The sequence below is a fragment of the Pseudooceanicola spongiae genome (assembly GCF_014899185.1).
Lineage (GTDB): Bacteria > Pseudomonadota > Alphaproteobacteria > Rhodobacterales > Rhodobacteraceae > Pseudooceanicola > Pseudooceanicola spongiae.
Map to the genome: position 1 here is coordinate 1,764,781 of NZ_CP045201.1, position 57,671 is coordinate 1,822,451.

Sequence of the window (57,671 nt, forward strand, 5' to 3'; positions counted from 1 at the left end):
GACAGTGTTCTGCCTGACTTCATCGCCTCCGAGCATAATGCCAATCACGGCAACAGCCCGCTGCATGGTCAGGGCGGCACGCTACACGTCGAAAGCCCCGGCTACCGCCACGCCCATGAGGAGGCCTGGGTGCAGGCGGGCGTGGCTGCAGGCTATCCGGAAAACCCCGATTTCAACGGCGACAGTCAGGAAGGCTTCGGCTTTTTCCAGTTCACCATCAAGGACGGCATCCGATCCGGCACCAACCGAGCCTATCTGACGCCGGTGCTGGAGCGCGAGAACCTGACCGTCACCAAGAACGTGCTGATCACCCGTGTCCTGATTGAAAACGGCCGCGCTGTGGGGGTGGAGTATCTGCAGAACGGCCGCCCCGTGCAGGCGCGCGCGTCTGGCGAAGTCGTTATGGCCGCAGGCGCCATCGGCACGCCGCAAATCCTGATGCTCTCCGGTCTGGGGGCCGCCGATGAACTGAGGGCCGTTCAGGTCGATCCGTTGGTCGACATCCCCGAGGTGGGCAAGAACCTGCAGGACCATATCAACGTTGCCTTTTCCTACTACACTCGCGAACACACGGGCATCGGCGCATGGGACGACGCCTACCTTGCAGCCACGCAAAAGGAATGGGACGACAGCGGCACCGGCCCGCGCTCGGTGCCCTGGGTGGCGGCGGGCGCTCATGTCCGCTCGCGTCCGGATATCGAGCCTGATCTGCAGCTCTATGGTGCGGCCTCGCCGCACCGCGACTACGCACGCTTTCTGGCCAGCAAGGCGGGCATGACCATGCATTCCACCCTGCAGCGCCCCGAAAGCCGGGGCGAGATCACCCTGCGCTCAGCCGACCCGATTCAGCATCCGGCCATCGACCCGAAGTACTTCACCTCGGATCCCAGCGGCAATGACATCAGGACACTGGTCGAGGCGATCCGGATCCAGCGCCGGATTGCCTCCGCCGGTCCTCTGGCGGCGATCCTTGGCGATGAGATGCAGCCCTCAGCCGAATGCCAGAGCGATGAAGAGCTCGAACAGTTTGTCCGCGGCCACTGCATGACGCTGTATCATCCCGCCTCGACCTGCCGCATGGGCAAGGATGCGGGGGCCGTGGTCGACAGCGACACCTTTGCCGTGAACGGGGTCGAAGGATTGTACATTGCCGATGCTTCGGTGTTTCCCCGCATGATCTCCGGCAATCTGAACGCGACAGTGATCCTCGTTGCCGAACGCGCAGCGAAAGCGATTGCGGCAAAAACCGCATGATGCGCTATTGCGGGCCAATCCGGTGGCTGGCGCGCAGCAGGCATAAAGTGCAGGTCTCAGCCAAGGATTGCGGTGCCCGTCACGGATGCGTTTCAGCGGACACATGCCGCGCACCCATGGCAAGGCCCTGATCGAAGAGACAACTCATGGGGGCTGATCGGCAAGCTTGGCCAGGTGGGCGGTCGACAAGGCGTCATGCGACGCTGTCAGCGCCCCCGACGTACTCAGCCTCGTTGAACTCAGCCGTCAGCACCTCCCAGTCGCCATCCGGCGCACATGTTTGCTCCAGACGCGTCAGCGCCTCGCCCCGAGCCAAAACCGCGCGCGGGGTGTCGAGCGAGCTTTCGCGCCGGGCAACCAGCATACGCAGCCGCAGATCCGTCTCGCCATCCTTGATCGCTTCGCCAGTGTGCATATGGCCGCGAATTGCGCAGCCGCTGATCTGACTGGCGCGCAGCTTGATCAGATGCAGCGGACCCGGCGCGAGCACGCTTGCCGATCGCGGCTTCCAGCGCGAAGAGAGCCCTGAAATCAGGCTCTGCATGTTTGACAGGGTCGGTCATACAGGGTGTCATCGGAGTCTGCTTCTTGATGTGACACCGGGTTGACGCGGCAGCCCAGAAAGATGTGACATCACGTAGAGCTTTGTCGCGGAGCCCCTTCATGGCAGGCCCCTTGGTCATCGCTGCCGGCGAAGGATCGCGATTAAAGCGGTGCAGACAGCTTTGCCCTGAACGCCCCGCCTCCGATGCCATCGCACCAAATCTGCAGCGTGACACGAACAGTTTACTCGCCCGGACACGAGGCACAAAACAGCCCGGCCAAGCGCGGCGACCCCGCCTTTCCGGCCGAGTGACCCGTGCCACGCGGCCGAACTCCACATTTACTGCAGAAAACCGCTCATCTGTGCGCGCGCCAAGCCTGATACAGCGTCCACAAAACCGGCAGCCAACCTCTTTCCCCGTCCCCACAGGACTGCCAATGTGCCCCAGGTCGTTCCCGGACGCGCAGACGACCTTGAGACAGCCCCGGATCCGGGTAACTTGGCGCATAGAAGGGCCTCCGACAGGCCCCAGCCCAGCAGATGGCACAAAAGACGGACCGAGCATGCGAAACACAACCTACGGATTTGCGCTGACCCTGATGATTGGCTGGCTTTTATGGATCGGCAAGCCGGTGCTGCTGCCCGTGCTGGCCGCCGTGATCTCGGTCTACGTTCTTCTGACCGCTGCGGCGAGCATGCAGAAACTGCCGGTTCTGGGGCGCCTGCCGACCTGGGCCAGACACGCGCTGATCCTGATGCTGTTCACGCTGGTGGTGATCTTGCTGTTCATTCTGGTGATCAACAACCTGTCACAGGTGGCCGCCGCCCTTCCCCGCTATGAAACCAACCTTGAGATGCTGATTTCGCGCAACGCCAGCCTTCTCGGGATCGAGGACGAACCGACATGGGAGAACGTGCGCAGCGTCACCCTCGATCAGGTCGACTTCCGCTCCTGGGTGGCGCCGGCCCTGCTGTCGCTGCGCAGCTTCGGCACGACGCTGTTCCTCGTCGTCCTCTATGCCAGCTTCTTTGTCGCCGAGCGCGGCGCGATGGCGCGTAAAGTCGTCATGGCCATGGGCGGCGAAGAAGCGGGCAGCCGGGCGATTTCGCTGCTGTCGCGGATCAACGAACGGATCGGCCAGTACCTATTCGTCAAGACCATGCTCAACGTCATCCTCGGGTCGATCTCTTTCGCGATCCTGCTGCTTCTGGGGATCGAGTTTGCCCTGTTCTGGGCTGTTCTGATCGCCTTCCTGAACTACATCCCCTATATCGGCTCGCTGATCGGGGTGATCTTTCCGGTGCTGCTCAGCCTTGCGCAGTTCGGCACACTTGGCATGGCCGGGGCTGTGATGGTCACGCTGACAATCGCGCAGGTCTTTGTCGGCGCCTACCTTGAGCCGCGCCTGATGGGGCGCACCTTTAACCTCAGCCCCTTCGTCGTGCTTCTCGCCCTGGCATTCTGGAGCGCCCTCTGGGGCCTGCCCGGCGCGCTCCTCGCCGTTCCTCTGACAGCCAGCCTCGTCCTCGTGCTGGCCGAGATCAAACCGGCGCGCCCCATCGCCGTCCTGTTCTCCGCCAATGGAAAGGTATGACCCCCAGCCGGACGCGGCACGCAGCGATGATGGCCAGCGGCAAGAGACGCGCAACAAGAGCGCTCATTGGCGCATACCTTAGCTGGCGATCAGGATCTGATCGCAAACCAGTGCGACAGGGACGCTGATCAGCGTGCACCCCAGCCCCTCTCCCGCAACGCCCATGCCGGTGGCCGAGTCGAACATCGCTCCATGTGCGCTGCACATCAGCTTCGTTCCGTCTTTCGACAGCAATTGCCCGCCGCGATAGTCCAAAGGCAGATACTGGTGCGGGCACATGTTGACGTAGCCCTTGACCGCCGCCCCCACGCGCACCAGCAGCAGAGGGAAATCCCCTGCTGCTGTCGTAATCGTCACGGCGACAGCTCCCTGAATGTCACCCGCATGCGCGGCAAGGGTTCCGGCAGCGGGGGCCGTCGACAGGTCGCTCCACTTCATTCGGCAGGGTCAGCCTGCAGCACGCCACGGCGGACCTGATCCTCTTCGATCGACTCGAACAAGGCGCGGAAGTTGCCCTCACCAAAGCCGTCGTCCCCCTTGCGCTGAATGAACTCGAAAAAGATCGGACCGATCACGGTTTTCGAGAAGATCTGTAGCAGCACGCGGGTCTCGCCGCCGCCGACAACGCCTTCGCCATCAATCAGGATGCCCCGCTTCTGCATCCGGTCGAGGGGTTCTGTATGTCCGCTGACCCGCGCGCGGCTCATCTCGTAGTAGGTGGTGGGCGGACCAGGCATGAACGCCATGCCGGCATCGGCAATCTTATCGGTGCCGCCGTAGATATCGTTCGACGCAACGGCGATGTGCTGGATGCCCTCGCCTTTGTATTCGCGCAGATATTCCTCGATCTGGCTGTTGTCGTCCGCGCTTTCGTTGATCGGGATACGGATCTTGCCATCAGGCGAGGTCAGGGCACGACTGGTCAGACCCGTTTGCTTGCCTTTGATGTCAAAAAAGCGGATTTCCTTGAAGTTGAAGGTATCGGCATAGAACCTGTACCAGGTGTCCATGTTGCCGCGAATGACGTTGTGGGTCAGGTGGTCGAGGTAATAGAACCCGAAGCCTTCGGGATGCGGATCAGCCTCGCCCAACCAGTCGTAGTCGGCGTCGAAGGCGCTGCCGTCTTCGCCATAGGTGTCGATGAAGTACAAAAGCGAGCCGCCGATGCCATAGACGGCGGGCGCCTCGATCGCCTTGCCATCACCGGTATATTCCTCGGCGCCCAGATCAACCGCTCGCTTCAGCGCATGCTGCGCATCCACGACCCGCCAGCCCATTGCCGGGGCGCAGGGGCCGTGATCGGCGACGAACTGCGCGGCATGGCCGGTTTTGTCGGCGTTCAGCAGATAGGTGATATCGCCCTGACGGTACAGCGTGATGTCCTTGGACTTGTGTTTGGCGACGGGGCTAAAGCCCATCTGGCGAAACAGTTTGTCCAGTACCTCGGGGTCGCGGTGGGCAAATTCAACGAACGAGAACCCGTCGGTGCCAGCGGGGTTCAAATCGGAAATGGTGGCTTTCGGTGCGTCGTGTGGGAACGGTCCCATGGCGTAAACTCCCATTGAGCAGTCATTGAAAGAAGTATGCCGGAGGTCGCACGCAATGTGCGTGCAATGTCGCGTACACGCCCACCCCTTTTACATGATTTTTGCATATGAGCGGCATATTACGCTTCAAGGATGCACTTATCCGCAATATCCTGCGTGAGAGAAACAGCAATCGGGGCCATGATGACGCTGGACAGCTTTGACATCGCAATTCTGCGGGCACTGCAAAAGGACGGGGCCATGACCAATGCCGCCCTCTCCGAGCAAATCAATTTGTCCGCCTCGCAATGTTCGCGCCGCCGTGCGGCTCTTGAGGCGGCTCAGTTGATCGCAGGCTACAGCGCCCAGCTCAATGGCGAGAAACTCGGCTTTGGCCTGCGGGCCATCGTGCGCGTGAACCTGCGCAGACACGGCGGCAATAACGAGAGTGGCTTTGCGAGTTTCATCGCCCGCCGATCCGAGGTGCGCGCGGCGTTTTCCGTGTCGGGCGACGCGGATTATATTCTGGATTTACGCACGCCAGATCTGGAAAGCTTTGCCCGTTTTATCCACGAACACCTGCTGGCACACGAGCTGGTTGCGCAGGTTCGATCTGAGATTGTGCTCAAGACCCTGAAGGACGAACCGGGGTTTGATCTTTCACAGCTTGCGGTGCCGTCACGCTGAAACCGGAAGGCGCAGGCTGCCACGCACGAAACTGCAGCATAAAAATTCGGATAATCGCGGCGATACAGCATATTAAAACGCACCAACGAAACAGCGTTTTCGACAACAGAGTCCGAGGAGTGCGCATTTCCATACCGTCTCTGAGCAGACCCGATCCTCTCCCTGAGCTTCGCAGTTCAGAGGAATCAAAGATCCCCAAGAATGATGTCCGCACCTTTTTCCCCGATCATGATCGAGGGCGCGTTGGTATTTCCCGAAGGGATCACTGGCATGATTGAGAAATGCACGACGCGCAACCCGCCGACGCCGCGCACGCGCAGTTCTGGGTCGACAACCGACCTCGCGTCGCTGCCCATCCGGCAACAGTGGTGGGACGATAGAGCGGCATCGGCACAAGGTCAGCCGGAGTTCGGGAAATCTGAGGAGCAGCGGGAGTATGAAACATATCGCAGTCCGGTCAATATTGAACACCTATTCTCTATTGGTCATGCAAGCATAGAAGGTTTCCTCATTCAACAATTTTAAGGAGTTTCGAACGCGCCATGTCAGCATCTTGCGAAAATTGGCAATACAAGCATCGCTTGCATCAATCCCCCTTAAACCTGCTAACTTATGGTGCCCGCTGGGAGACTCGAACTCGCACGGATCAAGCCTGAGGATTGTAAGCTGCTTAGAAATCCGGCACGGTCAGTCGCTTGCGTGACTTACGCTCACGCAGACAAATAAAGTACAAAAAGAGGTTTGTGAGTTCCGGAAATTGGTCTCATTGAACACATTGCATTGCGTCTGCGTACCCAAGGACGAAACAAAGCGACGCTTCAAACTGAGATGCCGCTGTTCGGCGCAGAGGCATAATTCAAGCACAGCCGACCGGCAGCAAAGCGGGACCAAACCGACCCTGACATCAGCGCGACGAGGGTCAGCTTTCCGATGGGGGAAGGATCTGTCTCTTTGACGGGTGGCGCTATTAGCCCCATCCTTTCACATCGTGACCACCATAAACCATCCGTCGGATCATTGGGGACGTCAGGTTGGCCGAGAACCCGCCAGCAAGCGCGCTGATTTGATCAAGTCGATTCGCCTGATCGCCTGTGAGTTTGACTTCGGTTGCGGCGACGTTGCCAGTCAGTTGCGACAGGCTACGAGCTCCGATGAGGGTCGAGACCACGCCCCGCTGCGCCATGACCCAGGCCAGCGCTATTTGCGCGGGCAGGAGCCCCTGTTCAGCCGCAACCTCTTTCAGGACATCCAGAATTTCCCAGTTCCGGTCGCTGAACTTGCTGTCACCGAAGGGGTTGGCCCCACTCAGCCGACCGGTCCCGGAGGTATCTTCCCGCTTGTATTTCCCTGTCAGGAAACCGCCCCCCAATGGGCTCCAAGGCATGATACCCATGCCGCCTTCACGCGCGGCGGGGACATGCTCGGCTTCGACATCGCGGGCAACGAGCGAATATTCCACCTGCATCGCGATCGGCCCCGGCACCCGCCGCTCGGTTGCGATCGTCGCAGCCTTCATCGCCAGCCAGGCGGGCATATCGGAAAAGGCGTAGTGGCGGATCTTGCCGGCGCGCACCAGGTCGCCAAGCGTCTGAACGATCTCTTCGACCGGCGTGACGCCGTCCCAGATGTGCATCCAGTAGAGGTCGATGTAATCCGTTCCCACCCGCCTGAGCGAGGCCTCCAGCGCGCGGTGGATGTTCTTTGCCCCCGCGCCACCAGCATGCGCGTTGCCAGTCTGCGGCTGATTGCCGGCCAGAGGATTGCGCGATCCGTTGAAGCCAAACTTGGTGGCCAGCACAATCTCGTCTCGCGACCCGGTGTCTTTGATGAACTTGCCGACAAATTCCTCGCTGAGCCCACCCGCGTAGATGTCTGCGGTGTCCACGAAGTTGCCGCCCGCGTCGCGGTAGGCATCGAAGATCGCGCGGGACCCTGCCTCATCAGCACCCCAGTCGCCAGCGCCAAAGGTCATGGTGCCGAGGCAGAGCGGGCTGACGACCAGACCGGAGCGGCCGAGGGCACGGTAGTTGGTAAGCGACACGGCGTTTCCAGTATTTCATAGTGATTGATACGAAATGTATCCGCCCCTTGTGGTGCCATGTCAACAAGATTAATATCGGTCACTATGAAACTGGCAGACACCCCTCCTCGCAAGACCGGCCGCCCCTTGTCGTTCGACCGGGAGGATGTGCTGGAAAAGGCCATGCTCGCGTTCTGGAAAAGCGGGTATGAGACGACGTCGATCTCAGATCTGACGGCGACGATGGGGGTCACAGCCCCGAGCCTCTACGCGGCCTTCGGCAACAAGCAGCAGCTCTTTCTGGAAGCGATGCGTCGCTATGCCGGTGATCGCACGGCAATGGAGACCGCGATGATGGACGCGCCGACCGCGCGTGAAGCTGTCACGAAAATGTTGCGAGGCGCGGCGGTTCTCTACACCGGCGAGGCGACGCCGCCCGGCTGCCTTCTGGCCAGTGCGGCTGCAACAGGATCGCCCGAGGCGGCCGCCGTGCGCGAAGCGATAGCGGCTGAGCGACGAGAGGTCCGCGAGATCATTATCCGCCGGATCGAGACGGATATTGAAAAGGGCCTCATGTCATCCGACACCTGCCCCAGGACGCTGGCAGACCTGACCCTCGCCGTCACGCAAGGCATGTCCGTTCTTGCCCGTGATGGCGCCGATCGGGACAGTTTGTTAGCAATTGCAGACGCGGCTACATTGGGCTGGAGCATCTACGAAATTTGAGCGGAGCGGCCAGCCGCTGCTCTGCAGAAGCCAGTTTGCTTAGGCTCCATGCGGACTTGCGGCAGCGCGGCAAGAGAGATCCGCCCCGTGCCGCCTCAGAGTTCACCGCAACCGGCAGCAGCCAGCCTATTCCGTTCTCTAATGAGGCACTGCCGACCGCGATTTCAACATCGCCACTCTCGCACCCAGCTTACCCCAAAAAGTGCCGATATCGAGCATGCAGAGAACGAAGGCACCCGGAAGGCAAAAGACAACCGCTCAGGACAGAGCCATCAGACATTGACTCTTTAAAGAACAAAACAAGGCTAATCTTGACGTTCAATCCACCAGCACTCTGCGTTGCGGCAATATGCATGAAGGGCGGAAACCAGACTATCGCGGCAGGCGCCAACCAGAATTGGTATTGCCTTGAGAGCTGACATTCAGAATGCCCTGAATCGAAATCTAACCCTGTACCAACTCATCCGTGAAGCGCCCGTTTCGGACATGTCCAAATCTCCGGTTTTGCAGGCACTGCACCCTTGGCGGCAAAACTTAAACACAAGAATTTGCCGGGCGCTGCAGGTCGAACAGCCCGTGGCAGCTTGTGGATTTCATGCAGGCTTGTCCTTCAAGACAAGAACACGGCATCGACACTCTGATAGAGAAGGTCCTGAACCAAGGGGTTCGGGAACCGGCGCCGCAGTGTCACGGCGAAGAAGGTTTCCTTGATCCGAGGGTGCTCTTCGGCTTCCTTGAGCTGACCTGAGTTCAACTCGTCTTTCACGACGATCGGGGCGACCAGCGCAAGCCCGATACCCTCACGTGCCAAAAGACGCATCATCGCCATGTCGTCAACCTCGGCCGCGATTTGCGGGCGCACGGACAAACGGCTGGCCATAGCGTCAAAAGCGGTGCGCACACTGCTGTCGGTCGTGGGCAGGATAAAAGGCTGGGTCAGCAGCAGGTCCTTGATCGAACTCCCCGGATCAAGCCGTTCTGGCGGACCGACGATGCTGACGTCCTGCTCGCCAATCTGATGCGTTTCGTAAGGCGTCAGACTGTCGTTCGGCGGCGGGCAGTTCATCAGCACCAGGTCGAGATTGAGCGTTCCCAAGCCTTCAAGCAATTCGGTCGGGCTGCCCGAGCGCAGGATGATCTCGACATCGGAGCGAAACAGCACCGGCCTGAGAAAGCCGATCTGAAAATTGCGTGACAAGGTCGCGAGCGCGCCCACGCGGAGCGCCTTTCGGTTTTGAACCGTACTGGCGAGAGTTGCGACAAGCTCCTGCCCCGTGGAAAAAATGGCGTCCGCGTGATCCAGTGCGATCCGCCCGGCTTCCGTCAGCAGCAGTTGCCGCCCGCGCCGTTCGAAAAGCGCATGGCCAAGGCGTTCTTCCAATTGCTTGATCTGAACCGATAAAGCGGACTGCGACAGGTTCAACCGTTGTGCCGTGCGCGTGAGGTTTCCGTCGTGCGCAACGGCCCAGAAATATCGCAGATGATGGTAATTCAGCGGCATATCATTCTATTTAATAGAACGATATCGGAAGAACAATGAATTTTTATCGCCAAGCCTTCTCGCCTAATCAAGGTCGAACGTCTTTGACACCGAAAATCAAAGGATGCCGATCATGGCCTCTCTCTTCGTGCCTATTTTCAGTCCGCTCCTGCTTCTATTGGTAGCCCTCTACGCCGCGCGACATCCCGGTAGGCGCCCTGGGCTGGTGCCGAAACTGACCGAGGCCGCCGCGTTCTGTGCATTCGTGGTTGCGGCGGTGGCTGCGATGCTTGTCGTGATGAAAGGCCCAGGCACGTCGTCCTTGATCGGGCTCTATGGCGTTGGCCTGTCGGTACGGCTCGACGTGGTAAGCGCGGTGATGCTGGTACTGGTCAGCTTCATCGGCTGGGTCGTGCTGCGATATTCCAGGACCTACATGGATGGCGAAGCCCGCCAGGGCGCGTTCACCGCCTGGATGTCCGTGACACTTGCCGCCGTTCTTCTTCTGGTCATGGCCGGCAATCTTTTGCAGCTCTTTGCCGCCTGGACGCTGACCAGCCTTTCCCTGAATCGGCTGCTCCTGTTTTATCCGGAGCGGGCAACGGCGCGGCGGGCCGCCCGCAAGAAGGCGCTGGTCGCAAGGGCAAGTGAGGCCGCTTTGGCGGGTGCGATGATCCTGTTGATTGCGACCACCGGAACCACCGACATCGCAACCATCCTCGCGACAGTCGACCCCACTTGGCCGACCACGGCTGCCGCCCTTCTGATCGCCATTTCGGCCCTGCTGGCATCAGCGCAGTTCCCGGTACACGGCTGGCTCACCGAAGTGATGGAGGCGCCAACGCCGGTCTCCGCCCTGCTGCATGCGGGCGTGATCAATGCGGGCGGGTTTCTTCTGATCCGGTTCGCGGATGTGATGCTTTTGGCGCCGGGAGTCATGGCGTTCCTGGTTATGCTCGGCGGTTTTACCGCGCTGTTCGGTGGTGTGGTGATGCTGACCCAGCCTGCGGTCAAGACGTCGCTGGCATGGTCAACCATCGCCCAGATGGCTTTCATGATGATGCAATGCGGACTGGCACTGTTCCCACTAGCGTTGCTGCATATCGTGGCACACTCGCTCTACAAGGCACACGCATTCCTCAGTTCAGGTGAGGCCGTGCGCAACGTCGCCGCGATCAGACGCCCCGGCCCGATTGCAGTGCCCAGTGCGCGCAACGTCCTGCAGGCCTTTGCGTGTGCGATCGTGATCTATAGTCTCGTCGGTGCCATTATCGGGTTCGATGGAAAATCGATCCAGGCCATCGCTTTGGGCGTCATCCTGATCTTCGGCGTGGCCTATATGCTGGCGCAGGGATTTGCCGACGCCGCGCCGCGCGCGTTGATGCGACGCACCGTGATCTATGCGCTGGTCACTTCGGTCAGTTATTTCGCGCTTCAGGTCCTGACCCTGCACCTAACCGCGGGCAGCCTGCCTCCGACGCCGCCCCCTGGCCCCTTGGAATGGGCGCTGATCATCCTTGCGCTTCTAAGCTTTGGCCTTGTCGCAGTGGCCCAGTCGACATTCCCGCTCTGGGCCTCTCACCCCGCCGCAGCCGGGCTGCGCGTTCACCTGACCAACGGTCTCTACGCCAATGCAATCTTCGACAAGCTTCTGGACGGATGGTCCAAGCGGCCCGCAGCCTGAAAGGAAGACCTCCCATGTTTGCAAAACTCGAAACCTACCCCGCCGCCCTGTTGGAACTTGTCTCCGCGGCCAACACTGCCGCCAAGGCGATCCCGCCGCTGTTCCCGCTTTCTGCCAATGTCGCGGTGAATCCGTTCCTTGGCCAGGCAGGGGAGACGCTGGCGAACACCGCCGCGCGCTTGGCGCGGGTCGCGGGCGCACGGATAACACCGCCGCGCGCACATTGGGCCCGGAAGCTGGACGCAGGTGAAATAACCGAAGCGGATCTGCAGGATGCATTGGTTGCGGTCAAAAGACACTTCAACGCGCCCAACCTGCAAGAGGTCAAAGCCGCTCTGAAAGAAGACATCCTCGCGCCAAAGGCCCTTCCCACCGTGGCAGAGCTGGCGGCGGAAGTTTCAGGCATTGATTGGCCGGGGCTGATCGAAGACCGGATTGGCGCATGGGCCGCCAGTCATTTTGACCAGGGACAGGCGCTTTGGCCGCAAGCCGCCGCCGAAGGCCCTTTCAGAGCGTGGCGAGACTTCGCCGCGCGCGATCTGACGCCCGAGATCCACGGGCTGATCGGCTTTTGTGGCTTCGTCGCCGCAACGGACCGGTCGCATTGGCGCGCCATAGGCCGCGCTTCGGAGAAACTCGGCGTGACAAGCGCTGCCGCGACGACCGCGTTCCATCGCTGGCTCATGACGCTGGGCGGATGGGCGCAATATGGGCGCTATCTTTTGTGGCAGGCCGAATTGGACGGACAACAGGACAGCACAGTGACCGAGCTGTTGGCGATCCGCATGATGTTCGACGAAGCGCTGTTCGACCTTTACAAGGATCAGATCGCAGAGCGTTGGGCCGAAATGATCGCCGCGCATCAAACCCCTATCACCTCGTCAAAGGCACTTGTCGTTGATGCCGTTCTCCAGGACGCGGCAGAAAGGGCACAGCAGCGCATGCTGGCCGACAAGCTGCGCGCCGGGAAGCCGCGCATCGCCAAGGGCCGTCCCGACGTGCAAGCCGCGTTCTGTATCGACGTCCGATCTGAGGTGTTTCGCCGCGCACTGGAATCGCAGGACGAAAGCATCGAAACGATCGGTTTTGCCGGATTTTTCGGGTTGGCGAGCGCTCACAAGGCCGCCGGCTCGGATGTGAGCGAACTGCGCGGCCCAGTGCTTCTCAGCCCTGGGGTGACCTCGCAGGCTGCCGAATCCGACAAGGCCGATCACAACCGTCGCTACACAGCGCGAGCAAAGCGCGCATGGGGTCGGTTCAAGCTGGCTGCCGTTTCGTCATTCGCCTTCGTCGAGGCCGCAGGGCCGCTCTACGCAGGGAAGCTCGTTCGGGATTCATGGGCTCTGGACGGCAAGGCCGCGCTGGAACCCGCTCCCACGCTGGACCCGACAATAGACCTTGAAGCGCGCATTGGGATGGCAAAGTCGGTCCTGACAGCCATGTCGCTCACCGATAATTTTGCCCAGGTTGTTCTGTTGGCTGGCCACGGGGCCGACGTCACCAACAATCCGCACGAAAGCGCGCTGCAATGTGGCGCGTGTGGCGGCTACGCCGGGGACGTGAATGCACGGCTTCTGGCAGGCTTGCTGAATGATCCTGACGTCCAGCTGGGGTTGCGGGAAAACGGGATCGAAATCCCTTCGGACACGGTGTTTTTGCCCGCCCTGCATCATACGACGACCGATCAGGTGACCCTGTTTGAACAGGACGTCCCTCAGGGAAAACCGATCAACGGCCTCGCAGACCTCAAGACGTGGCTTGCAGCAGGCGGAAACCTCGCCCGTGCAGAACGCGCACAACGTCTGCCACGCGCCTCCGGCGCCGTGGCGGTCGCAAAGCGGGCGCGGGACTGGGCCGAAACACGCCCCGAATGGGGGCTGGCCGGATGCCGTGCCTTTGTAGCTGCTCCACGGCACCGCACCGACGGTGTGGACCTGGGCGGTCAGGCCTTCCTTCACACCTACGATTGGCGTCGCGATGAGGGGTTCGGCGTTCTCGAATTGATCATCACGGCCCCCGTGGTCGTCGCCAGCTGGATCAGCCTTCAGTATTACGGCTCCACCGTTGCTCCCGACCGGTTCGGTGGTGGGAACAAATTGCTGCACAATGTGGTGGGTGGTATCGGCGTTCTGGAGGGCAACAACGGCGCCCCGCGGCCGGGTTTGCCATGGCAGTCGGTTCATGACGGACACGACTTCCAACACGATCCGCTGCGCCTGTCCGTGATCATAGAAGCCCCGCGCGAGGCCATGTCCGTCATCCTGGAACGGCATCCAGAGGTGCGCGCGCTTTTCGACAACGGTTGGCTTCACCTGATCGCCATGGATGGCGAGGGCAAGCTGGCTTGGCGCTATCGTGGCGATCTGAATTGGTCCCGGTACGATGCGCAATCCGATGTTAAGCAGGTGATCGCAGCGGAATAGTCCGTCTTTCCAGCAGTACCGATACGACTTCATTCTGCTTCAACCGCAAGAGGCGTCGCTAAACGACGCCTCTTGTCGATGATTGAAATGACCTTCCACGAAATCGGTACCGAGATGAGTCAGTGCGACGGGTTTCCCTGAACGCGTATATCTCCGCTGTGGCCGCAGGCCATCGTTCTAGCAGGCAAAATGCTGCATCCCAGCGACAAACCGGCTAGAGTGGCTGGTCTGGGCCGGTTGCCCCGCCAGGGTTGACCGCGATCTGCAACTTTGCACTGTCTGCTTCCTGCGCATCTCTGCCGGCCGAGCGCCCTGCAGCATCAACGTCAACAGCACTCCCCGGCTGAGCATCCGCTTTGGGGATCGCAGCCTCTACATTTCGCGGCTGTGGCATGACTGACGCTGCACTTGGCACGGCCGTAGCGTTTGGGCTGCCTGCCGCCTCATGCCCACACACTACATCCCGGCTGTGTCGCCCTTCGCACAAAGACTGAGCGCTGCGCTGCTGCAAGGCCGCTCCCACCCCGGAGCGACCATGTTGAAATTGACCCAATGTGCTGTTGCAGTTCGGCACTTAGCTTCACAACAGTAGCGGCGGATATGATGCGCGCTTCGAACCTGCCGTTGCCGATGATTGCTCCATTTTCCGCCGCAGCGTTACCTGTATTGCCCGACATGCAAGTTTGTAGCGGAGTTCGCCCGAATGGTGACGCTGCGGCGCGGCTCTGTTGATAGACCGTTCGTGCCCGATAGGGGCCTCACGCCGTCGGCACCGTCCCGCCATCGATGACGTATTCGGTGCCGGTGATGGTCGCCGCACGGTCGGAGACAAGAAAGGCGATAAGGCTGGCAACCTCGGCGGGTTTTGAGGGGCGGCCGATCGGGATGCCGCCGAGGCTGTCCATGATGATGCGCCGTCCCCCGGCCAGGTCGGTGCCCGCATCGGCTGCTATGCGCTCCGCCAGGCGGACCGAAGCCTCGGTCTCGATCCAGCCGGGTGCCACGCGCACCACGCGGACCCCCTTGGGCGAGACCTCCTTGGACAGGCTCTTGCTGTACACCGACAGCGCAGCCTTGGCGGCGGCGTAGGCGGTCGTCGCCTCGGGCAGCGGCAGAATCCGCTGGATCGAGGTGACATGGACCACCACCCCCGCGCCCTGCGCGACCATGCCTGGCACCAGCGCGCGATCCAGGCGCAGGGCGGGCAGCAGGTTCTGGGCCAGTTCGGCCTGCCACTCCGCCTCTCCCAAGCTGGCGAAGCCACCGCTGGGGGCGGAGGATCCGCCCAACATGTGGACGATGATGTCCACGCCACCCATCCGGTTCTGCACGGCCTTGGCCACGGCGTCGCATCCCTCAAGCGTGCTCAGGTCCGCAGCAACGAAAAGATCGTCAGACTGCGCGCCGGATGGCTTGCGCGCCGTGGTCAGAACCTGCGCACCCAGCTCGCGCAACAGCGCCACGGTGGCTGCGCCCGCTCCTTTCGTGCCGCCGGTGACCAGGGCGCGCTTGCCTTTCAAATTCAGGAAATCCGACATCATCCGATCTCCAGATCACAGATGCGCTCACCTTTCAGCCCGAAGGTGAAGGTCAGCACCGCCGGGCTTCCAGGGAAATCGCCGGTGACCGTCGCTTGGACCACGGTCTTGCCGCCAGCCTCCGCCACGTCCATCGGCTCTGCGTGGTGGCGATACTTGGCCTTGGCGGCAAGCCACCAGTCGCGGATCGCCTGCGGGCCGTGGTGGCTGCGAGCCTCATCATGGACGATCGCATCGGGGCTGAACGCTGCGGCCAGGGCGTCACCGTCCTGTGGCGCCCGAGCCGTGAAGAATGTTTGGATTGGAGGGGGAAGGTGCATGGAAGTCGTCCTTTCGTGTCTTGTTCAGCAGCAACATAGGACTGGACTGTCATGGTGATAATCAGGATAAATTGGTATCTGTTGATGACAAAATCGGGATGATTATGGACAGTGGATTGAAGGGGCTTGAGGCGGTGCTGGCCATCGCGCGGCGCGGATCGTTCCGGGCTGCGGCGCTTGACCTCGGTGTCTCGACAACGGCGCTGTCGCATACCATTGGGCGCCTGGAGGCCACCCTTGGCGTGCGGCTGTTCAATCGCACGACGCGCAGCGTGTCGCTCAGCGATGCCGGGCACAGGTTCGTCGAACAGATCGCTCCCGCGGTTGCCGAAATTCGCATGGCCATGGAGACCGCGCAATCCCTGCGCCGCACACCATCGGGCCTGCTGCGGATCAATGCGTCGGTCCAGGCCGGGCGGGAAATTGCGCCGCAGGTTATGGCCTTTTTGCGTCGTTTCCCCGACATGCAGGTCGATCTGGTCACCGAGGGGCGGCTGGTAGACATCGTGGCCGAGGGCTTCGACCTGGGCCTTCGACCCGCCGATCTGGTTCCTCGCGACATGATTGCGCTGTCCTTGGGGTCACCGCAGCGCTATGCCGTGGTGGCTTCACCGGACTGGGTCGCGGCCAACCCCATGCCACTGACCCCGGCCGATCTGCCGCTGCAAGATTGCATCCGCGTGCGCCTGCCGAACGGCGCACTCTTCCCGTGGCAGTTCGAGCGCGGCGGTGAAACGGTGCAGGTCGATGCCAAGGGGCGCCTTACTCTGGACGAGGCCCTGATCGCCCGAACGGCCGTTCTGGACGGTGCGGGCATTGGCTTTTTCATCGAGCAGGACGTGGCCGATGACATCGCGGCTGGCAGGATGGTTCGCCTGCTGGAGGACTGGACCCCACCACGTCCCGGCTTCAGCCTGTATTACCCCGGCAGGCGGAACCCCTCTGCCGGGTTCACTGCATTTCTCTCCATGGTTCGTGAGGCCGCAGCGCGGAACGCGAAAGATGGCGGTGCGCGCTGAAGGACCAGACCTGACCTTCCCGTCGCACGCGCCGCCCGTCCTTCCTGCGAAAGCCTTTGCAGCCGCGGCGGTGATTATCACGCCAGCGAAGGTGCGATCTGTTCGCACTGGTACCCGGTAGCTTTGCCTGGATGCGCCTGCGATGTTCGTCACAGAAGCGGTTTCGGGTGCTCGCCTTGGTGCCGCCCGCCGCAAGTCCGGTCTGAACCCAAATTGACTATGATGCGGCAGCAAAGATAGGCTACCGAATAGATTTAACCGGAAGAGCGAAATCACTATGAAGATCTCTCGCTTGCAGCGTGACGACGCAGGAAGTTTGGTCGTTCTGGCGCGCGCGGTTCAACAGCTTCATGTCGAACATCAGCCGGACCGCTATCGTGCCATTCACGATGACGCCGAGCTTGAGCGTTGGATTGTGTCACACCTTGAACAGGAAGGTGCCATCGGCTTCTGCGCTAAAGTTGATCGTGAAGTCATTGGCTACCTCATTGCAATCATATCGAAAACCGAGGCGCACCCACTGCTTTCAAACCGCCGCATTGTAATTCTCGATGAGATCAGTGTTCATCCAGATCACCAACGAAAGGGTGTCGCTGACGCGCTTCTGGACACGCTCAAACGAGAAGGAAAAAGACAAGGTGCCAGTGCGATCCGGTCCAGCTACGCAAGCTTTAATGCATCGTCCAGCGCGCTCTTGCGCAAGCATGGAATGGTCCCCATGACGATCACTTGCGAAGGTCCTCTTTGATTTGCGGAATGTCTGCCAGGTCAGGTTTGCTTGAATGATGCAGCTGAGGCGAACGTCGACTTCTCAGCGCGCCGCCTCATCATGCAGCGTCGCTCTATTTGGTCAAAGGGCTGACTATACGGGGTCCTCACTCTGCGCCCACCTGCCGCACAGATCGGACAGGTTGCGGTCAGCGTCGAGCCCGTCATCACAGTGCGATGGAGTCTAGCGACCGTATTTGTCAGGCAGGTTGAGATGACCATTTCTGGCGAGGGTCACAAAGCGCGTTTGGAATCGTGACTCGCTTTCGTGCAACTGCCTTGACGGAAACCTCATGCGATTTTCTCTGGACCAAAATACCGCATACTGGCGGATCAGCAGCGGCTGAACAGCACGGCATATACCTTTTTATTCAATGCGTTCGGGGCAAGGCTCGTCCGGATCAGCTCGCTTGATGAAAGGCAAGATTGCCTGCTCTTGTGGCCACGGAAATGGCAGTAGAGGGCGGCGCGTCCGAAACCAGCAGGTCCACATCCGAGAGAGAGCCGAGCCGTACCAAGCCGCGGTGGCCGAATTTACTGCTGTCCACAGCGAGCAGGACCTTGCGGGATCGTCTCATGGCAGAGCGCACCGTTTCCACCTCTGCCTGGTCATCGTCGCCCAGGTCGCCTTCGTCGTCGATCCCGGAGACGGAAAGAATTGCCATGTCGAACTTGAAGCCCGAGATGAAGGACTGAGATTGTTCCTGGAAAACGCCGCCATCGACCTGGCGCACGAAGCCTCCCGGCACGGCGATGGTGAAATCGGTCACCTCGCTGAGATAGGCGGCGATGCGCAGGCTATAACTGACCACGCGTAGGTTCCGGCGACTGACGAGCGCGCGGGCAACGGCCTCGCAGGTTGTGCCGGTATCAAGGAACAGGGATGCGCCGTCCTCGACCAGCCCGGCCACACAGGCGCCGATCCGATCTTTGGCCTGAGCATTGCGGATGCGTCGACTGCGCAGCTCGCTCGGCTCAATCGAATTGGCAATCATTGCCCCGCCATGCAGACGGCGGAGCTTGCCGTGGCGCTCCAGTTCCATAATGTCGCGGCGTGCGGTCTGCTGGGTGACTGAAAATCGGCGCGCGATCTCGTCGAGTGAAATATAGCGCTGCGCTTCAAGTTGCTCCATCAGCAGGCGTTGCCTGAGGCTTTTCTTGTCTTCGCCGTCCATGTTCAGGGGCACCCATCTCGACCTCGGATGCAGGTGTTATCGCCTGCTTTCCGTCTCTTTTCCAATGAAATGGCCGCGGCAGTGTCCTGCCGCGGCCTGTCTCTGTCTTTTAAGAGGGATCAGAAATTCACTTTCAGGCTGGCAGCAACGCTGTTGCTTTGCCCCGCATCGCCAAAGCCTCCGGTGTAGCCGACCGAAAGCGCCGTGCTGTCGGTCAGATCGATGCCAACCGACAGGTTCACCTTGACCACGTCCTCGGCAAGGCCGGTCCCGCGGAGGGTGAAGGCGTCGCCTCCTGCGAAGGCCATGCTGGCACTCGGCGTGTTGGCGTCGAAGACGTGTTGCCAGCCAAGTTCACCAGACAGACGCACCGGGTTGGCCCCTTCCAAGACCAGTAGGTTCGCACGCATACCCAGTTCACCCACGGTCGCGTCGTAGTTGTTGCCCTGAACGTTCAGTGCCGCGGCACCGCCATTTTCCGTAGCGCCGCCGGTTTTGACCGAAACGCGGGCGATGTTGGCGTAGGGTTGCAGACCTGTCTTGCCAAGCGAGATGTCATAGGCAGCCTCGGCAAAGATCTGCGTCGTATCGGCGTCGTAATCTGCACTCAGTGTATCGGCGAAATCAGCAAAGGCGACGCCGCGCGTTGTGTCGATCTTGCTGTGTGTCCAGGTGATCCCGCCCGTGATCCGGGCCGCACCGAAGTCTCGCCCGCCGACGACGCCAAGGTTGCTGAAGTCGCTTTCCGATTTGCCATTCGCACCGTCCAGGCGGGTTGCGTCCTTGCCGAAACCGGCCATGGCGCCAAAGATCCATTCACCGTCCAGCATGCCGTTCACCCCGAGGAGGGTGCCGAAGGAGGAGCGGCTCAGGTCACTGGTCTCGCCGCCGTCGATATCGGACTGCCCGCCGTAGCTCTGCATCCAGAACGCCGGTTTTTCACTGCCTGTGTAGCTGCGCAGCTGCGAAAGGGCGTTGTCGCGCAGCTCGTTGCCCTGCGCGGCGAGCGAGGTCAGGGTGGCGGCATGCACCTCGCCCGAGAGCGCATCGAAAGCTAGATCGGCCGAGGTGGCATCCAGCATCACGACCTTGTCGAACAGCGCATTGTCGAAGCCGAGGCTTTCGACCCCTGCCGCTGTCGCGCGACGGTTTGCTGTTGTCGCGACCCGATCAAAAGCGGTGTCGTTACGCTCCAGCGTCAGAGAGACATCCTGCGTGCTGTAGCTGAGGGCAGCGTCAAGGAAGGCGAGAGACGAGGTAACGTCATCAAAGCGCCCCGCCACGGTGCCGCCGGATTTCAGCACGGTATAGCGTGTGCGCGGCGCATAGTCGCCCGCAGCGGCCAGCGCCATTGCCGTTCCGCCGCCGATCGAAATGTCGCCGGTGGCCGTGACAACGTCAGAGTCGCCCTGAGCGTTGACTTCGATCTCGAAGCGCGCACCGGGATCGATGGTCAGGTCGCCGTTGATCGTCAGGGCGCCGATACTGTTGCCAGCGGCCAGGGTGGCACCGTTGCCGACGGTCAGCGATCCGATCCGGCCACTCCCGCCGATTGCCGCCCCTTGCATCAGGCTCACGCCCGAGGATTTTTCGATTGACCCGTTAACGACCAGAAGGCCATTCGAGACGACAGTTGCGCCGGTATAGCTGTTGTCGGCCTCAAGCATCAGCGTGCCGTCGCCGCGTTTTTCCAGCGATCCGCTGCCCGAGATTTCCTTGCGGGCCACGACCGTAGCATCGGCGTCGCGGATATCGAGCCAGCCGCCCGTACCCTCAAGGCTGACTTCGCGATCCAGCGCTGTCATTTGCCTGCCCGAGATCGCGAGGCCACCGTTATCAAGGCGCAGTTTCGCCGCCGAGGTGCCGAGTGCGGCGTCTTCGTCCACGCGCACCGTCCCGCCGTCTTTGATCAGTGTCTCAGAGATGAAGCTGTGGTCGTCGATGCAATAGTCGCTGACGGCCTGTGCCAGACGCGCATCTGTTGTCGTGCAGTCCAGCAGGGTCTTCTTTTCGCTGTCGCTCAGCCAGTCGAGGATCGGATTGCCGTCCGCGTCCGACACCTGACCAAGGTAGACGTCGTTGCGCATGTTGTTGCGCGTCAGATAAAACTCACCCTCGGTCTTGTCGAAGGTGGTGGCTTCCTTGCTCCAGACAAGACGGGTCAGTTCGGTTTTATCGGCGGTTGTTTCGTATTCCAGTTTGGGGCCGATCCAGGCGAGGTCATGGGCGACAAGTTCATGATCCGAATAGGCTTTGCCGCTGGAAGTGACGTCGGTCTGGTCCAGCACGCCGGTGTAGGCGTCACCGTCCTGGTTGGCGATCGTCCACCACTTGCCGAAGGGACGTGACACCATGAAGTGGTCGATCGCGCCACGATCCCAGCTGGGCCAGGTGTTGGTGGCATCCTCTTCGACCGAGGTCCATGTCGTGCTGCCGTCACCAAGCGTATGGGGCGCGAAGTGCTCTCGCTGGGCCTCTGTCTGCAGCATGATGAAGTCATGCTTCATCTTGTTCATCGAGACCGGCAGGTTGTCCAGAATGGGGTACATCTCGTCCGCGAAGAGGGCATCCGGGATGTCGTCGAGTGAGAGTGACTTGCCCGTGTTCTCGGAGATGAATTGCGACATTGCGGCAGGCTCTACGGCATACTGGTCCAGCAGCGTGCCGTAGAAGCTGTTGCCCGAGCGCAGGTAGTTCTGCAGGATCAGCTTTTGCTGGCTGGCGCGGTTCAGGCCACGCTCGGAGACGTCAGCCGCGTTGTAGTCGCCGACCAGGACGACGGAACGGTTGGTCGACTTTGCCCACTCCGTAATGCCGGCCAGTTCCTTCAGACGCTGAACGGAGTCATCGTGGTAATCAAGGTGCACAGACCCGAAAACGGTTTCGGGAATGCCGTTGGCCGCATCCGTCGTTTGATAGGCGACGCCATCGCCGTTGGAGTTGGTCGCACCGGTGCCCGCCACGCGGCTCAGAACGCCGCTGTCACCGATTCTGGAAAAGGTGTATTCGCCCAGCCCGGCGTCGCGCAGACGCTGCTGAAGACCGGTCAGGTAGGTATCGTTGCGCAGTTCCTGAAAGGCGATGATATCATACCCTCCATCGACGAAGAGCGGCGTTATAGCGTCGAGATTGTTCCGGAACTGGTCTCCCCAGGTGTTGAAGCTGAGGACGCGGAGCGCACCGTTGGTCTGCGCCGTCGCCGGCGCGGCGAGCAGACCAGCAGCAGCGACACCGCTGAGCAGGGCAAGCCTGAGGGAGATGTGGGGACGGCGCAGCCCGTGCTGCGTTTCGGTCGAATATTTGGTCATTAGGTCCTGCGAGATTTATCTGAATGCGGGGCGGCGCTAGGGGCGCAGGACACTCCTGACCGATTCACGTGTCAGTTTTACAACATCATGTTAGTTATCTAACATTTTCCCCCTGATGCTTAGAGACGGCTGTGTTGCACGTTGATGATTTAGCTGGCGACGACGGCATCGATGCTGCATCTCGGACATGCAGGAGCTGGTGCGAACCATCCCCGATCTAAGCCGCGAACCGTTTTCGCAATGCTGATAATAGATGGGTAGCTCCCGGTCCGAGCACACGATCGCGGGCGTGAGCGGCAAAGATAGTCAAACCGTCGCGCGGCGCCGTGTCGTCCTGGATCTCCAGTTCGACGAGACGCCCGTCAGCCAGCGCATCGGCAACCAGATGCTCCGGCATCCGGCACCAGCCAAATCCCGCCAACACGAAGTCATAGCGTCGGTTCAGATCCGCAAACCGCCAGAGCCGCGCGCTGGCCAGGCCATAGTTCTGACCTGCGGGATCCACCGGGTCGGACAGCACGAGCTGTACATGCGGTTCGAGTTCGTGGGTCGACACCGGCCGCCGTACTGCGGCCAGCGGATGTCCTGCGCCCACGACTGGCCGCATCACGGTCCGTGACAGAGGATAGGCAACCAGATCATCTGGAACGCTTGGCAGCAATGTGCAGATCCCGAGTGCGGCGGATCCGTCACGCAGACGACGCAGCGACCCGCCCAGACCCTCTGTCGAGAAGGAAATGGGCAGATCGGGATAGGTCTGGCTCAGGTCGCGCAGGGCGTCGATGAACGGAGCACTGGCAACCAGCGGGTCGATGGCAAGCGCCAGTTCAGGCTCCAGCCCGCCCCGTTTGTTCGCAGCGACCATCTCGAACTGCGTGGCCCCGCGCAACACCAGCCGTGCCTGTTCGACCAACACGCGACCGGTCTCCGTCAGGGCCGGGCGATAGCCAGACCTGTCGAAAATTTCCACCCCCTGCACGGTTTCAAGGGAGGCGACGGACTGGCTGATCGCGGACTGGACGCGACCAAGGCTTCGTCCGGCAGCCGAAAAGCTTCCGGTATCCGCGATAGCCACGAGGACGCGCAGCTGGTCGAGAGTGAGCGCTCCAATCATCTCCATCTCCTTTTCAGATAGAGTTGATCATAATTTGATCTCTTCTGGAAGGGCGTGAAGAAATGTCATCCTGCGTGTCATGCCGGCCCCGCTCACCGGGCCGTTCACTGCAATCAAAGGATATCAAAATGCCCAAGCTTCTTGTGATCGAATCCAGCCCGCGCGGCGACGCATCGGTGTCACGCAACATGACCCGTCGCTTTGTCGACGCATGGCGCGCGGCGCATCCCGATGGCGACGTCGTTGTGCGTGACCTCATGAAAACCGACCTCACCTTCGTCACCGCGCCTTGGCTGCAAGCCTATTTTACCCCCCCGGATCTCCATACGACGGAGATGAAAGGGGCGCTGGCCCTGTCCGACGAACTGGTCGCCGAACTGCTGGACGCCGACGAGATCGCCATCGGAACGCCGGTCTACAACTACAATGTCCCTGCGGTGCTGAAGGCGTGGATCGACCACATCGTGCGCAAGGGTCTTACACTGGGTCATGACGGCAAGGGCCTCGTGACCGGAACGTCAGCCAGTATCCTTCTGGCGTCGGGCGGCGTATACACCGAAGGCTCGCCCATCGCGGCGCGCGACATCGCCACGCAATACCTGCGGCTGTTGCTGAATGTCATTGGTATCGAGGATATCACGTTCGTGGCAGGTGGCGGTGCCAAGGCTGTCGATCTTGGCGAATTAACGATGGATGCTTTCGTCAGCAGCATAGAAGGCAAAATCAAGGCAGCTGCTGCATGACGGTGAGCGGGACGGAAAGCGACTGTTCTGTCCCGGCCAATCTCGACCGGGCGATAGATTTCTCTTCGGGGATCTTGGGCTTTCAGGCCCAGACCCGGAGCGCCGACCACGTGGCGTTCCTCGGCGCGCCGAGGGACGACAGGGAGAGTGCGGTCGACCATGACCATCAAGGCAGAGCTCATCTGGCGACAGTCATGGGAAACGAGGCGCTAAGCTGAGATGGCGATCTTCGGATACATCAACGGCTTCTGCAATCCGCGCCGCCGACACGCAGCATTGGTCAGGAAAGGCAGAGGAAGTTATCGCGCGGAGCAGGCGCGAGGGCGGGTTGCTTCAGCCGGAATTGATGATCCGTCGCCGCCCATGTCTCGAAGTCTATTGCCCCGATGATCTGCGCGACGACACCGATCGGGTACTGGGGAGTTGAAAGCGCCTTCAGGACCTGGCGAAAAACCTGAGGGGAACCCGCCCAGAAATACAGCCTGCACGGTCTGCGTAAACTCGCGATCATCCGTCTCGCAGAAGCTGGCCGCAGCAACGCCGAGATCCAGGGTGTCACCGGTCAGAGTGCCGAAATGGTTGCCTATTTCAGAGCTCGCGCAAGCCGACGCGCCGTAAGCAGAGCGGCCTCGAGCCGCCGCACTGACTGGCGAAATAAATCCAAAACAAAAGGAGACTGTGTGAGTGAGGTGTGTGAGCAGACTGGCTCTCTTGCACTCGAAACCTGCCACCTTATGGTGCCCGCGGCGAGACACGAACTTGCACGACTAAAGCCTGAGGATTTTAAGTTGCTTAGAAATCCGTCGAGGTCAGTGGCTTGCGGGACTTATGCTCACACAAACAAATAAAGAACAAAATGAGGTTCGTGAGTTCTGGAAATTGGTCTCAATGAACGCACTGCTATGTGTCAGCGTGCCCAAGCACACAGCCGCCGCTGGTGCGCAGCGCATGGCATGTGTGGATGGCTCCTGCATAGCCAGACATTTTTGAAGTGATTTGTGCATTTGTCAGAAGCACTCATGTGTCCGGCCTGTTTGCGCGGTTTTGACCGCTGGCCCTCCCTCTCGGGACATTGCTGCGCAATGCCCTGCCGGGCAGTGGATGGGTTGCGCAAACCAAGTTCCTATCAGCTTAGCGGGTTGTTCCGCCCCTGCCATTCGGCGGAGCGTCTTGGTTTCGGCGGCAGACTTATGCACCATCATCTCGCAGGTCTTGTTAACTCGTTGTTCATTCTCCTTTAGGCAGCGTGTGGCGTGTGGGGTTCGTTGCGGATGGCGATTGCCCAGACAATCCTTGCCGTTTTGTTGGCCATAGCGACAGTTGCGACGCGCGCTGGCTTGCGTTCCAGCAGTGAGGTGATCCACTTGCTTGCGCGCTCGAGGTGCGACCGCGTTTGTCGGACAAGGGAGGTCATGCCGACGACGCGCAATGATCGTAAGCATTGATCACCCATCTTCGTGACCCGTCCGAGTGTCTCTTTCCCACCGCTGGATATATTCGCAGGTGTCAGACCCAACCATGCTGCGCATTCGCGGCCATTGCGGAACTGATGACCATCACCAATGCCGGCGATGATTGCCGAGGCGGTCACAGCGCCAACGCTTGGGATGGTGCGCAAAAAACGGACCCGCGCATCATCCTTTGCGACCTGCTTCAGGCAAGGGCGCTGCTTGTCCCCCGCGTCTGGTACGCCCCCTGCCCCTTGGACGCGACAACCTGACCGTCCACTACGATGGTCTGACCGCGCAGGATGGTGCGCACTGGCCAGCCGGTGATTTCCATCCCCTCGTAGGGCGTGTAATCCGAACCGTGGTGCAGGTTTTCCTGCCGGATCGTATCGGTGCGCGTCGGGTCCCACAGCGTGATATCCGCATCCGCCCCGATCACCAGCGCCCCCTTCTGCGGGTACAACCCATAGAGCTTGGCTGGATTGGTCGAGGTCAGCGCCACGAACCGCTCAAGCGAAATCCGGCCCTTGCTGACCCCTTCTGAAAACAGGATCGGCAGTCGCGTCTCGACCCCCGGAATACCATTCGGCACCCACTTGAACGATGTCCGGGCACGGGGGTTGTCCTTGCCGGTGCCCTCGCTGTTTTCAAAGAAGAACGGGCAGTGATCCGAGGAGAAGACCTCGAAGGTGCCGTCCCTCAGCCCCTCCCAGATCGCGGCCTGACTGTCGGCGTCGCGCGGCGGCGGAGAGCAGACATACTTCGCCCCCTCAAAATCCATGTTCAGCCCCTTCAGGTCATCGCGGGTCAGGGCGATGTACTGCGGGCAGGTTTCGGCGTGCACCTTCATGCCGCGCTTCCTGGCCCACTGGATCTGCTCCATCGGGTCGCGGCCAGAGACATGCACGATCATCACCGGCACATCGGTCAGCTGGGCATGGCTGATGGCACGGTGCGTCGCCTCACGCTCGGCAATCTGGTGATGCGCCTCGGCGTGGTAATAGGGGGCGGTCTTGCCCTGCTCCTCAAGGCGGCGAGTCATGTGCTTGATGGCATCGTGGCCCTCGGCGTGGACCATGACCAGCGCGCGTTCCCGCCGCGCCACCTCGAAAACCTCCAGCAGCTCGGCGTCGTTCAGCACCAGATCGTCATAGGTCATGAACACCTTGAACGAGGTATAGCCATCCCGCACCAGCGCCGGCAACTCCTGCCCCAGCACCTGCGGTGTCGGGTCGGAAATCACCAGATGAAACGATACATCCGTATAGCACTGCCCCTCGGCCTTGGCGTGATAGGCGCTGACGCAGTCGCGCAGAGAGCTTCCCTTGACCTGCATCGCGAAGGGCAGAACCGTGGTATTGCCCCCCGCCGCAGCCGAGCGCGTGCCGCTCTCGAAATCATCCGCCATGACGGTGCCGTCCGAGGTCGGCTGCGCCAGATGCACATGGGCGTCGATGCCGCCGGGCAGAACCATCAGGCCGGTTGCGTCGATCTCCTCCCGCGCGCCGGTGATCTCGGCGGCGATGTCGGTGATACGGCCGTCCCTGATGCCGATATCAGCGCGGAACCTGTCCGAGGCGGTGACGATGGTGCCCCCCCGGATCGCCAGATCATGCGGCGCGCTCATGCGGCGGCGGCCTGTTGCGAGATGATCTCGGACAGCGCCTCGGTCATCCGGTCAACCTGCGCCAGCGTATTGTAATGCACCATGGAGACACGCACCGCGCCACTGCTGTCCATCTCGCCCAGATCCTGCATCAGACGGCGAGAGTGGAAATCGCCGAAGCGGATCGCGATCTTGTAGGCATCCATCGCCTTGGCAATCGCCCCGGAATCCAGCCCCTCGACCTTGAAGGCGATCGTGGGCACGCGGCGCTCGTCAAAGCCGAGGCCGATCACGCGGCAATCGTTGCGGGCGTCCAGCCAGCTCAGCAGGCGCTGCGACAGAACCGCCTCCTGCGCCTGCATCGCGGCGTAGCCCGCCTCCAGCAGCTGACGCTTGTCACCCGCCCCGCCTGAGCGGCGCCCCAGTTCGGCCAGATAGTCGACCACACCGACGGTGGAATAGGCCAGCTCATAGTTGGGGTTGCCGGGCTCCAGCTTGCCGGGCACTTTGTCCTTGCCGTAGAAATAGTGGTACTGGCCGTCCAGATCCGCCAGCAGATCGTACTTGCCATAGAGGATCGCGGTGTGCGGCCCATAGCATTTGTACAGGCTGAAGACGTAGAAATCGACATCCCAGTCCTGCACGTCGATCGCCCGGTGCGGCGCATAGGCGACGCCATCCACGCAGAGCTTTGCGCCATGGTCGTGCACGAAAGCCGCGACCTCCTTGATCGGATTGACCCGGCCAAGGATGTTGGAGGCATGGTGCAGACAGACCAGTTTGGTGCGCGCGTTCATCAGCGGTGCGAGGTCCTCAAGCCGCATCGTCATGCTGTCCGCGTCCAGTGACCAGTTGCGGATCACCACGCCGTATTCGCGCAGCTCGTCCCAGGGGCCGATGTTGGACTCGTGATCAGCATGGCTGACGATGATCTCGTCACCGGGCTGGAACTGCCGCCGCATCGAGGCCGCAAGCGTGCGCATCAGCTGCGTTGTCGAGGGGCCGAAGACGATCTCATCCGTGCGCGCGGCATTCACCATCACCTGCGCCGCCTCACGGCCCAGCTTCAGCCCCTCGGCGGCGGCCAGCGACACCTCGTAGCTGCCGCCGGTCTGGACGTTGCGGTGGATCAGGAATTCGTTGATCCTGTCCAGCGCGCCCTGCACGATCTGGCTGCCCCCGGCGTTGTCGAAAAACACCCAGCCGGATGCCATGCCGGGGAAATTCGACTGCACGAAGTCCATGTCGATCACGTCTTTGGTCTCGGTCATATTCTGTCCTAAAATGCGTAAGTCAGTGGTTCAGCACGGCGCTGAGAAAGTTTCTGGTGCGGGCTTCCTGTGGTTGGCCCAGCACCTGTTCCGGCGATCCGGTTTCGATGATTTCACCGGCGTCCATGAAGATCACCCGGTCCGCCACCTGACGGGCAAAGCCCATCTCATGCGTCACCACGATCATCGTCACACCGGTCCCGGCAAGCGATTTCATCACGTCAAGCACCTCGCCCACCATCTCCGGATCGAGGGCCGAGGTCGGCTCGTCAAACAGCAGCACCTGCGGCTCCATCGCCAGCGCACGGGCAATGGCGACGCGCTGCTGCTGACCGCCTGACAGATGCTCGGGGTACTTGTCGGCCTGTTCGGTGATGCCGACGCGGGCCAGCAGGCGGTCGGCCTGCACAGCGGCCTCGGCGCGCGTGGTGCCGCGCACCCGGCGCGGGGCCAGCATGACATTCTCGCGCACGCTCAGATGCGGGAACAGGTTGAAACCCTGAAACACCATGCCGACCTCGGCGCGCACCTTGGCCAGCGACCGCCCTGGGATCACCGGCGTGCCATCGACGCGGATCTCGCTCTCGGCCTCGAAATCCTCCAGCCGGTTGATACAGCGGATCAGGGTCGACTTGCCCGACCCCGACGGCCCGATGACACAGACCACCTCGCCCCGCTCGATCTCCAGATCAATGCCGCGCAGCGCCTCATAGGCGCCGTAGTATTTGCGCAGATTGCGAATGCTGATGGTGCCGCTCATACGCGCCTCCCCGAATTGAAACGCCGCTCAAGATAGGACACCAGCAACACCAGCGGCCACAGGAACGCGATATAGAGGATCGCCGCGCCAATCAGCGGCGACGGGTTCGCCGTCAGCGCCTGCATCTGGGTCGCCTGCTTCAAAAGGTCCGGCATCGCCACGACCGAGGCCAGAGCCGTGTCCTTGACAACGTTGATCGAATTGTTGGTCAGCGGCGGGATGACGATGCGCACCGCCTGCGGCAGCACCACATCCGTCATGGTGCGCTGCGGGCTGAGCCCGAGGGCCGAAGCCGCCTCGAACTGGCCTTTCGGGATCGCTTCGATCCCGGCGCGAAAGATCTCGGCCGTATAAGCGCCCGACACCAGCGTCAGCGCCGCCAGCGCCGAGGCAAAGGACGACAGCCGCAGCCCCAGAAACGGCAGCGCGTAGTAGATGACGATCAGCAGCACCAGCAGCGGGATCGAGCGCAGCACATCGATATACATCCGCATCGCGATGCGCACCGGCGCCACCGCATACATCCGCAGCATGGCGACGATCAGCCCGACAATCAGCCCGGCCACAATACTCGCCGCCCCCAGCTGCAGGGTCAGCCAGAGGCCCTGCAACAGCATGGGCAGGCTGCGCTGCAGCACGGCAAGGTTCAGAAAGGTATCAAAAAAGTCCATGGGGGTCTTTCATTGGCTGGCGCGGGCCATACAGCAGGCCCGCGCCGGGTTGCATCAGTCGAGCGAAGGCATCGGCAGAACCGTCGCAGTCGAAGTGGTGTCCTCCGGCATCACGCCGAACCATTTCTCATGCAGCGACGCGATGGTGCCGTCCTGTTTCAGCGCGGTCAGAACTTCGTTCACTTCGCCCGCCAACGGCGCATCCTTGGCGAACATGAAGGAGTATTTCTCGCCCGTCTCGATGCGCTGAACGACCTTCAGGCTGGGCTTGTCCTTGACGTAGTAGAGCAGCGCCGGAATATCCGAGATATAGCCGTCGATCCGCCCCGCCGTCAGGTCGAGCATCGCTGGCGACAGCCCCTCATACCGCTTGATGTCGGCAAAGCCGTACTCAGCGCTGTGCTCGGTCGCCCACATGTCTCCGGTGGAGCCGGTGTCGACACCGATCACCTTGCCGCTCATCTCGTCCAGCGAGGCCGGGCCATTGGCGGTGACGGTCAGCGACTGGTCGCTGTCGTAGTAGGGCTGCGCGAAGGTCACCGATTCCAGGCGCTTGTCGGTGATGGTGATCGACGACATCGCGACGTCGATGCGCCCAGACTGCACGGCCGAGAACAGGCCGTTGAACGGAATATTGACGATTTCAACATCGTCGCCCAGCTTTTCGGCGACGGCATCGATCAGATCGACCTCAAAACCCGTGAAGGCACCGGTGTCATCCTGAAATTCCCACGGCACGTTGCCGATATTTGCGCCGACCTGAAGCGTGTCCGCCGCAGCCGCGCCCGCAAAAGCCGCCATCGCAACGAGCGAAATTGCGGCGAGTGGTCCTGTTTTTCTGATCATTGAGTGGTTTTCCCTGTTGGTAGTGGTTTTTTATCGCCAAACTGGTCAGACCGGTCTGACCGGTACGACCAATCTGGACCATGACAGAGGCCGCCGATCAAGGCTTGATGTTTGGTCACGGGAAAATTTGCCGCTATACGATCCCTTACCGCTGCTTTGAAAGGCACTTCATGGAGCCACCTTCCAACAAGGATCCCGTCACCCAGACCATCGCCCGGCAGCTGCAGGAGATGATCCGCTCTGGTGCGCTGGCCAAGGACCAGAAGATTCCGCCGCAACGGGCCTTGTCCGAACAGCTCGGCGTATCACGCGCCTCGCTGCGCGAAGCCCTGCTGACGCTGGAAACCCTCGGCCTGGTCAAGACCTACCCGGCGCGCGGCACCTTCGTGCTCGGCACCCAAGCCAAGCCCGCCGCAACGGAGCCGTGGCGCTTCGTGTCGCAATACAGCATCCTCGACGTGTTCCAGTCCCGCCTGCTGATCGAGGGAGAGCTCTGCCGCCTCGCCTGCCCGCTGGTCACACCTGAGGTCGCCAACGCGCTGGAGCAGGCCAACCGCGATTTCGAAGGTGCCTGGCGCGACGGCGATCTGGTCAGCCATGTCGAGGCCGACCTCGCCTTTCACGCTCTGATCGCCGAGACCTGCCCCAACGAGATGATGAAATCGCTCTACCGCTCGGTGCGCGAGATGCTGACCGAAAGCCAGCGCGTGCCCATTCCCAATACCGCCGTCGCGCGGATGGAGGCCTCGATACAAGAGCATCACGTCATCCTGCAGGCCCTGACGCAGAACACCCCCGATGCCGCCGCAGAAGCTATGCGCGCCCATGTCCGCAACACCGCGGCCTGCGCCGGCTACATTGTCTGACGCGGGAGGGGGTCACTCCAGCGGCGCCAGCGGGCGTGGCCCCATCGTCTGCAACAGATGTTCGCGCAGCGTGGCGACGTGGCTGTTGCGTTGGGTGATCGCCTCGAAAACTTCGGGGGCATCGTCGCGCACCATGGCCAGCGCCTCGGCAAACAGGTCATAGCTTTTGGTGCGGATCGTCGGCCGTTCGCCCCATGTCTGCACTGCGTGGGCCAGCAGATGGATCAACCCCTGAGACATGGCCGCCTGCCGGTCATGCTCCTCCGGGGTGGTCACGATGACGTCGAGCTTCAGGCCCCGCCGCAAAAACACCGCCAGCCGCCGCCAACCTTTGCCCTGCAGCGGGCAGAGCACGATCTGTAGCCCCGCCACGCCCATTCGCCCGCTGGCTGGTCCAAACATCGGGTGGGTTGCCAGAATCTCCACCCCCTCCGGTAGCATCGCCTGCATCAGACGCGCCGGTTCCTCCTTGATCGAACAGACATCCACCACCATCTGCCCGGCCCGCAAATGCGGCGCGATTTCCCTCAGGCACTCCGCCACCGCCTGAACCGGCACTGCCAGAATAACGATGTCGCCGCAAATCTCCTGTGGCCCCGTCAGAAACCGGACCTGCGCAGGAGTCTGGCCCGGTGGCAGGCCCCGATCATAGACGCTGACCGCGCAATGCAGCGCGAGATGCGCGGCGATCATCCGGCCAAAGGCGCCGAAACCGACAATCGTGACAGATGTGGAGTGTGAGAGCATGATCCTGATCCTGGGAAACCGGCCAGAGTCACATGCTGATGATGGTGAACCGCTGACCTGTGACAGCGGTGAACACGTAAATGGTCCGCTACCTATGGCAGCGGATAATAAAGCGTCGCGACGGGGAGTGCGCAAAACATCATGGGCCTCACCTAGCGCGCATCTGCCCCTCAGGTCAACGCAAGCTTTGCCACGTGTGCGTCAATCCACACGCCTTAACCCGGGCCTTGCCCCGCACTGCCTTGCCGACGCTCTTCCCACGCTCAGCGTCGTGACCTGCTGATGTCAGTGCATAACCGGTCGCTTCGCCAACAGTTCAGCACGGTCCTGCATGCGGTTTGAACTCCGCAAGCGCGGCATCCGCCCGGCAGAAACGGTTAGCTGGATAGCGTCGGACATGGCGTCGAGGACCATTTCCGGTTTTTTCCAGTTCACCAATGATCACAACAGGCCCTGCATGACGCTCGCGCAGAGCGGTCTGTATCAGCTTACCAGGGCGCGCGCTGCCCCAGCCGCGTTGTGTCCCGACCAAGGAGCCTCCCGCAGGTTCCCCCGCGGCATCACTGCGCGTGGTGGGCACGTCGAGAGGATGCGCCAAGCGGCGCGCCCAGAAGCTCTTCCCGATCCCAGGCGACCCCACCAGCGCAAGAGGATTGAACCGCAGACCGGGCAGCCCTTCACAAGCAGAGGCCCTCAGGCCATGCGAGAAGACGTCCTTTGCCTGGGCCATCCAAGGCATTTCTTCTTGAAGAGCCGCCGCGATCTCGTCCGCCTCATGTTCCGTCATGATCCGTGCAATTGGCTGACCGTCGCGCAGAGGCGTCAACATCGCCTCGTCTCGTTATGGCAGATGCCTAGTGCCGGTCGATTTTTGCAGGAGCTCCAGATAGCGAATGACCCGACGTTTGATCCCGGTATCGGCGTCGGAGGTCAGGTCATAAAAGCTCTGTGTGTTCCCGTTCATCCTGTCGGGTTCACGGCGGTACAGGTCCATCTCGGCCCTTGCATCGGATAGGGTCATATTTCGTGTTGCCCGGTTTCAGAGAAGAGCGGACGCTGGATGTGGCTGCAGCATTATCCCATGTCGACTGTTCGGAGTGCGGACGAAGCTGCCGTTGCACCTCTGCCATTTCTAGCTTTTTATCCGGCAAGACAGGCGGGAGAGGAACATGAACCTTTGGCCGGAACAGTCGGCTCCGAGGTCTGGCCGGTGCTATCCGAACGAGAACGCCTCGCCATTCTAGGCGACATCGGGCGCACGATTGCAGAGGTCCAGGCCGTCGATCCCGGTGAGTTGCTTGAGATGCAGCCGATCTGGCCCGACGTCATCAAACGTCAGGCCGAAGGATGTATCAAGCGGCATAGTCGACAGGGCTTGGAGGCGCCCCTATTGGCCGATCTGCCAGCCTTCTACAGGCGGTGCCTTCAGTACTGCCGGCAGACGTGCAGCCGGTTATCCTCCCCGGGGAATGGATTCCAGAAAATCTGCTTCTGACAGAAACGTCCGATGGCTGGCAGCTCACCGCGGTCATCGACTTAAGCGACGTGATGACAGGCTGGCGCGAATACGATCTCCTGGGACCGAGCGCCTTCATGTGCGCGGGCGTCCCCGACCGCCTCCGGGCATTCCTTGAAGGCTATGGTGTGCCCGCAGAGGACTATGACGATGCGATGCGCCGACGCTTGACGACGCTGATGATGCTCCATGGGGCGAGTGACATGCGGGGCATCGCAATCACTGAATGGCAGTCTTCCGTCAGAAAGCTAGAGGATCTTGAAGACCTGATCTGGCCCAAGACGCCGTAAGCACCAACCGTCATGACTGGCAACTTTGCGCTCGGAAGCAGAATTGCGGCAGCGCGGCACCCATGGAAGCACGCAGAGCCGCTTCTGTGATCACATCAGCGGGCCGCAGCCAACCCAAACGCGACAGTCACGCCAAGCGCATCGATAGCTACGCCGCAGCCATGCGATCCCGCGCCATAATTCCGGAAAGCTGACACTCGGCACGCCTCTACGGCGATCGATGACGCTGCAGACCGCTCTACCGGAAGAGATGCGCAGATCTGGGTGAAGATAATGCCGCGAGTGCATATTTCAGCGATCTGTCACTCGTGACACCTTGCCACAATGAACTCGCGGAATAGGTTCTGGCCAGCCGTCAGGACTAAGCCCCCACAATCAGTGGAGATTTCACTGTCGATCCGTTCTGGCAGGCGAAAGCCATCCTACAAGGCTACCACCAATTGCTAAAACAGCACATGAGGTCATGAGATCACCCAGAGCATAAGTAAAACCGTTCCAGATGATCGTGAGAATTGTGTTCAGGTGCGCGGCGCGCGCGTTCACAACCTCAAGGACGTCGATATTGACATACCGCGCAACGCGCTGGTCGTCTTCACTGGGATTTCGGGCTCTGGGAAATCTTCTCTGGCCTTTGGCACGCTATTCGCGGAATCCCAGCGACGGTTTCTCGAGTCCGTCTCCCCCTATGCGCGGCGGTTGATAGACCAGGTCGGCGAAGCAGACGTGGATAGCATCAGCGGGCTTCCACCGGCCGTCGCCTTGCAGCAGCAAAGGGGCACCGCATCGGCCCGGTCGTCCGTGGGCAGTGTCACGACGATCTCCAACGGTTTGAGGATGCTGTATTCCCGTGCTGGTGAATACCCAAAGGGGCAGTCGATCCTCTACGCAGATGCTTTCTCGCCCAATACGCCCGACGGTGCGTGCCCACGTTGCCACGGCATCGGCCGCGTGTTCAACGTGACGGAAGACCTGCTGGTCCCCGATCCAACCTTGACGATCCGCAACGGTGCTATTGCCGGTTGGCCCCCGGCCTGGGGCGGGCAGAACCTGCGCGATATTCTGATCTCTCTGGGGTACGACATCGACACACCTTGGCAAGATCTGCCACGCGACACCCGCGACTGGATCCTGTTCACGGACGACACCCCCGAGGTAGCCGTCTATGCGCGGATGACACCGCAGGAAACGCGACGGGCGCGGGAAGAGAACCGCTCGCCCACCTACATGGGCACCTTCACCAGTGCGCGGAATTATGTGTTGAAATCCTTTGCCACGACGCAAAGCGAGCGGACCAAAAAGCGCGTCTCTCAGTTCATGGATATTTCCGTCTGTCCGGCGTGCGACGGCAAGAAGCTGAAACCCGAGTCGCTGTCGGTCACTTTCGAGGGGCTGGATATCGGACAGATCTCACGGCTGACGCTGAGCGATCTTGCAACATTGCTAGACACCGCAGCGCACCGGGATCCGGTGGCGGATGACATAAGCCCCGAAAAGACAATCGTTGCGCAACGGATATCCCGCGACATCATGGCCCGCGTGGCAGCTCTGACGCGCCTTGGCCTTGGCTATCTGTCGCTGGAACGGAATACTGTCAGCCTGTCGCCGGGGGAATTGCAGCGGTTGCGACTGGCCACGCAGATCCGGTCGCAACTCTTCGGTGTGGTCTATGTGCTGGACGAGCCGTCGGCGGGGCTTCATCCCTCTGATACCCAAGCCTTGCTGGGTGCATTGGATGACCTGAAAGGCGCTGGCAACTCTCTCTTCGTGGTCGAGCATGATGTCAATGTCATCCGGCACGCCGACTGGATCGTGGACGTCGGTCCGGACGCGGGCACCGATGGCGGCACTGTCGTCTACAGCGGCCCGTTCGATGGCCTGCGCGGGATAGAGAACTCGCACACCGCGCGGCATCTGTTTGATCACGCCCGCGCTGGCGACCGCACCCCCAGAGAGCCGAAAGGCTGGCTGCGTCTGGCAGGGGTCACCCGCAACAACCTTCACGGAGTTAATGTTGATCTACCGCTGGGGGTTTTGGCAACGGTGTCGGGCGTGTCCGGATCAGGCAAGTCCAGCCTTGTCAGCCAAGCGCTCGTTGCACTCGTCGGTGATGCCTTGGGGCAAAAGCCAGTGGCCGAGACCACTGACAACGAACCGGAACTGCTGGAGAGGGAACTGGACACCCCGATCGATGGCCACATCGTCGATGGCATGCAGCATATCCGGCGTCTGGTCGTTGTGGATCAGAAACCTATCGGCCGCACGCCGCGGTCCAATCTTGCAACCTACACCGGACTGTTCGACCATGTGCGCAAGTTGTTCGCCGCAACAGCTGAAGCGCGGGCAAGGCGCTACGACGCCGGACGTTTTTCCTTCAACGTGGTCAAGGGCCGCTGCCCGAACTGCGAAGGCGCTGGTTTCGTCAGCGTCGAACTGCTGTTCCTTCCCAGCGTCTATGCGCCTTGTCCGGTCTGTCGCGGGCAACGCTACAACGACGAGACGCTCGACATCCGCTATAATGGAAAGACCATCGCAGAGATCCTCGATCTGACGGTGGAGCGGGCGCACGACTTCTTTGCCGACGACCCCGCAATCACTCGCGCGATCGCGGCCTTGCGTCAGGTCGGCCTTGGGTATCTGCGCCTTGGCCAACCCGCGACAGAACTGTCCGGTGGCGAGGCGCAGAGGATCAAGCTGGCAACGGAACTACAGCGCGCACAACGCAGCGACACGCTTTACGTTCTGGACGAACCCACGACCGGTCTGCATCCCGCGGACGTAACCCTGTTGCTGGCACAGCTCGATCGGCTGGTTGACGCGGGAAATTCCGTCATCATGGTCGAACACAACATGCTTGTCGCACGGCGTAGTGACTGGGTTGTCGATATCGGCCCCGGTGCTGGCGACGAAGGCGGCAAGGTGGTGGAACAAGGGCCGCCGGCAGAGGTGGCCCGCTCCAAAAGCAGCAAAACTGCCCCCTTCCTTTTTCCAGCGACAGACCCGTCATAGAGAGGTGGTTCCGGAAATCTGAACAGCCGGGATAAGTGGATTTTTCGCGCAACAGCAGCATGATGCTGCGAGCGAGGAGCAGGCCATGGCAGGACGACCACGCCGGAACCACAGCCCGGCATTCAAGGCGAAAATGGCGGTTGCCGCGATCAAGGGCGAGAAGACCGTGATCGAGCTGGCGCAGGACTTCGACCTGCCGACATTTCAGCGAGAACGACTTCCGTTCGCAACAAAGAGTCGCTTCACGCTGGTCGTGTCAGCGCCTCGCTACTCCCTGCACCAGGCTTGGGCGACGCCTTTGGACTGCCTGCCGTCGACTGCAGCCAGCCCTGAGACGGTTTCGGTCCGGTATCTTCATGCTGCATGACCTGCTCCCCTTTCGCAACGGTAAAGCCAGGTGCAACGAGAGCTATGCTGCAGGCGCAAAATCAGAAGTGCAACGTCCCGAAAGCTGACGCTCGGCGCGTTGCAGCATCGCTGGTTGATGCTGCAGGCTGCTCGACCGGCAGAGATGCGCAGGGAGCCGCCCTTGCAAACTCAGCCTTCTGACGAGATCGAGCGACATTTCAAGCTGCGATGCCGCGTGCAGAATCTGCCTTTCGCTGCAGCTGCATCATTCAAGCACACCCAACCGTCTGCACTGGGGACAATCCGGACTTTGACCTTGAGCGAGCCAATGACTGGTTTGGCGGAGCGGCATCAAACCAATTACAAATTTAGCGTTGAAGATCGGTCGCACTGAGAGCGCTGAAATGCTCTATGCCTGACGAAGCGGCCACCCCAAAACGGATGATATTTTGCGATGAATTAGTTTATTCAATTTATTCGTAAACTGGGGTTGCCGCCACTCTGAAAGCGGCGGCAGTTTCATTCAATCGAACAGCGGAATATCGACTTCAGCTGTTTCAAAAAGATAATCCCGCGACGCGACGATCTTGTCGCGCAACGCTGGGATGTCCTGCCCGACCAATATTCCTTTCCACTTTTTGATTTGCCCTGCCACCAGAACCGATTCCACGTTGGACCGGTCCATCAGAGTCACCACGGCACCGGCCGCGTTGTTCAGCGGCGCCACGTTCAGCGCATTCGCATCCAGAAGGATGATGTCGGCCTCTTTGCCTGGTGTCAGCGATCCAGTCTTGTGGTCCAGCTTCAGACCCTTTGCACCGTTGATCGTTGCAAACTTGATGACCTCGTGGGCATCAAGCAACGCAGGTGCCTCGGTCGGGCCTTGTTCCAACGCAATCTGGTTTGCCATGGCGCGTTGCAGCGTGATCGCGCCGCGCATCTGTGTAAAGAAATCCGCTGTCATCGTGCATTCCACGTCAACAGACAAGGATGGCTCCATCCCCATATCGATCGCCTTCTGGATCGGTGGCATGCCATGACGCATTTGCATCTCGATCGGGACCGACAGGGAAACATGAGCCCCAACTTCTTTTGCGCGGTCCCAAGCCTGATCTGACATTCCAGTCATGTGGATGAACAAGTGCTTATCCGTGTAATGCGGGATCAGTCGGTCCATGGTTTCCTGCATGCCCAACGATCCGACGACATGCAGACCGACCATCAGATCAAGCTCTTTCGCCAGATTCCACAGGTTCAACGGATCGACGTCGGGCAGGTAAACCTCTCCTCCCATCAACATGCTCAGCAGCTGATCATCAGTGCCGAAATAAGCGTCACGGATCCGACGCGCATCCTGGGGATAGGCAAGATCAGGACCATAACCTTCGAAGTAGCCAAAGACACCGCGACGACCAACAGCTTTCATCCCTTCGATCACCGCATCGGAATGAGCGGGCGAATGATGGATCTGAGAGACATCAAGCACGGTCGTCACACCTGCATCCAGCTGGCTTAGGCCGCCGAAAAGCTGCGCGATATAGACATCCTCGGGACGGTAGACCTTGGAGAACTTACCAAGAATATCTTCCAGATAATTTGCCGCACCGGGGCGAGTGGGATCGGGAAACATGATCCCGTTCGGCAGATAAGACCGCAGCGCTGTTTCGAACTGGTGGTGGTGGGTGTCGACGAACCCCGGCATCACAACACGGCCTGAGGCATCAATCTGCGCTGCGTCACCTGCGTCGATGGACGGTGCTACTTCTAGGATCTTAGTACCCTCAATCAGCACATCGCCGGTGAAGTCGCCAATCGCCGCATCAAGGCTCAGGATATGGCCGCCCTTGATCAAGGTACGACGACCGGGGGCACCAACACCGGCCGGGGTGGTCTGCGCAGCGGCCGGGCGCGACATGAAGCCCGGCAGAAAGGCCGCAGCCGCCGCACTGGCCATCGCCGTGCGCATGAAATTCCGACGTGTCGTGCCGGGCTGCCGGTGCGGCAAACCCACGTTGCAAAGCTCACACATTGTGTTTTTCCTCTAACGAACTATTAATACGTTACTTACCTATCGGACGCGTAAAATCGCACAAGGAGGCACATTTTTGAAACTAGGGAACATGTCTGTACCCGGGGATTGTGAGCGAATTTCTCCAATCCTGTCGCGGGTTGGCGATAAGTGGACCGTTTTGGTGATTTTGATCCTGTCGGAAGAGCCGAAGCGCTATAATCAGATCCGCCGAGAAGTCGAAAATATCTCTCAGCGAATGCTGACGGTGACGCTGCGTGGGTTAGAACGCGACGGTCTGGTGATGCGCCGCGTCTTTGCCGAAAAGAACCCGCCTTGGGTCGAATACAGCCTAACAGAGCTAGGCCACACCCTTGTCGAACCATTACTTGCGCTCTGCAAATGGGCGTCCACCAATTATTTGCTCATAGAGGAAAACGCCCGAAATGCGGAAGCCACCTGCAATTGATTTAAAAGTTGCGGAAGGCGCGGTCAGGACACAGGCGCTTTCACTGCGGTTGTGATCTCTTACGCAGGAACAGACATGCCTTTCCCCGGCAAAATCGAGCACTTCGGTATGTGACCGGACTTGCGGCTGTGCAGCACGAGGTCATCGCCCCCCCCAAAAAAACCGCCTCGGGGGTCACCACAGCGGGTCGCAGCCAGCCCTTTCTTACCGGTCGCACGCGTCGGCTTTGCAGATGCAGCATCTGACACGGAGGGCGGAAAACGGTCATTCGCTGCGCCTAGCACGAAGGGCAGCAGTGCGCAGAGAGCGGACAGTGCCATTGGGCGGATCAACCGAAGGCAAGACGGCGCTCCCGGCCCAATGCCGACCATCAGCCTCGGATCGGAATGCTGCAGCGCGGCCCACCGAAGCAGCCCTTCGCCGCGCTTGCGAACCCCGGCGGGGTCGGAATTTCCGCAGTGCGGGACAAAGCTGAACTTTACTCTTTTTGCAGTAATGTCTTCTATTAGGGAGACGCAGTTTCTTGTGTATTTCTGCTTTGTTCAATTCAGTTGCGACAGAAATTTGTCGGCAATCTTCAAATGGCAGTCCTTGTTTTCAGGCTTCATCCGCTCTGCCGTGCGGCACATCATGGCCCAACGCGGGTTCTTTGCGAGCGCACCTGAATGCTTGAAAATGAAACGCCAATACAATCCGTCCCAGACCTCCGTCCAAGGTCCTTTGTCCCAGTGGCTCATTTTCCGGATGTAGTTTGAGCCGGAGAAGTAAGGCTTGGTGGTGATCAACCCACCATCTGCGTGCTGGCTCATAGCGTAGACATTGGGAACCATGACCCAATCATAGCTGTCCACGAACATCTCCATGAACCAGCGATAAATGTCGTCCGGGTCGATCTCGCACATGAACATGAAGCCACCAAGCACCATCAGCCGCTCGATATGGTGGCAATAACCGGTCGCGAGCACGCGCCGGATCGTGTCGTCTAGCGGGGCAATGCCGGTTGTGCCGTCATAGAAGGTATGGGGCATAGGGCGGTGGTGGCCCCAATAGTTCGTACGGCGCATGGGGACACCAAGGTCGTCATAGGTGGCGCGCATAAATTCACGCCAACCGATGATTTGACGGAGGAAACCTTCCAGCGAATTCAGAGGGATATCCCTGCGCTTTGCATAAGTAAGCGTGGTGTCCAGCACCTGGCTCGGGGTGAGCAGCCCGATATTCAGCACAGGGGTTAGAATGGCATGCCAGAGCCAGCTTTCATCTGCGACAATAGCATCTTCAAAGTCGCCGAACCGGTCAAGTCGCCGCTCGAGGAACTGATCGAACCAAGCGGCGGCACCCGCGTGCGAGGTCGGATAGTAGAGCTTTTCCAAACTGCCTGTCGCGTTTGGGAATTCGGCAAGAACGCTTGCTTTTGCGGCCTCATCGATGGCGTCATGGCCGGGCCAATCGATCCAGGGCAAGCTTGCCAGCAACGCCTTTGGCACCTTCTTGCGGTTGTCCTCGTCAAAGCTCCATTTCCCGCCCAGAGGTTGGTCATTCTCCATCAACACGTCCAGGCGGCGGCGCTGGCTTTTATAGAAATCTGCCATGAACCGGCGCTTACGGCCTTGCGACCATTCAAGATTGTCGGCCGGGCTGTTCAGAAAGCCGGGAGAGGGCAGGATATCAAGTTCGATGCCTGTGTCATCGGCGGCCTCACGAAGGCGACGTTCGGCAACGAAATCAACCGGGTTGGCCATGACCACTTCTGTGATTTCTTGCCCTCTTAGGTTTTGAAAAAGCCGCAGGCACGCCCCCTTTTGCCCGTCATATGGAAAGGGCTGACACTTGTCATCCGCTGCGCCTGGCACGAAGGTTGGATTTGGGCCTGACACGTCGAACAACGCGGAAGCTGAGTAATCTTCATCTTATTCCAGTTCCTCTGCCATCCACCTTATCAGGGGATGGCAGAGGACATTACTGCGCGGAGCAGACGCGCCCTAAGTAGAGCGCCCAAAGCAGAGCAGCCTCGAGCCGCCGCACCAACTGATGAAACAAATCAAAACCAAAAGGAGACTGTGTGCGTTAGGTGTGTGAGCAGACTGGCTCTCCTACACTCGAAATCTGCCACCTTATGGTGCCCGCGGCGAGACTCGAACTCGCACGGCTAAAGCCTGAGGATTTTAAGTCCTCTGTGTCTACCATTCCACCACGCGGGCGCGCGCCCCGGCCCCTGCGGCAAAGCAAGGGGGGAAAGGCGAGCCATCGGACCATAGCCGCAAAACCGGCCTTGTAAACCCGGCCCGAGAGGGCAAATGCCCCGGACACCAAAGCGCGCAATCGCGCTTGACGCCACCGGTGTTTCCACCCAGCGTCGCGCCATGTTTCCCCTGCGCGATCATAACCCCTCCGGCAGCACGCCCTTTGTCACCTACGGCCTCATTGCCCTCAATATTCTGATCTTTTTCAGCTATTCCACACGTCTGGGCGACCCGGAGGCGATCCTCAGCTTCTATGATCATTACGCCATGATTCCCGCACGCATCAGCGCGGGCGAAGGGTACAGCACGCTGATCACCTCGATGTTCCTGCACGGCGGGCTGCTGCACCTGGCGGGAAACATGTTGTTCCTGTGGATTTTCGGTGACAATCTTGAGGATGAGATGGGCCATATCGCCTACCTCGGCTTCTACCTCGCCTGCGGCGTCGGCGCGTCTCTGGCGCAGGTGCTCTCGGCGCCGGACTCTGTGGTGCCGACAGTCGGCGCTTCGGGGGCCATTGCCGGCGTGCTGGGCGGCTACCTGCTGCTCTACCCGCGCGCCCGGGTCGATATCCTCGTGATCCTGCTGGTTTTCTTCCGCATCTTTTCAGTTCCGGCCTGGATCATGCTGGGGCTGTGGTTCGTCCTGCAGCTGTTCAACGGCTTTGGCTCGGACCCAACGACCGGCGGCGTCGCCTACTGGGCGCACTCGGGCGGCTTCCTGCTCGGCCTTGCCCTGACACTGCCTCTGTTCCTGCGCCTCGGCGGCCCACGCTTCTGGAGCGCGCATCGCGGCAAACCGCCCCACCCCGAGGTAAAATATCAGCTCTCGCGCAGCAGCATCCCCAAAGTCCGCCGCAAACGCTGACCCCAGCAAAAACACCCGGCCCACAAAACAAAACCGGCCGCGCAAACCGCGCGGCCGACCTCTTCATCATCTTGCCTGAAATACTTCCGCCGGAGGCACCCCTCCAGACAAACAAAGCTTCAGGTATTCCGGATAATCTTGGAGAACTTGTCGAACAGCGGCTCGTTGGCACAGATGACTTCGCCATCGGCAATGATATTGCCCTCGGGGTTCAGCGGCTGGATGAACCCGCCCGCTTCGCGCACGATGACAATGCCCGCTGCCATGTCCCAGGGCTTCAGACGACGCTCCCAGAACCCGTCATAGCGACCGGCAGCCACATAGGCCATGTCGAGCGATGCCGCCCCCCAGCGCCGCACACCGGCACAGGCCGGCAGCAACCGCGCGAGGTCTTTCAGCGTCTCGGGCAGATCGGCGCGCCCGGCAAAGGGCAGCCCTGTTGCATAGATGGACTCGATCATCCGGATCCGGCCTGAGGCACGGATACGGCTCTCGTTCATCCAGGCGCCTTCGCCCTTCTCGGCCAGGAACATCTCGTCCTTGGCGGCGTCATAGATGACACCAGCAATGATCTGGCCCTTGTGTTCCAGCGCGATCGACACCGCCCAATGCGGCAGACCGTGCAGAAAGTTGGTGGTGCCATCCAGCGGATCGACGATCCAGCGCCGGGTCGGATCGTCGCCCGGCTCCTCGCCACCCTCTTCGGCCAGCCAGCCGTAGGTCGGGCGCGCGCCCATCAACTCGTCCTTGAGGATTTTTTCCGCCGCGATATCGGCGCGGCTGACAAAGTCGCCTGCCCCCTTCATCGAAACCTGAAGGTTCTCGACTTCGCGGAAATCCTTCACGAGGCTCCGGCCGGCCTTGCGGGCGGCTTTCAGCATGATGTTGAGGTTGGCACTAAAGGGCATGTTGGGGCGGCTCCTTGATCCGAAGTTGCGCGTATAGACCGCAAGGCCCCGCTTGCCAAGGGGCGCTAGGGCGTGGTTTGGCCCTGCCCGCCCGATGCTGTCAATATCGGCGAGGGTGCCGCGGTCATCCCCGAGCGGCCGCGTTGCAACTTCACCGCTTCGGTGCGCGCCAGCCGGGTGAAATGCGCCATGAAGGGCTTGGCGGTATCCTCGGCGCGACAGGCCGCGAACATACGCCGTGTCAGCCCCTTTTCGGTGATCGGCCTGGTGATGTAATCGGAGTGAAATTTCACCTCGCGCAGCACCCAGTCCGGCAGCACCGTGACCCCGCGCCCCGAGGCGACCAGCAGCAGGATCACCTCCGTCAGCTCGACCCGCCGGATCGCCGCAGGCTCCACCCCCGCAGGCTCCAGCAGCATCGAAAACACATCGAGGCGCGAGCGGTCCACCGGATAGGTCAGCAGCGTCTCGCCCAGAAAATCTTCCGGTTCTATAAAGGGTTTATCGGCCAGCGGATGCCCGGCGGCGGCAACGAACAGCGGCGAATAATCAAACAGCGGCGCGAAGGTAATGCCGGGAATATCCTCGGGGTCCGAGGTGATCACCACATCTACCGTCTCACGCTCCAGCGCCTCGATGGCGCTAAACGCCAGGCCGGGGCGGATGTCGACATCGACGTCATTCCAGGTGTGGCGGAACAGCTCCAGCACCGGCAGCAGCCACTCGAAACAGGCGTGGCACTCAATGGCGATGTGCAGCCGCCCGGCGCTGCCGTGGCGCAGGTTGTCGAACTCCACCTCCAGCGCCTCGATCTCCGGCAGCACCCGGTCGGCGACGCGCAACAGCCGCAGCCCGGCCGCCGACAGGCGCATCGGTTTGGTGCGCCGCCCGAACAGCTCCATCCCGACCTGCTCCTCCAACCCTTTGATCTGATGGCTCAACGCGCTTTGCGTGATGCGCAACAGGTCGGCAGCCTTGGCGAGGCCCCCCGCCTCGTGAATCGCACGGATCGTGCGCAAATGGCGAAGCTCGATATGCATCTTGTCCCGGACTCATGAAGATCGTGAATATTATGAAGTTGTCTCATGTCAGCGGCTTTGTCACAAGAGATCAACTGACATGAGGCTTCCCAGATGACCGTTCCTGCCGTTTCCTTTGAATTCTTCCCGCCGAAAAACCTTGAGGCGTCCTTCAAGCTCTGGGACACCGTGCAGGTTCTGGCCCCCCTCGCGCCGCGCTTCGTCTCCGTCACCTACGGCGCGGGCGGCACCACGCGCGATCTGACGCGCGACGCCGTGGCGACGCTGCACAAGCACATGGGCCTGAACACTGCCGCCCACCTGACCTGCGTCAACGCCACCCGCGAAGAAACCCTCGCCGTGGCCGACAGCTTTGCCGAGGCGGGCGTGACCGAACTGGTCGCCCTGCGCGGCGATCCCCCCAAGGGCGCGGGCCAGTTCTCGGTCCACCCCGGTGGCTTCGCCAATTCAATCGAGCTGGTCGAAGCCCTTGCCGACAAAGGCAAATTCACCATCCGCGTCGGGGCCTATCCCGAACCGCACCCCGAATCTGCCGACACCGCCGCCGATGTCGCCTGGCTGAAGCGCAAGTTTCAGGCCGGCGCGGACGAGGCCATCACCCAGTTCTTCTTCGAGACCGAGACCTTCCTGCGCTTCCGGGATGATTGCGCCCGCGCCGGCATCACCAAGCCCATCGTCCCCGGCATCATGCCGATCGAGAACTGGAAGGGCATGCGCAAATTCGCCGCCGGCTGTGGCGCGGCCTTCCCCGACAGCCTGGTCGACATGTTCGAGAAAGCCGACCGTGACGGGCGCGCCGACCTGCTGGCCACCGCGCTGTGCACCGAAATGTGCGACCGTCTGCTCTCTGAGGGGGTCGAGAACCTGCACTTCTATACGCTCAACAAGCCCGAACTGACCCGTGATGTCTGCCACGCCCTCGGTGTGACGCCTCAGTCACGGCTGGAAAACGTCGCGTAATAAATCCGCATTGCGGTTGTGCGTTTCACCCTGCGGGAATAGCCTTTTCCGCAGGGAGGATCTGACATGACCGAAACCACACGAAAACCGCTCAGCGGGCTTGATTCGCTGCGGGCGATGCTGGCCGGCAAAGGCCGCGCTCCGGCCATCTCGGCGACGCTGAACTTCAAGGCGGTTGCGGTCGAGGAGGGCGTTGTCACCTTCACCGGCACCCCGCTTGAGGCCTTCACCAATCCCATCGGCACCGTGCATGGCGGCTGGTATGGTGCGATCCTCGACAGTTGCATGGCCTGCGCGGTCTTCAGCAAACTGCCCGCAGGCACCGGCTACACCACGCTTGAGTACAAGGTGAACATCATCCGCCCAATTCCGTTGGGCACCGAGGTGACAGCCACCGGCACCGCCCAGCACGTCGGCCGTTCAACCGGCGTCGCGGTGGGAGAGATTCGCGGCGTTGATGGCCGTCTCTATGCCACCGGATCGACCACCTGCATCGTCATGTCGCAAGGCTAGCCCAGCGCCCCCGGTTCAGGCCAGTTGGCCCTGCGTCGGATAGGTGCCGCGCGCGATGGCGCTGTCGTGCAGCCGCTCCGACGGGTCGGCCCCGACAACGCGCGGTTTGCGCAGCAGGAACAGCTTGGAAATGCCGCGCCATTGCCCCAGCGAGGGCGCATCGACATCCAGCACGAAGCGGTCGCGCCAGCCTGCAGGCAGCGCAAGCTGGCGCAGCTCGGCCTGCCCCAGCATCCAGACCAGCGGAATATTGGCCAAGGGGCGCGCCGCCTCGAATCCGCCAAGCTGCCCTCCGACATCACCGTGCGTGCCCGCGAACCAGACCTGCTCCAGCCGCCCGGCCCAATGCGGATCGCTTTCCCACATCACCGGCGCATAGACCTGCCGCGTCTCCTCCAGCGCCAGCGCGTGAAAGCCCGATTTGACGCAGGACGACAGCGCGTGGTTGTGAAAGCCGTGCCGGTTTTCGGCCAGTTTCCACACAAAAGGCAGCCGCAGCCCCAGCGATTTCACCGTATCAAAGGCGCCAATCATCTCGATCTCGACCGACGCATGGCAATAGCCACTGGCAAAGCGGTCGATCACCGTCTGGTCATAGCATTCCTGATAGAGCCGATAGGCCTGACGCACATTACGCTCGGTCGCCTGCGGCGCGCGCAGCAGCCCGATCCGGTCGATGATCCCGGCGAGCGAGCGTGCCGCATAGGCGCCGCGCGAATAACCGAACAGAAACACCCGGTCGCCGGGACGATAGCGCGAGGCAAGATGCCCATAGGCGCGCTGGATCTGGCGGTTGATGCCGCGCCCCAGCAGCACATCCATCGTGCTGCGCCAACTGGTCCACTGGATGCCCGCCTCGTAATAGACGCTCATCCCCGCCCCGGCCTTTTCGCCCACCAGCTTGTAGATCAGACCGGCGTTCGTCTCCTGCCCGAAATCGAGCGAGGACATCGTGCCGTCGAGGATGATCACATGGTTGACGCTGCCGCGCTGCGGGCGCGCAGGCACACGTTTGGTGCGGCGCAGCCACTCGGGCCGCGCCTTTGCTATGAACCGCTTAAGCCGCCCGGTTCGCATTGTCCCGATCCGTTTTCTGTAGCAGCGCCCAGACGCGGCCCGGCGTGAAGGGCATGTCAGCCCGTGTCACGCCGCGTGTCGCCAGCGCATCCATCACCGCATTCGCCGCCGCCGCCATCGAGCCGACAGTCCCGGCCTCGCCACAGCCCTTCATCCCCATCGGGTTGGCCGTCGAGGGCACGGGCGCCGTATCGAAATCGATCATCGGCACGTCCCCTGCGCGTGGCATGGCGTAATCCATGAAGGACGCGGTCAGCAGCTGGCCGTCCTCATCGTAGGTCACATTCTCCATGAAGGCCTGACCGACGCCCTGCACGACACCGCCATGCACCTGACCTTCGGCCAGCACCGGGTTAATCATATTGCCGAAATCATCAACCACCGTGTACCGTTCCAGCGTCACGGCGCCCGTGTCAGGATCAACCTCAACCTCGGCGACATGGGCCCCGTTGGGATAGGAGCGCCCGGGCAGCGTTGCCTTTTCTTCCTGCACCAGCAGTTCGGCCCGCCCATCCTCGCGCGCCATTTCGGCGACGTCGAGCATGGTTGGCGCGGCGTTGCTGCCCTTGATGCGGAAACTCTCGTCGTCAAAGCTGACGTCCTCAACCTTGACGCCCATCTTCTCGGCGACAAAGCCGGTAAACACCTCGACCAGAGTCTTGACCACCGCCAGCGTCGCGTTGCTCTGCGTCGTGACCGAGCGCGAACCGCCCGTGCCGCCGCCGGTCGCAATCCGGTCGCTGTCGCCCTGAATGACGCGAATCATCTCCATCGGGATGCCGGTCTGATCGGCGAGGAAACGGGCATAGACCGTCTCGTGACCCTGACCGTTGGATTGTGTCCCGACATAGATGTTCACCGTCCCATCCGCATTGAATTCGACCTTCGCCGTTTCAGAAGGATCGCCCAGGATGCTTTCGATATAGTAACAGAGTCCAATGCCACGCATTTTTCCCGCCGCCTCGGAGGCCGCGCGCCGTTCGGCAAAGCCTGCCCGGTCGGCAATGCCTTCCACCTTGTCCAGCAATCCGTTGAAATCGCCCACGTCGTACAACTCACCTGAGACGGTCTTGTAGGGGAACGCATCAACGGGGATAAAGTTCTTGCGCCGCAGCTCCCACGGATCAACTTTCAGGGCGCGGGCGGCGTAATCCATCGTGCGCTCCAGCAGATAGATCGCCTCGGGGCGGCCCGCACCGCGATAAGCGTCGGTCGGGGTGGTGTTGGTGTAGTAGCCCTCGGACTCCAGCAGCGCCGTCTTGATGTCATAGACGCCGGTCAGCACCCGCCCGAACAGAAAGCTCTGGATCAGCTGCCCGAAGTTGGAGTTGTAGGCGCCAAGGTTATAGCGCGTCTTCACGTGATAGCCGGTGATCTTGAAGTCTTCGTCAAATCCCATGGCGACCTCATGCACGAGGTCACGCGCGCCGTTGTCGCTCAGCATCGATTCCGTGCGATCGGCGATCCAGCGCACCGGGCGCCCCAGCTCACGCGACGCGAAAGCGCAGAGGGCATATTCGGGATAGAGCTTGGCCTTCATGCCGAAACCGCCACCGACATCGGGGTGCGTCACGCGCACGTCCTCCTCGGGCAGGTTCAGCAGACGCGCCAGTTCCTTGCGTGGCCCCCAGACGCCCTGCCCGCCAAAGGACAGGTGCATCCGCGCGCCGTCCCATTCAGCGAAACAGCCGCGCGGCTCCATCGAGACGACCATGACGCGGTTGTCGGTCACTTCGGTGCGCACCACATGGGCCGAGCCCGCCAGCGCCGCCTCGATCCCATCCTCGTCGCCCAGCGCAAAGTCCACGCCACGGTTGCCCGGCACATCGTCATGCACATCGGCATTGCCCGCACCGGGGATAACCTCGACCTCCAGATCATCGTAATCCAGCTCGATCATCTCGGCGGCGTCGCGCGCGGCGGTCAGGCTCTCGGCGATGATCAGCGCCACGGCCTCACCGACAAAGCGCAGCTTGCCCTCGGCCAGCAGCGGATAGCGCGGGCTCTTGCCCTTGCCACCATCGCGCGTGCCGACCAGCACCGCCGACAGGCCTTCGGTCAGACCCGCCGCCTTCAGATCCTCGACGCTGGCGACCATATGCACGCCCTCGGCCTCGCGCGCGGCGTCCAGATCCAGCGTGGTGATCGTGGCATGGGCCACGGGCGAGCGGAGCAGATAAGCAAACAGCGCCCCCTTGGGCGTGATGTCATCGACATAGCCCCCGGTGCCCGACACCAGCCGCACATCCTCGACCCGTTTCACTGGCTGACTGCGTCCGAACTTTTCCATGACTGGTGCTCCCCTTGTTCCGGTTTTGGCCGCGCTTTGCGTCGGGCCTGATCTCATCGCAGGCGACACTACCCCCTGACCCGCCACTGTCCAGAGGGGCGGCGTCACTTCCTCTTGTCCGGCCCCGTCTCAGTGCCAAAAATCGCGCGCAATGCGCAGAGGCCGCCCGCCTCTTCCCCTTTGCGCCCCAATTCGTTATTTCCTGCGCAAAGGCCCGGGGCATCCCGGGCCCCCCTCCTGTCAAAGACGGCGGCCCATCGCGGGGCGCGAACACGGAAAGACCGACCATGGCCATGGAAAAGACCTTCGACGCCGCCGAGGCGGAAAGCCGCATCTACGCCGCATGGGAAGCCGCAGGGGCCTTCAAGGCCGGTGCCAACGCCAAACCCGGCGCCGAGACGTTCAGCATCATGATCCCGCCGCCCAACGTCACCGGCGCGCTGCATGTGGGCCACGCCTTCAACAACACGCTGCAGGACATCCTGACGCGCTGGCACCGCATGCAGGGGCACGACACCCTCTGGCAGCCGGGCCAGGACCACGCCGGGATCGCCACCCAGCTGCAGGTCGAGAAAATGCTGGCCGCCCAAGGCCTGCCGCCCCGCCGTGACATGAGCCGCGAAGATTTCCTCGCCAAGGTCTGGGAATGGAAGGGCCAGTACGGCCACACCATCGTCGAGCAGCTCAAACGCCTCGGCTCCTCCTGTGACTGGTCGCGCAACGCCTTCACCATGGCCGGCGCCCCCGGTGATCAGCGCACCGGCCACGAGAATTCGCCCAACTTCCACGATGCCGTGATCCGCGTCTTCGTCGACATGTACAACAAGGGCCTGATCTATCGCGGCAAGCGTCTGGTCAACTGGGACCCGCACTTTGAAACCGCCATCTCGGATCTTGAGGTCGAGAACACCGAAACCCCCGGTTTCATGTGGCATTTCAAGTACAAGCTCGCCGGTGGCGAGACCTACACCTATGTCGAAAAGGACGAGGACGGCGAGGTCCTGTTCTCCGAGGATCGCGATTACATCTCCATCGCCACCACCCGCCCCGAAACGATGCTGGGCGACGGCGCTGTCGCCGTGCACCCCGATGACGCGCGCTATGCGCCCATCGTCGGCAAGATGGTGCATCTGCCGCTTTGCGACCGCCTGATCCCCATCGTGACGGACGAATACCCCGAGATGGACTTCGGCTCGGGTGCGGTGAAGATCACCGGCGCGCATGATTTCAACGACTATCAGGTCGCCAAACGCGCCAATCTGCCGATGTACCGCCTGCTCGACACCCGCGGCGCGATGCGCTCGGACGGCGAGGATTACGAGACCTGCGTCCACCGCGCCCGCGAAATCGCCGCCGGTGCCGAGGCGAGCGAGATGGAGATCGACTCCCTCAACCTCGTCCCCGAAAAGTACCGCGGTCTGGATCGCTACGAGGCCCGCAAGCTTGTGGTCGAGGATATCACCGCCGCCGGCCTCGCCGTCATGGTGCCGCAGAACGACGAACGCCTCGGCCACAACGCCGTGCCCCCCATCGCCTCGGAAGAAGGCGGAGAAGAGCCCGAGCTGCAGCTGGTTGCGCTGGTCGAACCCAAGATGATCATGCAGCCCTTCGGTGACCGCTCCAAGGTGGTGATCGAGCCGATGCTGACCGACCAGTGGTTCGTCGACACCGACCAGATCGTGCAACCCGCACTGGACGCGGTGCGGTCTGGCCGCACGAAAATCATGCCGGAATCGGGCGAGAAGACCTATTTCCACTGGCTTGAGAACATCGAGCCCTGGTGCATCTCGCGCCAGCTCTGGTGGGGCCACCAGATCCCGGTGTGGTTCGACGAGGACGGCAAGCAATACTGCGCCGCCTCCGAGGCCGAGGCGCAGGCCATGGCCCCCGGCAAGGTGCTGACCCGCGACCCCGACGTCCTCGACACCTGGTTCTCCTCCGGCCTCTGGCCGATCGGCACCCTCGGCTGGCCAAACTGGGACGAGAGCACCTCGAAATACTTCCCGACCTCGACGCTGATCACCGGCGAGGACATCCTGTTCTTCTGGGTCGCCCGGATGATGATGATGCAACTTGCCGTCGTCGACGACATCCCCTTCGACACCGTCTATCTGCACCAGCTGGTGCGCGACGAGAAGGGCAAGAAGATGTCGAAAACCACCGGCAACGTCATCGACCCGCTGGTGATCGTCGATGAATACGGCGCCGACGCGCTGCGCATGACCAATGCCTCCATGGCGGCCATCGGCGGCGTGCTGAAGCTGTCGGAAGAGCGCATCAAGGGCTACCGCAACTTCGGCACCAAGCTCTGGAACGCCACCCGCTTCGCCGAGATGAACGGCGTCTACGAGGCCGGCGCGCCCTCCTCCGAGATCCCGGTCGCCACCGCCACGGTCAACAAGTGGATCATCGGCGAAACCGCCCGCATCCGCGAAACGGTGGATACCGCCCTTGCGGCCTACAAGTTCAACGACGCCGCCCTCGGCCTCTATGCCTTCGTCTGGGGCAAGGTCTGCGACTGGTATGTCGAGCTTGCCAAACCCCTGCTGTTCGATGAAGCCCCCGAACGGGCCGAGACGCAGAAGGTCATGGGCTGGGTGATCGACCAATGCCTGATCATGCTGCACCCCATCATGCCCTTCATCACCGAAGAGCTCTGGGGCACCACTGCGCCGCGTTCCAAGATGCTGGTGCACGCCGACTGGCCGACCTACACGACCGACCTCATCGACGCAGATGCCGACCGGGAAATGAACTGGGTCGTGGCGCTGATCGAAGACATCCGCTCGGCCCGCGCGCAAATGCACGTTCCCGCCGGTCTGCAGGTGCCCCTGGTCGTCACCGGCATGGACGAGGCCGCCACCACCGCCTGGAGCCGCAATGAGGCGCTGATCACCAAGCTCGCCCGCATCGACACGCTGACGACGGTGACCGAGATGCCCAAAGGCACGATCACCATCCCCGCCGACGGCGCCACCTTCGGCCTGCCGCTGGCCGACATCATCGACGTCGCCGAAGAAAAGACCCGGCTCGAGAAATCCCTGGCCAAGCTCGCCAAGGAAATCAACGGCATGGCCGGCCGCCTGAAGAACCCCAAGTTCGTCGAAAGCGCGCCTGACGAGGTGGTCGAGGAAACCCGCGCCAACCTCGCCGCCCGTCAGGACGAGGAAGAAAAGCTCAAGGCCGCCCTGGCCCGGATGCAGGAACTCGGCTGAGGCGACCGGCTCAAATGAAATCGGGACGCGCGCATGGTGCGGGCGTCCCGAAGCCTCCGGCGGGGATATTTGAAACAGGGAAACACACAGGTGGCGCCAGCTTCCCTGTCCCTGTCCTAAAGGGCTAGCGCCCTTCGTCAGGATCCGCCTGTCCGATACCTTTGAAGACAAACTTGAACGGCAGCGCCCAGACGATCCCCAGAGCGACATAGATCAGCAGCTCCAGCCAGATCGGCGGCCGCCCCAGCATCCCCATGATCGTCACCGCCACAACGATATAGAGCGGCAAGCCGATCACCAGAATGACCAGCGACCAACGTCTGCGCGCCTTGTAACTCAACGCCATCTCAGCCTCCCCCAAATGAAATTCCTAAAACGAACGGGCGCTCCTACAGAACGCCCGCTTCATGTTTCCCTGTCTACAAATATCCCGGGTGAATTGCGCCTCAGGCGCAAGAGGGCAGAGCCCTCCTGCACCCTTGGTCGTCAATCCGCGAAGGGGTCCGTCACCAGGATCGTGTCTTCGCGCTCCGGGCTGGTCGAGAGCAGGGCGACCGGGCAGTCGATCAGCTCTTCGACGCGACGGACGTACTTGATCGCATTGGCCGGAAGCTCCGCCCAGCTGCGCGCGCCCTCGGTGGATTCGCTCCAGCCCGGCATCTCTTCGTAAATCGGGACACAGCGGGCCTGCAGCTCGGCCGCCGTCGGCAGATACTCCAGCCGTTCGCCGTCGAGGTCATAGGCGACGCAGATCTTCAGCGTCTCAAAGCCGTCGAGCACATCCAGCTTGGTCAGCGCGATGCCGTTCATGCCGGAGGTCGCGCAGGTCTGGCGCAGCAGCGCCGCGTCGAACCAGCCGCAGCGGCGCTTGCGCCCCGTCACGGTGCCGAACTCGCGGCCCCGCTCGCCCAGACGCTGACCATCGTCGTCAAGCAGCTCGGTCGGGAACGGGCCTTCGCCGACGCGGGTGGTATAGGCCTTGACGATGCCGAGCACGAAATCGATCGCGCCCGGGCCCATGCCGACGCCCGTGGCCGCCTGCCCGGCGATCACGTTGGACGAGGTGACAAAGGGATAGGTGCCGAAATCGATGTCCAGCAGCGCGCCCTGGGCGCCCTCGAACAGGATCCGTTTGCCGGCCTTGCGCTTTTCGTTGAGCACCTTCCACACCGGCGCCGCATACTGCAGCACTTCGGGCGCGATCTCTTTCAGCTTGGTGAGCAGCGCGTCGCGGTCGACTTCCTCGATCCCCAGACCACGGCGCAGAGCGTTATGGTGCTCCAGCGCGCGGTCGACGCGGGTTTCCAGCGTCTTTTCGTCCGCCAGATCGGCGACGCGAACAGAGCGGCGGCCCACCTTGTCTTCATAGGCCGGGCCAATGCCGCGTCCTGTGGTGCCGATCTTGGTGCCCTTGCTGGCGGCTTCTTCACGGGCGCGGTCCAGCTCTCCGTGGATCGGCAGGATCAGCGGTGTGTTTTCCGCGACCATCAGCGTCTCGGGCGTGATCTCGACACCCTGTTCGCGGATCTTGGCGATCTCGCTGATCAGGTGCCAGGGGTCCAGCACGACGCCATTGCCGATCACCGACAGCTTGCCGCCGCGCACAACGCCAGACGGCAGCGCGTTCAGCTTGTACACCTTGCCATCGATGACCAGTGTATGGCCCGCGTTATGGCCGCCCTGAAAGCGCGCGATGACATCAGCGCGCTCGCTGAGCCAATCCACGATCTTGCCTTTCCCCTCGTCGCCCCACTGGGCGCCGACAACGACGACATTGGCCATATCCGGTCCTTTCGGTTCTGGTCGGTATTGGTCTGAAACTTATCTGCCCGCCTGCAAACCGCCCAAAGCGGCGCAAATTGACTGGCAAACCCGCGCCCGTATATCGAAGGGCACACACATGCGAAACCGAAATCTCGGCCCTCCATGGCCAACCAGCCCCCGATCCGGCGCCTTTTTACCGCTCATCGCGTCAAAGAGGAGCCCACCCGGCGTCCCTCTGCCTGTCACAGAGGGCGGCGCACCACCCTTTCGGCTTGCGACCTTGGCCAAGCTGTCCTAGAAACCGCCCATCCTGCACCAAGCAGCCGCTCAAGTTCGTATAGGTCCAGTATGGAAAACGTCGTCCTCATCATCCACCTGATCCTGGCGCTCGCGCTGATCGGCGTGGTCCTGTTGCAACGCTCCGAAGGCGGCGGCCTCGGTATGGGCGGCGGCGGCGGTGGCGGTGCGATCTCCGGTCGTGCAGCCGCAACGGCCATGGCCAAGTTCACCTGGATCGCCGCGGGCCTGTTCATCTGCACCTCGCTGGCGCTGACGATCATCGCCGCCGAGAAATCCGCAGGCTCCTCGGTCCTCGACCGTCTTGGCACCGTCAGCGCCCCTGCGGCCAGCGACACCGTGCCCACCGATACGGCCCCTGCCGGATCGCTGCTGCCGCCCCCGGCGGGCAGCTCGGACGGCAACGCGCTGACCCCCTCCGCCGACTAAGCGGACACCGACTACGAGACCGACGCGGCCCGGACCCCCGGGCCGTTTCCCGTTTCGCCTGATTTGCATGGTCCGGGCGCCGTTTCGCGCCCTCCCCGCACCACCAGACACCAACAACACCTTGAGGGAAGCCCACCCCTCAAGGGCAGCATCTTGCGGAGCCATTGCCGAATGGCTCCGAATCTGTTATCGGTCAAATCCCGTGATGCTGCGGCCTTTCAGGCCGCTTTTGGGCATTGTTATTTGCGCTTTCGCGCCGACCACTCACGGGAGCCTGATCCATGGCACGGTATATCTTCATCACGGGCGGCGTCGTGTCGTCCCTGGGTAAAGGCTTGGCATCCGCAGCCCTTGGCGCTCTGCTTCAGGCACGCGGCTTTTCTGTCCGCCTGCGCAAGCTCGACCCCTATCTCAACGTCGATCCGGGCACGATGTCGCCCTTTGAACACGGCGAGGTTTTCGTCACCGATGATGGTGCTGAAACCGATCTCGACCTTGGCCACTACGAACGCTTCACCGGCGTTGCGGCCCGCATGACCGATTCCATTTCCTCTGGCCGGGTCTATTCCAACGTGCTGGAGAAGGAGCGTCGTGGCGACTACCTCGGCAAGACCATCCAGGTCGTCCCCCACGTCACCAACGAGATCAAGGATTTCCTCCACATCGGTGACGATGAGGTCGACTTCATGCTCTGTGAAATCGGCGGCACCGTTGGCGACATCGAAGGCCTGCCCTTCTTCGAGGCGATCCGCCAGTTCAGCCACGACAAGCCGCGCGGCGAATGTATCTTCATGCACCTCACCCTGCTGCCCTATCTGGCCGCGTCCGGTGAGCTTAAGACCAAGCCGACCCAGCACTCCGTCAAGGAACTGCAGAGCATCGGCATCGCGCCCGATATCCTCGTCTGCCGGTCCGAACAGCCGATCCCCGAAAAAGAGCGCGAGAAGATCGCCCTCTTCTGCAACGTCCGCAAGGAAGCCGTCGTTGCCGCCTATGATCTGAAATCGATCTACGAGGCGCCCCTCGCCTATCACCGCGAAGGTCTCGATCAGGCGGTGTTGGACGCGTTCCAGATTTCCCCCGCGCCGAAACCCGACCTCACGGTCTGGCAGGACGTGCAGGACCGGATCTATCACACCGACGGTCAGGTCAATATCGCCATCGTCGGCAAGTACACGCAGCTTGAAGACGCCTACAAGTCGATCAAGGAAGCGCTGATCCACGGTGGCATGGCCAACCGGATCAAGGTCAACGTCCGTTGGGTCGATGCCGAGATCTTCGATCACGACGATGCGGCCGACCACCTTGAGGGCTTCCATGCCATCCTCGTGCCCGGCGGCTTTGGCGAACGCGGCACCGAAGGCAAGATCAAGGCGGCCGAGTTCGCGCGCACCCGCAAGATCCCCTACCTCGGGATCTGTCTGGGCATGCAGATGGCGGTCATCGAGGCGGCGCGTAACCTCGCGCACATCGAAACCGCCGGCTCTGAGGAGTTCGACCACGAAGCGGGCCAGAAACGCTTTGAGCCGGTCGTCTATCACCTCAAGGAATGGGTGCAGGGCAACCACGCGATCAAGCGCAAGGTCGGCGACGACAAGGGCGGCACCATGCGCCTTGGCGCCTATGACGCGACGCTGAAAGACGGCTCCAAAGTGGCCGAGATCTACGGCTCCACCGCGATCGAGGAACGTCACCGTCACCGCTATGAGGTCGACGTGAAATACCGCGAGCAGCTGGAAACCTGTGGCCTGACCTTCTCCGGCATGTCCCCCGATGGCAAACTGCCCGAGATCGTCGAGATCGCGGACCATCCGTGGTTCATTGGCGTCCAGTTCCACCCCGAGCTGAAGTCGAAACCCTTCGCGCCGCACCCCCTGTTCAAGGACTTCGTGCGCGCCGCCAAGGACATCTCGCGTCTGGTCTGATCCGGCCTCACACAGCACCATCCGAAAAAGCCCCGACCCGTTCGGGGCTTTTTCACGTTTATGTGACTCACGGGTGGAACCTTAGCGCCCGATCCCTCGTTGTATGACTGACAGAACAACAGAGCGGGGATGCTCCCCACTCTCAGTCAAAGCAAACTTTAGGAGAGCGGATATGAACTCGATTATTTACCTCGTCGGCCTGGTTGTCATCGTCCTTGCGATCGTCGGCTTCGTGCTCTGATCTGAGCCACCATGCCGTGCCATGAGGACACCCGTTGTCCGGGCACCAGATGAGGGCACCTCCCGAGGGCCCATACCACGGGCTTCTCCCGCCCCGACAGAACCGGCAACGTCCCCTTCCCTCGGC

The 57,671-nt window shown here is 61.5% G+C and carries 46 protein-coding genes, 1 tRNA gene and 3 pseudogenes (1 of these 50 running past the window's edge); 21 read left to right on the top strand and 29 right to left on the bottom strand.

Annotated elements, in window-relative coordinates:
- Positions 1–1,254, top strand: partial view of a GMC family oxidoreductase gene (locus F3W81_RS08390; protein ID WP_193083149.1) — the 3' portion only. Its footprint begins 339 nt before the window's first position; only the last 1,254 of its 1,593 coding nucleotides appear in the window; its start codon lies beyond the left edge, outside the window; the stop codon is at positions 1,252–1,254.
- A 193-nt stretch (positions 1,255–1,447) separates the two neighbouring features.
- Here F3W81_RS08390 and F3W81_RS08395 read toward each other — a convergent pair whose 3' ends face one another.
- Positions 1,448–1,744 (bottom strand): carboxymuconolactone decarboxylase family protein, encoded by a 297-nt coding sequence (locus tag F3W81_RS08395; RefSeq protein WP_193083150.1) that lies wholly within the window; start codon positions 1,742–1,744, stop codon positions 1,448–1,450.
- Between the two features lie 617 nt (positions 1,745–2,361).
- Here F3W81_RS08395 and F3W81_RS08400 point away from each other — a divergent pair.
- Positions 2,362–3,393, top strand: a complete 1,032-nt coding sequence (locus tag F3W81_RS08400) for an AI-2E family transporter (protein WP_193083151.1) — start codon at positions 2,362–2,364, stop codon at positions 3,391–3,393.
- 78 nt (positions 3,394–3,471) lie between these two features.
- Here F3W81_RS08400 and F3W81_RS08405 read toward each other — a convergent pair whose 3' ends face one another.
- Both F3W81_RS08405 and hppD read right to left on the bottom strand, forming a co-directional pair.
- Positions 3,472–3,750, bottom strand: a complete 279-nt coding sequence (locus F3W81_RS08405) for a Rieske (2Fe-2S) protein (protein WP_264298899.1) — start codon at positions 3,748–3,750, stop codon at positions 3,472–3,474.
- A gap of 77 nt (positions 3,751–3,827) precedes the next feature.
- Positions 3,828–4,940 (bottom strand): 4-hydroxyphenylpyruvate dioxygenase, encoded by a 1,113-nt coding sequence (hppD, locus tag F3W81_RS08410; protein WP_193083153.1) that lies wholly within the window; start codon positions 4,938–4,940, stop codon positions 3,828–3,830.
- Positions 4,941–5,120: 180 nt separating this feature from the next.
- Between hppD and F3W81_RS08415 the strand changes: the two genes are divergently transcribed.
- Positions 5,121–5,606 (top strand): Lrp/AsnC family transcriptional regulator, encoded by a 486-nt coding sequence (locus F3W81_RS08415; RefSeq protein ID WP_226941915.1) that lies wholly within the window; start codon positions 5,121–5,123, stop codon positions 5,604–5,606.
- A 185-nt stretch (positions 5,607–5,791) separates the two neighbouring features.
- On the opposite strand, the pseudogene F3W81_RS08420 reads toward F3W81_RS08415, so the two are convergent.
- Positions 5,792–5,968: pseudogene (locus F3W81_RS08420) on the bottom strand (GMC oxidoreductase); the annotation flags it as partial.
- 605 nt (positions 5,969–6,573) lie between these two features.
- Positions 6,574–7,647: an aldo/keto reductase gene (locus F3W81_RS08425; RefSeq protein WP_193083155.1), complete on the bottom strand. Its 1,074-nt coding sequence runs from the start codon at positions 7,645–7,647 to the stop codon at positions 6,574–6,576.
- A gap of 147 nt (positions 7,648–7,794) precedes the next feature.
- Between F3W81_RS08425 and F3W81_RS08430 the strand changes: the two genes are divergently transcribed.
- Complete coding sequence (locus tag F3W81_RS08430; RefSeq protein ID WP_226941916.1) at positions 7,795–8,352, top strand: TetR/AcrR family transcriptional regulator; 558 nt, start codon at positions 7,795–7,797, stop codon at positions 8,350–8,352.
- 610 nt (positions 8,353–8,962) lie between these two features.
- Here F3W81_RS08430 and F3W81_RS08435 read toward each other — a convergent pair.
- A complete protein-coding gene (locus F3W81_RS08435; RefSeq protein ID WP_193083157.1) occupies positions 8,963–9,853 on the bottom strand; it encodes a LysR family transcriptional regulator in 891 nt (296 codons plus the stop codon).
- 112 nt (positions 9,854–9,965) lie between these two features.
- Here F3W81_RS08435 and F3W81_RS08440 point away from each other — a divergent pair, with 112 nt between their 5' ends.
- Positions 9,966–11,516: a proton-conducting transporter transmembrane domain-containing protein gene (locus F3W81_RS08440; RefSeq protein ID WP_193083729.1), complete on the top strand. Its 1,551-nt coding sequence runs from the start codon at positions 9,966–9,968 to the stop codon at positions 11,514–11,516.
- 14 nt (positions 11,517–11,530) lie between these two features.
- Positions 11,531–13,939 carry a YbcC family protein gene (locus F3W81_RS08445; protein ID WP_193083158.1) on the top strand — a complete coding sequence of 803 codons (2,409 nt, stop codon included), beginning with the start codon at positions 11,531–11,533 and terminating at the stop codon, positions 13,937–13,939.
- A gap of 758 nt (positions 13,940–14,697) precedes the next feature.
- Here the strand turns inward: F3W81_RS08445 and F3W81_RS08450 are convergent.
- The gene (locus tag F3W81_RS08450; RefSeq protein WP_226941917.1) at positions 14,698–15,480 is read right to left on the bottom strand and encodes an SDR family oxidoreductase; all 783 of its coding nucleotides are present in this window, start codon (positions 15,478–15,480) and stop codon (positions 14,698–14,700) included.
- Positions 15,477–15,797 (bottom strand): nuclear transport factor 2 family protein, encoded by a 321-nt coding sequence (locus F3W81_RS08455; protein ID WP_193083160.1) that lies wholly within the window; start codon positions 15,795–15,797, stop codon positions 15,477–15,479. The genes F3W81_RS08450 and F3W81_RS08455 overlap by 4 nt, the downstream gene beginning before the upstream one ends.
- Before the next feature lie 104 nt (positions 15,798–15,901).
- Between F3W81_RS08455 and F3W81_RS08460 the strand changes: the two genes are divergently transcribed.
- Complete coding sequence (locus tag F3W81_RS08460; RefSeq protein WP_193083731.1) at positions 15,902–16,816, top strand: LysR family transcriptional regulator; 915 nt, start codon at positions 15,902–15,904, stop codon at positions 16,814–16,816.
- Positions 16,817–17,093: 277 nt separating this feature from the next.
- Positions 17,094–17,564, top strand: coding sequence for a GNAT family N-acetyltransferase (locus F3W81_RS08465; RefSeq protein ID WP_193083161.1), 471 nt, complete (start codon positions 17,094–17,096; stop codon positions 17,562–17,564).
- A 421-nt stretch (positions 17,565–17,985) separates the two neighbouring features.
- Here F3W81_RS08465 and F3W81_RS08470 read toward each other — a convergent pair whose 3' ends face one another.
- The 3 genes from F3W81_RS08470 to F3W81_RS08480 all read right to left on the bottom strand — a co-directional run bounded on the left by F3W81_RS08470 (position 17,986) and on the right by F3W81_RS08480 (position 23,181).
- Entirely contained in the window at positions 17,986–18,759 is a 774-nt protein-coding gene (locus tag F3W81_RS08470; RefSeq protein WP_193083162.1) for a DeoR/GlpR family DNA-binding transcription regulator, read from the bottom strand.
- 119 nt (positions 18,760–18,878) lie between these two features.
- A complete protein-coding gene (locus F3W81_RS08475) occupies positions 18,879–22,067 on the bottom strand; it encodes an autotransporter domain-containing protein (protein ID WP_193083163.1) in 3,189 nt (1,062 codons plus the stop codon).
- Positions 22,068–22,284: 217 nt separating this feature from the next.
- Positions 22,285–23,181, bottom strand: a complete 897-nt coding sequence (locus F3W81_RS08480; RefSeq protein ID WP_193083164.1) for a LysR family transcriptional regulator — start codon at positions 23,179–23,181, stop codon at positions 22,285–22,287.
- A 128-nt stretch (positions 23,182–23,309) separates the two neighbouring features.
- On the opposite strand from F3W81_RS08480, the gene F3W81_RS08485 reads away from it, so the two are divergent.
- Together F3W81_RS08485 and F3W81_RS08490 are read left to right on the top strand one after the other, a co-directional pair.
- On the top strand, positions 23,310–23,924 hold the full coding sequence (locus tag F3W81_RS08485; protein WP_193083165.1) for an FMN-dependent NADH-azoreductase: 615 nt from the start codon (positions 23,310–23,312) through the stop codon (positions 23,922–23,924).
- Between the two features lie 162 nt (positions 23,925–24,086).
- Positions 24,087–24,203 (top strand): annotated as a pseudogene (locus F3W81_RS08490) (IS3 family transposase); the annotation flags it as partial.
- A 958-nt stretch (positions 24,204–25,161) separates the two neighbouring features.
- Here the strand turns inward: F3W81_RS08490 and F3W81_RS08495 are convergent.
- The 6 genes and pseudogenes from F3W81_RS08495 to F3W81_RS08520 form a co-directional block, all read right to left on the bottom strand.
- Positions 25,162–25,542 (bottom strand): annotated as a pseudogene (locus F3W81_RS08495) (transposase); the annotation flags it as partial.
- A gap of 35 nt (positions 25,543–25,577) precedes the next feature.
- Positions 25,578–26,999: a dihydropyrimidinase gene (gene hydA / locus F3W81_RS08500; RefSeq protein WP_193083166.1), complete on the bottom strand. Its 1,422-nt coding sequence runs from the start codon at positions 26,997–26,999 to the stop codon at positions 25,578–25,580.
- The gene (locus F3W81_RS08505; RefSeq protein ID WP_226941919.1) at positions 26,996–28,249 is read right to left on the bottom strand and encodes an aminotransferase class V-fold PLP-dependent enzyme; all 1,254 of its coding nucleotides are present in this window, start codon (positions 28,247–28,249) and stop codon (positions 26,996–26,998) included. Before F3W81_RS08505 ends, hydA begins: the two co-directional genes overlap by 4 nt.
- Positions 28,250–28,271: 22 nt before the next feature.
- Positions 28,272–29,009, bottom strand: a complete 738-nt coding sequence (locus tag F3W81_RS08510) for an amino acid ABC transporter ATP-binding protein (protein ID WP_193083167.1) — start codon at positions 29,007–29,009, stop codon at positions 28,272–28,274.
- A complete protein-coding gene (locus F3W81_RS08515; RefSeq protein WP_193083168.1) occupies positions 29,006–29,680 on the bottom strand; it encodes an amino acid ABC transporter permease in 675 nt (224 codons plus the stop codon). The genes F3W81_RS08510 and F3W81_RS08515 overlap by 4 nt, the downstream gene beginning before the upstream one ends.
- A 54-nt stretch (positions 29,681–29,734) precedes the next feature.
- The gene (locus F3W81_RS08520; protein ID WP_193083169.1) at positions 29,735–30,526 is read right to left on the bottom strand and encodes a transporter substrate-binding domain-containing protein; all 792 of its coding nucleotides are present in this window, start codon (positions 30,524–30,526) and stop codon (positions 29,735–29,737) included.
- Positions 30,527–30,696: 170 nt separating this feature from the next.
- Here F3W81_RS08520 and F3W81_RS08525 point away from each other — a divergent pair, with 170 nt between their 5' ends.
- On the top strand, positions 30,697–31,392 hold the full coding sequence (locus F3W81_RS08525) for a FadR/GntR family transcriptional regulator (RefSeq protein ID WP_193083170.1): 696 nt from the start codon (positions 30,697–30,699) through the stop codon (positions 31,390–31,392).
- Positions 31,393–31,404: 12 nt separating this feature from the next.
- Here the strand turns inward: F3W81_RS08525 and F3W81_RS08530 are convergent, their stop codons facing one another.
- The 3 genes from F3W81_RS08530 to F3W81_RS21025 form a co-directional block, all read right to left on the bottom strand.
- Complete coding sequence (locus F3W81_RS08530; RefSeq protein ID WP_193083171.1) at positions 31,405–32,139, bottom strand: prephenate dehydrogenase/arogenate dehydrogenase family protein; 735 nt, start codon at positions 32,137–32,139, stop codon at positions 31,405–31,407.
- Positions 32,140–32,455: 316 nt separating this feature from the next.
- Positions 32,456–32,968 (bottom strand): P-loop NTPase family protein, encoded by a 513-nt coding sequence (locus F3W81_RS08535; protein WP_193083172.1) that lies wholly within the window; start codon positions 32,966–32,968, stop codon positions 32,456–32,458.
- A gap of 411 nt (positions 32,969–33,379) precedes the next feature.
- Entirely contained in the window at positions 33,380–33,502 is a 123-nt protein-coding gene (locus F3W81_RS21025) for a hypothetical protein (protein ID WP_264298900.1), read from the bottom strand.
- An 80-nt stretch (positions 33,503–33,582) separates the two neighbouring features.
- On the opposite strand from F3W81_RS21025, the gene F3W81_RS08540 reads away from it, so the two are divergent.
- The 3 genes from F3W81_RS08540 (at position 33,583) to F3W81_RS08550 (ending at position 37,318) form a co-directional block, all read left to right on the top strand.
- Positions 33,583–33,945 (top strand): aminoglycoside phosphotransferase family protein, encoded by a 363-nt coding sequence (locus tag F3W81_RS08540; RefSeq protein WP_264298901.1) that lies wholly within the window; start codon positions 33,583–33,585, stop codon positions 33,943–33,945.
- A gap of 522 nt (positions 33,946–34,467) precedes the next feature.
- Positions 34,468–36,951, top strand: a complete 2,484-nt coding sequence (locus tag F3W81_RS08545; protein WP_193083174.1) for an excinuclease ABC subunit UvrA — start codon at positions 34,468–34,470, stop codon at positions 36,949–36,951.
- An 85-nt stretch (positions 36,952–37,036) separates the two neighbouring features.
- A complete protein-coding gene (locus F3W81_RS08550; protein WP_193084069.1) occupies positions 37,037–37,318 on the top strand; it encodes a hypothetical protein in 282 nt (93 codons plus the stop codon).
- Positions 37,319–37,822: 504 nt separating this feature from the next.
- On the opposite strand, the gene F3W81_RS08555 is transcribed toward F3W81_RS08550, so the two are convergent.
- A complete protein-coding gene (locus tag F3W81_RS08555) occupies positions 37,823–39,328 on the bottom strand; it encodes an amidohydrolase family protein (protein WP_193083175.1) in 1,506 nt (501 codons plus the stop codon).
- Between the two features lie 76 nt (positions 39,329–39,404).
- Between F3W81_RS08555 and F3W81_RS08560 the strand changes: the two genes are divergently transcribed.
- Complete coding sequence (locus tag F3W81_RS08560; RefSeq protein ID WP_226941920.1) at positions 39,405–39,776, top strand: winged helix-turn-helix transcriptional regulator; 372 nt, start codon at positions 39,405–39,407, stop codon at positions 39,774–39,776.
- Between the two features lie 542 nt (positions 39,777–40,318).
- Here the strand turns inward: F3W81_RS08560 and F3W81_RS08565 are convergent.
- Together F3W81_RS08565 and F3W81_RS08570 are read right to left on the bottom strand one after the other, a co-directional pair.
- On the bottom strand, positions 40,319–41,518 hold the full coding sequence (locus F3W81_RS08565) for a cryptochrome/photolyase family protein (protein ID WP_264298902.1): 1,200 nt from the start codon (positions 41,516–41,518) through the stop codon (positions 40,319–40,321).
- 375 nt (positions 41,519–41,893) lie between these two features.
- Positions 41,894–41,977, bottom strand: a tRNA-Leu gene (locus tag F3W81_RS08570).
- 162 nt (positions 41,978–42,139) lie between these two features.
- On the opposite strand from F3W81_RS08570, the gene F3W81_RS08575 reads away from it, so the two are divergent.
- On the top strand, positions 42,140–42,886 hold the full coding sequence (locus F3W81_RS08575) for a rhomboid family intramembrane serine protease (protein WP_193083737.1): 747 nt from the start codon (positions 42,140–42,142) through the stop codon (positions 42,884–42,886).
- Positions 42,887–43,005: 119 nt separating this feature from the next.
- On the opposite strand, the gene F3W81_RS08580 is transcribed toward F3W81_RS08575, so the two are convergent.
- Both F3W81_RS08580 and F3W81_RS08585 read right to left on the bottom strand, forming a co-directional pair.
- Positions 43,006–43,794, bottom strand: coding sequence for an inositol monophosphatase family protein (locus F3W81_RS08580; protein ID WP_193083177.1), 789 nt, complete (start codon positions 43,792–43,794; stop codon positions 43,006–43,008).
- Between the two features lie 65 nt (positions 43,795–43,859).
- Entirely contained in the window at positions 43,860–44,834 is a 975-nt protein-coding gene (locus F3W81_RS08585) for a LysR family transcriptional regulator (protein WP_193083178.1), read from the bottom strand.
- Positions 44,835–44,927: 93 nt separating this feature from the next.
- On the opposite strand from F3W81_RS08585, the gene metF reads away from it, so the two are divergent.
- On the top strand, positions 44,928–45,794 hold the full coding sequence (gene metF / locus F3W81_RS08590; protein WP_193083179.1) for a methylenetetrahydrofolate reductase [NAD(P)H]: 867 nt from the start codon (positions 44,928–44,930) through the stop codon (positions 45,792–45,794).
- Between the two features lie 66 nt (positions 45,795–45,860).
- The gene (locus tag F3W81_RS08595; protein ID WP_193083180.1) at positions 45,861–46,307 is read left to right on the top strand and encodes a PaaI family thioesterase; all 447 of its coding nucleotides are present in this window, start codon (positions 45,861–45,863) and stop codon (positions 46,305–46,307) included.
- Between the two features lie 15 nt (positions 46,308–46,322).
- Here F3W81_RS08595 and F3W81_RS08600 read toward each other — a convergent pair whose 3' ends face one another.
- Positions 46,323–47,384, bottom strand: a complete 1,062-nt coding sequence (locus F3W81_RS08600) for a DUF2235 domain-containing protein (protein WP_193083181.1) — start codon at positions 47,382–47,384, stop codon at positions 46,323–46,325.
- Positions 47,365–49,674, bottom strand: coding sequence for a xanthine dehydrogenase family protein molybdopterin-binding subunit (locus F3W81_RS08605; protein WP_193083182.1), 2,310 nt, complete (start codon positions 49,672–49,674; stop codon positions 47,365–47,367). The genes F3W81_RS08600 and F3W81_RS08605 overlap by 20 nt, the downstream gene beginning before the upstream one ends.
- Before the next feature lie 287 nt (positions 49,675–49,961).
- Here F3W81_RS08605 and F3W81_RS08610 point away from each other — a divergent pair, with 287 nt between their 5' ends.
- Positions 49,962–52,889 carry a valine--tRNA ligase gene (locus F3W81_RS08610; protein WP_193083183.1) on the top strand — a complete coding sequence of 976 codons (2,928 nt, stop codon included), beginning with the start codon at positions 49,962–49,964 and terminating at the stop codon, positions 52,887–52,889.
- Between the two features lie 124 nt (positions 52,890–53,013).
- Here the strand turns inward: F3W81_RS08610 and F3W81_RS08615 are convergent, their stop codons facing one another.
- Both F3W81_RS08615 and F3W81_RS08620 read right to left on the bottom strand, forming a co-directional pair.
- Positions 53,014–53,235: a DUF2842 domain-containing protein gene (locus F3W81_RS08615; protein WP_193083184.1), complete on the bottom strand. Its 222-nt coding sequence runs from the start codon at positions 53,233–53,235 to the stop codon at positions 53,014–53,016.
- Between the two features lie 140 nt (positions 53,236–53,375).
- Positions 53,376–54,671 carry an adenylosuccinate synthase gene (locus tag F3W81_RS08620; RefSeq protein ID WP_193083185.1) on the bottom strand — a complete coding sequence of 432 codons (1,296 nt, stop codon included), beginning with the start codon at positions 54,669–54,671 and terminating at the stop codon, positions 53,376–53,378.
- 330 nt (positions 54,672–55,001) lie between these two features.
- On the opposite strand from F3W81_RS08620, the gene secG reads away from it, so the two are divergent.
- Both secG and F3W81_RS08630 read left to right on the top strand, forming a co-directional pair.
- Positions 55,002–55,379: a preprotein translocase subunit SecG gene (gene secG / locus F3W81_RS08625; protein WP_193083186.1), complete on the top strand. Its 378-nt coding sequence runs from the start codon at positions 55,002–55,004 to the stop codon at positions 55,377–55,379.
- A gap of 281 nt (positions 55,380–55,660) precedes the next feature.
- Positions 55,661–57,304, top strand: coding sequence for a CTP synthase (locus F3W81_RS08630; protein ID WP_193083187.1), 1,644 nt, complete (start codon positions 55,661–55,663; stop codon positions 57,302–57,304).
- Positions 57,305–57,671 lie beyond the last annotated feature (367 nt).

What these genes read in the sequence shown, in the direction of transcription:
- F3W81_RS08475 (WP_193083163.1), bottom strand. Translation starts at nt 22,067, where the DNA reads ATGACCAAATATTCGACCGAAACGCAGCACGGGCTGCGCCGTCCCCAC.
- F3W81_RS08530 (WP_193083171.1), bottom strand. Translation starts at nt 32,139, where the DNA reads ATGCTCTCACACTCCACATCTGTCACGATTGTCGGTTTCGGCGCCTTT.
- F3W81_RS08505 (WP_226941919.1), bottom strand. Translation starts at nt 28,249, where the DNA reads ATGACCGAGACCAAAGACGTGATCGACATGGACTTCGTGCAGTCGAAT.
- F3W81_RS08465 (WP_193083161.1), top strand. Translation starts at nt 17,094, where the DNA reads ATGAAGATCTCTCGCTTGCAGCGTGACGACGCAGGAAGTTTGGTCGTT.
- F3W81_RS08445 (WP_193083158.1), top strand. Translation starts at nt 11,531, where the DNA reads ATGTTTGCAAAACTCGAAACCTACCCCGCCGCCCTGTTGGAACTTGTC.
- F3W81_RS21025 (WP_264298900.1), bottom strand. Translation starts at nt 33,502, where the DNA reads ATGCCGCTTGATACATCCTTCGGCCTGACGTTTGATGACGTCGGGCCA.
- F3W81_RS08600 (WP_193083181.1), bottom strand. Translation starts at nt 47,384, where the DNA reads ATGCGAACCGGGCGGCTTAAGCGGTTCATAGCAAAGGCGCGGCCCGAG.
- F3W81_RS08550 (WP_193084069.1), top strand. Translation starts at nt 37,037, where the DNA reads ATGGCAGGACGACCACGCCGGAACCACAGCCCGGCATTCAAGGCGAAA.
- F3W81_RS08455 (WP_193083160.1), bottom strand. Translation starts at nt 15,797, where the DNA reads ATGCACCTTCCCCCTCCAATCCAAACATTCTTCACGGCTCGGGCGCCA.
- F3W81_RS08435 (WP_193083157.1), bottom strand. Translation starts at nt 9,853, where the DNA reads ATGCCGCTGAATTACCATCATCTGCGATATTTCTGGGCCGTTGCGCAC.
- F3W81_RS08470 (WP_193083162.1), bottom strand. Translation starts at nt 18,759, where the DNA reads ATGGACGGCGAAGACAAGAAAAGCCTCAGGCAACGCCTGCTGATGGAG.
- F3W81_RS08485 (WP_193083165.1), top strand. Translation starts at nt 23,310, where the DNA reads ATGCCCAAGCTTCTTGTGATCGAATCCAGCCCGCGCGGCGACGCATCG.
- F3W81_RS08525 (WP_193083170.1), top strand. Translation starts at nt 30,697, where the DNA reads ATGGAGCCACCTTCCAACAAGGATCCCGTCACCCAGACCATCGCCCGG.
- F3W81_RS08565 (WP_264298902.1), bottom strand. Translation starts at nt 41,518, where the DNA reads ATGGCCAACCCGGTTGATTTCGTTGCCGAACGTCGCCTTCGTGAGGCC.
- F3W81_RS08535 (WP_193083172.1), bottom strand. Translation starts at nt 32,968, where the DNA reads ATGTTGACGCCTCTGCGCGACGGTCAGCCAATTGCACGGATCATGACG.
- F3W81_RS08615 (WP_193083184.1), bottom strand. Translation starts at nt 53,235, where the DNA reads ATGGCGTTGAGTTACAAGGCGCGCAGACGTTGGTCGCTGGTCATTCTG.
- F3W81_RS08605 (WP_193083182.1), bottom strand. Translation starts at nt 49,674, where the DNA reads ATGGAAAAGTTCGGACGCAGTCAGCCAGTGAAACGGGTCGAGGATGTG.
- hppD (WP_193083153.1), bottom strand. Translation starts at nt 4,940, where the DNA reads ATGGGACCGTTCCCACACGACGCACCGAAAGCCACCATTTCCGATTTG.
- F3W81_RS08515 (WP_193083168.1), bottom strand. Translation starts at nt 29,680, where the DNA reads ATGGACTTTTTTGATACCTTTCTGAACCTTGCCGTGCTGCAGCGCAGC.
- F3W81_RS08480 (WP_193083164.1), bottom strand. Translation starts at nt 23,181, where the DNA reads ATGATTGGAGCGCTCACTCTCGACCAGCTGCGCGTCCTCGTGGCTATC.
- F3W81_RS08555 (WP_193083175.1), bottom strand. Translation starts at nt 39,328, where the DNA reads ATGTGTGAGCTTTGCAACGTGGGTTTGCCGCACCGGCAGCCCGGCACG.
- F3W81_RS08610 (WP_193083183.1), top strand. Translation starts at nt 49,962, where the DNA reads ATGGCCATGGAAAAGACCTTCGACGCCGCCGAGGCGGAAAGCCGCATC.
- F3W81_RS08450 (WP_226941917.1), bottom strand. Translation starts at nt 15,480, where the DNA reads ATGATGTCGGATTTCCTGAATTTGAAAGGCAAGCGCGCCCTGGTCACC.
- hydA (WP_193083166.1), bottom strand. Translation starts at nt 26,999, where the DNA reads ATGAGCGCGCCGCATGATCTGGCGATCCGGGGGGGCACCATCGTCACC.
- F3W81_RS08520 (WP_193083169.1), bottom strand. Translation starts at nt 30,526, where the DNA reads ATGATCAGAAAAACAGGACCACTCGCCGCAATTTCGCTCGTTGCGATG.
- F3W81_RS08580 (WP_193083177.1), bottom strand. Translation starts at nt 43,794, where the DNA reads ATGCCCTTTAGTGCCAACCTCAACATCATGCTGAAAGCCGCCCGCAAG.
- F3W81_RS08595 (WP_193083180.1), top strand. Translation starts at nt 45,861, where the DNA reads ATGACCGAAACCACACGAAAACCGCTCAGCGGGCTTGATTCGCTGCGG.
- F3W81_RS08440 (WP_193083729.1), top strand. Translation starts at nt 9,966, where the DNA reads ATGGCCTCTCTCTTCGTGCCTATTTTCAGTCCGCTCCTGCTTCTATTG.
- F3W81_RS08630 (WP_193083187.1), top strand. Translation starts at nt 55,661, where the DNA reads ATGGCACGGTATATCTTCATCACGGGCGGCGTCGTGTCGTCCCTGGGT.
- F3W81_RS08460 (WP_193083731.1), top strand. Translation starts at nt 15,902, where the DNA reads ATGGACAGTGGATTGAAGGGGCTTGAGGCGGTGCTGGCCATCGCGCGG.
- secG (WP_193083186.1), top strand. Translation starts at nt 55,002, where the DNA reads ATGGAAAACGTCGTCCTCATCATCCACCTGATCCTGGCGCTCGCGCTG.
- F3W81_RS08575 (WP_193083737.1), top strand. Translation starts at nt 42,140, where the DNA reads ATGTTTCCCCTGCGCGATCATAACCCCTCCGGCAGCACGCCCTTTGTC.
- F3W81_RS08510 (WP_193083167.1), bottom strand. Translation starts at nt 29,009, where the DNA reads ATGAGCGGCACCATCAGCATTCGCAATCTGCGCAAATACTACGGCGCC.
- F3W81_RS08415 (WP_226941915.1), top strand. Translation starts at nt 5,121, where the DNA reads ATGATGACGCTGGACAGCTTTGACATCGCAATTCTGCGGGCACTGCAA.
- metF (WP_193083179.1), top strand. Translation starts at nt 44,928, where the DNA reads ATGACCGTTCCTGCCGTTTCCTTTGAATTCTTCCCGCCGAAAAACCTT.
- F3W81_RS08585 (WP_193083178.1), bottom strand. Translation starts at nt 44,834, where the DNA reads ATGCATATCGAGCTTCGCCATTTGCGCACGATCCGTGCGATTCACGAG.
- F3W81_RS08620 (WP_193083185.1), bottom strand. Translation starts at nt 54,671, where the DNA reads ATGGCCAATGTCGTCGTTGTCGGCGCCCAGTGGGGCGACGAGGGGAAA.
- F3W81_RS08400 (WP_193083151.1), top strand. Translation starts at nt 2,362, where the DNA reads ATGCGAAACACAACCTACGGATTTGCGCTGACCCTGATGATTGGCTGG.